50 protein-coding genes and 1 pseudogene (1 of these 51 running past the window's edge) are annotated in these 57,671 nt (G+C 70.6%); 15 read left to right on the forward strand and 36 right to left on the reverse strand.

All coding sequences use genetic code 11. The features are described from left to right. Positions 1-168: 168 nt before the first annotated feature. On the reverse strand, positions 169-1,311 hold the full coding sequence (gene dnaJ / locus ACIA6A_RS40920; RefSeq protein ID WP_203841456.1) for a molecular chaperone DnaJ: 1,143 nt from the start codon (positions 1,309-1,311) through the stop codon (positions 169-171). A 61-nt stretch (positions 1,312-1,372) separates the two neighbouring features. Next, positions 1,373-2,395: a heat-inducible transcriptional repressor HrcA gene (gene hrcA / locus ACIA6A_RS40925; protein ID WP_396103549.1), complete on the reverse strand. Its 1,023-nt coding sequence runs from the start codon at positions 2,393-2,395 to the stop codon at positions 1,373-1,375. Between the two features lie 153 nt (positions 2,396-2,548). Between hrcA and ACIA6A_RS40930 the strand changes: the two genes are divergently transcribed. Then, positions 2,549-3,169: a DUF4870 domain-containing protein gene (locus ACIA6A_RS40930; RefSeq protein WP_396103550.1), complete on the forward strand. Its 621-nt coding sequence runs from the start codon at positions 2,549-2,551 to the stop codon at positions 3,167-3,169. 21 nt (positions 3,170-3,190) lie between these two features. Here the strand turns inward: ACIA6A_RS40930 and hemW are convergent, their stop codons facing one another. Next, positions 3,191-4,381: a radical SAM family heme chaperone HemW gene (gene hemW / locus ACIA6A_RS40935; protein ID WP_396103551.1), complete on the reverse strand. Its 1,191-nt coding sequence runs from the start codon at positions 4,379-4,381 to the stop codon at positions 3,191-3,193. A 36-nt stretch (positions 4,382-4,417) separates the two neighbouring features. Here hemW and ACIA6A_RS40940 point away from each other — a divergent pair, with 36 nt between their 5' ends. The 3 genes from ACIA6A_RS40940 (at position 4,418) to ACIA6A_RS40950 (ending at position 7,808) form a co-directional block, all read left to right on the forward strand. After that, on the forward strand, positions 4,418-5,188 hold the full coding sequence (locus ACIA6A_RS40940) for an enoyl-CoA hydratase-related protein (RefSeq protein ID WP_396103552.1): 771 nt from the start codon (positions 4,418-4,420) through the stop codon (positions 5,186-5,188). Positions 5,189-5,258: 70 nt separating this feature from the next. Next, a complete protein-coding gene (locus ACIA6A_RS40945; protein WP_396103553.1) occupies positions 5,259-6,083 on the forward strand; it encodes a hypothetical protein in 825 nt (274 codons plus the stop codon). 144 nt (positions 6,084-6,227) lie between these two features. Further along, complete coding sequence (locus ACIA6A_RS40950) at positions 6,228-7,808, forward strand: PAS domain S-box protein (protein ID WP_396103554.1); 1,581 nt, start codon at positions 6,228-6,230, stop codon at positions 7,806-7,808. A gap of 112 nt (positions 7,809-7,920) precedes the next feature. Here ACIA6A_RS40950 and ACIA6A_RS40955 read toward each other — a convergent pair whose 3' ends face one another. The 3 genes from ACIA6A_RS40955 to ACIA6A_RS40965 all read right to left on the reverse strand — a co-directional run bounded on the left by ACIA6A_RS40955 (position 7,921) and on the right by ACIA6A_RS40965 (position 9,237). Then, on the reverse strand, positions 7,921-8,130 hold the full coding sequence (locus tag ACIA6A_RS40955; RefSeq protein WP_396103555.1) for a hypothetical protein: 210 nt from the start codon (positions 8,128-8,130) through the stop codon (positions 7,921-7,923). Positions 8,131-8,321: 191 nt separating this feature from the next. Next, positions 8,322-8,600 carry a GlsB/YeaQ/YmgE family stress response membrane protein gene (locus tag ACIA6A_RS40960; protein ID WP_396103556.1) on the reverse strand — a complete coding sequence of 93 codons (279 nt, stop codon included), beginning with the start codon at positions 8,598-8,600 and terminating at the stop codon, positions 8,322-8,324. Between the two features lie 313 nt (positions 8,601-8,913). Further along, complete coding sequence (locus ACIA6A_RS40965) at positions 8,914-9,237, reverse strand: cupin domain-containing protein (protein ID WP_396103557.1); 324 nt, start codon at positions 9,235-9,237, stop codon at positions 8,914-8,916. A gap of 149 nt (positions 9,238-9,386) precedes the next feature. On the opposite strand from ACIA6A_RS40965, the gene ACIA6A_RS40970 reads away from it, so the two are divergent. Then, entirely contained in the window at positions 9,387-9,953 is a 567-nt protein-coding gene (locus tag ACIA6A_RS40970; protein ID WP_396103558.1) for a hypothetical protein, read from the forward strand. 53 nt (positions 9,954-10,006) lie between these two features. Here ACIA6A_RS40970 and lepA read toward each other — a convergent pair whose 3' ends face one another. Together lepA and ACIA6A_RS40980 are read right to left on the reverse strand one after the other, a co-directional pair. Further along, entirely contained in the window at positions 10,007-11,884 is a 1,878-nt protein-coding gene (lepA, locus tag ACIA6A_RS40975) for a translation elongation factor 4 (protein ID WP_396103559.1), read from the reverse strand. A 202-nt stretch (positions 11,885-12,086) separates the two neighbouring features. Then, positions 12,087-12,620 (reverse strand): DUF4240 domain-containing protein, encoded by a 534-nt coding sequence (locus ACIA6A_RS40980; RefSeq protein ID WP_396103560.1) that lies wholly within the window; start codon positions 12,618-12,620, stop codon positions 12,087-12,089. Positions 12,621-12,751: 131 nt separating this feature from the next. Between ACIA6A_RS40980 and ACIA6A_RS40985 the strand changes: the two genes are divergently transcribed. From ACIA6A_RS40985 to ACIA6A_RS41005, 5 genes and pseudogenes are all read left to right on the forward strand, one after another. Beyond that, entirely contained in the window at positions 12,752-13,642 is an 891-nt protein-coding gene (locus ACIA6A_RS40985) for a phosphotransferase family protein (protein ID WP_396103561.1), read from the forward strand. Positions 13,643-13,776: 134 nt separating this feature from the next. Next, positions 13,777-14,043 carry a 30S ribosomal protein S20 gene (gene rpsT / locus ACIA6A_RS40990; RefSeq protein ID WP_396103562.1) on the forward strand — a complete coding sequence of 89 codons (267 nt, stop codon included), beginning with the start codon at positions 13,777-13,779 and terminating at the stop codon, positions 14,041-14,043. Positions 14,044-14,672: 629 nt separating this feature from the next. Further along, positions 14,673-15,647: a DNA polymerase III subunit delta gene (holA, locus tag ACIA6A_RS40995; RefSeq protein WP_396103563.1), complete on the forward strand. Its 975-nt coding sequence runs from the start codon at positions 14,673-14,675 to the stop codon at positions 15,645-15,647. Continuing rightward, a pseudogene (locus ACIA6A_RS41000) lies at positions 15,644-15,884 on the forward strand (hypothetical protein); the annotation flags it as partial. The gene holA and the pseudogene ACIA6A_RS41000, both read left to right, overlap by 4 nt. 1,523 nt (positions 15,885-17,407) lie before the next feature. After that, complete coding sequence (locus ACIA6A_RS41005) at positions 17,408-18,133, forward strand: SDR family oxidoreductase (RefSeq protein ID WP_396103564.1); 726 nt, start codon at positions 17,408-17,410, stop codon at positions 18,131-18,133. 23 nt (positions 18,134-18,156) lie between these two features. Here the strand turns inward: ACIA6A_RS41005 and ACIA6A_RS41010 are convergent, their stop codons facing one another. Further along, positions 18,157-20,544, reverse strand: coding sequence for a ComEC/Rec2 family competence protein (locus tag ACIA6A_RS41010; RefSeq protein WP_396103565.1), 2,388 nt, complete (start codon positions 20,542-20,544; stop codon positions 18,157-18,159). After that, the gene (locus tag ACIA6A_RS41015; RefSeq protein WP_396103566.1) at positions 20,541-21,293 is read right to left on the reverse strand and encodes a helix-hairpin-helix domain-containing protein; all 753 of its coding nucleotides are present in this window, start codon (positions 21,291-21,293) and stop codon (positions 20,541-20,543) included. Before ACIA6A_RS41015 ends, ACIA6A_RS41010 begins: the two co-directional genes overlap by 4 nt. A 1,238-nt stretch (positions 21,294-22,531) precedes the next feature. Here ACIA6A_RS41015 and ACIA6A_RS41020 point away from each other — a divergent pair. Continuing rightward, positions 22,532-23,320, forward strand: coding sequence for a putative protein N(5)-glutamine methyltransferase (locus ACIA6A_RS41020; protein ID WP_396103567.1), 789 nt, complete (start codon positions 22,532-22,534; stop codon positions 23,318-23,320). A gap of 40 nt (positions 23,321-23,360) precedes the next feature. Then, positions 23,361-24,386, forward strand: a complete 1,026-nt coding sequence (locus ACIA6A_RS41025; protein WP_396103568.1) for a hypothetical protein — start codon at positions 23,361-23,363, stop codon at positions 24,384-24,386. A 55-nt stretch (positions 24,387-24,441) separates the two neighbouring features. On the opposite strand, the gene ACIA6A_RS41030 is transcribed toward ACIA6A_RS41025, so the two are convergent. The 18 genes from ACIA6A_RS41030 to ACIA6A_RS41115 form a co-directional block, all read right to left on the reverse strand. Continuing rightward, entirely contained in the window at positions 24,442-25,290 is an 849-nt protein-coding gene (locus ACIA6A_RS41030) for a DegV family protein (RefSeq protein ID WP_396103569.1), read from the reverse strand. Between the two features lie 24 nt (positions 25,291-25,314). Then, entirely contained in the window at positions 25,315-25,530 is a 216-nt protein-coding gene (locus tag ACIA6A_RS41035) for a hypothetical protein (protein WP_396103570.1), read from the reverse strand. 116 nt (positions 25,531-25,646) lie between these two features. After that, complete coding sequence (locus tag ACIA6A_RS41040; protein ID WP_396103571.1) at positions 25,647-26,285, reverse strand: histidine phosphatase family protein; 639 nt, start codon at positions 26,283-26,285, stop codon at positions 25,647-25,649. Beyond that, on the reverse strand, positions 26,282-26,671 hold the full coding sequence (gene rsfS, locus ACIA6A_RS41045) for a ribosome silencing factor (protein WP_396103572.1): 390 nt from the start codon (positions 26,669-26,671) through the stop codon (positions 26,282-26,284). The genes ACIA6A_RS41040 and rsfS overlap by 4 nt, the downstream gene beginning before the upstream one ends. Before the next feature lie 57 nt (positions 26,672-26,728). Next, positions 26,729-27,319, reverse strand: coding sequence for a nicotinate-nucleotide adenylyltransferase (nadD, locus tag ACIA6A_RS41050; RefSeq protein WP_396103573.1), 591 nt, complete (start codon positions 27,317-27,319; stop codon positions 26,729-26,731). Positions 27,320-27,333: 14 nt separating this feature from the next. Further along, positions 27,334-28,800: an ATP-binding protein gene (locus tag ACIA6A_RS41055; protein WP_396103574.1), complete on the reverse strand. Its 1,467-nt coding sequence runs from the start codon at positions 28,798-28,800 to the stop codon at positions 27,334-27,336. Between the two features lie 59 nt (positions 28,801-28,859). Further along, on the reverse strand, positions 28,860-31,370 hold the full coding sequence (gene pepN, locus ACIA6A_RS41060; protein ID WP_396103575.1) for an aminopeptidase N: 2,511 nt from the start codon (positions 31,368-31,370) through the stop codon (positions 28,860-28,862). Positions 31,371-31,378: 8 nt separating this feature from the next. After that, entirely contained in the window at positions 31,379-31,816 is a 438-nt protein-coding gene (locus ACIA6A_RS41065; RefSeq protein WP_396103576.1) for a GNAT family N-acetyltransferase, read from the reverse strand. A 60-nt stretch (positions 31,817-31,876) separates the two neighbouring features. Continuing rightward, a complete protein-coding gene (gene obgE, locus ACIA6A_RS41070; RefSeq protein WP_396103577.1) occupies positions 31,877-33,370 on the reverse strand; it encodes a GTPase ObgE in 1,494 nt (497 codons plus the stop codon). Positions 33,371-33,493: 123 nt separating this feature from the next. Further along, positions 33,494-33,766 (reverse strand): 50S ribosomal protein L27, encoded by a 273-nt coding sequence (gene rpmA / locus ACIA6A_RS41075; RefSeq protein ID WP_396103578.1) that lies wholly within the window; start codon positions 33,764-33,766, stop codon positions 33,494-33,496. 12 nt (positions 33,767-33,778) lie between these two features. Next, positions 33,779-34,093, reverse strand: coding sequence for a 50S ribosomal protein L21 (rplU, locus tag ACIA6A_RS41080; RefSeq protein ID WP_396103579.1), 315 nt, complete (start codon positions 34,091-34,093; stop codon positions 33,779-33,781). A 197-nt stretch (positions 34,094-34,290) separates the two neighbouring features. Further along, positions 34,291-34,827 carry a hypothetical protein gene (locus ACIA6A_RS41085; protein WP_396103580.1) on the reverse strand — a complete coding sequence of 179 codons (537 nt, stop codon included), beginning with the start codon at positions 34,825-34,827 and terminating at the stop codon, positions 34,291-34,293. A 132-nt stretch (positions 34,828-34,959) separates the two neighbouring features. Beyond that, positions 34,960-38,430: an Rne/Rng family ribonuclease gene (locus ACIA6A_RS41090; RefSeq protein WP_396103581.1), complete on the reverse strand. Its 3,471-nt coding sequence runs from the start codon at positions 38,428-38,430 to the stop codon at positions 34,960-34,962. A 132-nt stretch (positions 38,431-38,562) separates the two neighbouring features. Beyond that, positions 38,563-39,294, reverse strand: coding sequence for a TIGR03936 family radical SAM-associated protein (locus tag ACIA6A_RS41095; protein ID WP_396103598.1), 732 nt, complete (start codon positions 39,292-39,294; stop codon positions 38,563-38,565). Positions 39,295-39,359: 65 nt separating this feature from the next. Next, complete coding sequence (locus ACIA6A_RS41100) at positions 39,360-41,324, reverse strand: TIGR03960 family B12-binding radical SAM protein (RefSeq protein ID WP_396103582.1); 1,965 nt, start codon at positions 41,322-41,324, stop codon at positions 39,360-39,362. A 20-nt stretch (positions 41,325-41,344) separates the two neighbouring features. Further along, entirely contained in the window at positions 41,345-41,689 is a 345-nt protein-coding gene (locus tag ACIA6A_RS41105) for an STAS domain-containing protein (RefSeq protein WP_396103583.1), read from the reverse strand. After that, entirely contained in the window at positions 41,686-44,160 is a 2,475-nt protein-coding gene (locus ACIA6A_RS41110) for a SpoIIE family protein phosphatase (protein WP_396103584.1), read from the reverse strand. The genes ACIA6A_RS41105 and ACIA6A_RS41110 overlap by 4 nt, the downstream gene beginning before the upstream one ends. A 35-nt stretch (positions 44,161-44,195) precedes the next feature. Further along, positions 44,196-44,987: an alpha/beta fold hydrolase gene (locus ACIA6A_RS41115; protein ID WP_396103585.1), complete on the reverse strand. Its 792-nt coding sequence runs from the start codon at positions 44,985-44,987 to the stop codon at positions 44,196-44,198. Positions 44,988-45,199: 212 nt separating this feature from the next. Here ACIA6A_RS41115 and ACIA6A_RS41120 point away from each other — a divergent pair, with 212 nt between their 5' ends. Both ACIA6A_RS41120 and ACIA6A_RS41125 read left to right on the forward strand, forming a co-directional pair. Then, positions 45,200-47,224, forward strand: coding sequence for a hypothetical protein (locus ACIA6A_RS41120; RefSeq protein WP_396103586.1), 2,025 nt, complete (start codon positions 45,200-45,202; stop codon positions 47,222-47,224). Positions 47,225-47,248: 24 nt separating this feature from the next. Then, positions 47,249-48,718, forward strand: coding sequence for a cryptochrome/photolyase family protein (locus ACIA6A_RS41125; protein ID WP_396103587.1), 1,470 nt, complete (start codon positions 47,249-47,251; stop codon positions 48,716-48,718). Here ACIA6A_RS41125 and ACIA6A_RS41130 read toward each other — a convergent pair. The 5 genes from ACIA6A_RS41130 to ACIA6A_RS41150 all read right to left on the reverse strand — a co-directional run bounded on the left by ACIA6A_RS41130 (position 48,715) and on the right by ACIA6A_RS41150 (position 52,250). Then, on the reverse strand, positions 48,715-49,404 hold the full coding sequence (locus ACIA6A_RS41130; RefSeq protein ID WP_396103588.1) for a lysophospholipid acyltransferase family protein: 690 nt from the start codon (positions 49,402-49,404) through the stop codon (positions 48,715-48,717). The two genes, ACIA6A_RS41125 and ACIA6A_RS41130, sit on opposite strands and share 4 nt — an antisense overlap. Positions 49,405-49,546: 142 nt before the next feature. After that, complete coding sequence (locus tag ACIA6A_RS41135; RefSeq protein ID WP_396103589.1) at positions 49,547-51,079, reverse strand: alkaline phosphatase D family protein; 1,533 nt, start codon at positions 51,077-51,079, stop codon at positions 49,547-49,549. Between the two features lie 44 nt (positions 51,080-51,123). After that, entirely contained in the window at positions 51,124-51,546 is a 423-nt protein-coding gene (gene ndk / locus ACIA6A_RS41140) for a nucleoside-diphosphate kinase (RefSeq protein WP_396103590.1), read from the reverse strand. Positions 51,547-51,676: 130 nt separating this feature from the next. Beyond that, positions 51,677-51,856: a hypothetical protein gene (locus ACIA6A_RS41145; protein ID WP_396103591.1), complete on the reverse strand. Its 180-nt coding sequence runs from the start codon at positions 51,854-51,856 to the stop codon at positions 51,677-51,679. A gap of 76 nt (positions 51,857-51,932) precedes the next feature. After that, positions 51,933-52,250, reverse strand: coding sequence for a hypothetical protein (locus ACIA6A_RS41150; protein ID WP_396103592.1), 318 nt, complete (start codon positions 52,248-52,250; stop codon positions 51,933-51,935). A 2,277-nt stretch (positions 52,251-54,527) separates the two neighbouring features. On the opposite strand from ACIA6A_RS41150, the gene ACIA6A_RS41155 reads away from it, so the two are divergent. Further along, positions 54,528-54,863 carry a VOC family protein gene (locus ACIA6A_RS41155; protein WP_396103593.1) on the forward strand — a complete coding sequence of 112 codons (336 nt, stop codon included), beginning with the start codon at positions 54,528-54,530 and terminating at the stop codon, positions 54,861-54,863. 60 nt (positions 54,864-54,923) lie between these two features. Here the strand turns inward: ACIA6A_RS41155 and ACIA6A_RS41160 are convergent, their stop codons facing one another. The 3 genes in view from ACIA6A_RS41160 to ACIA6A_RS41170 are tightly spaced (at most 31 nt apart) and all read right to left on the reverse strand, a layout consistent with a single transcriptional unit that may run on beyond the window. Further along, on the reverse strand, positions 54,924-55,334 hold the full coding sequence (locus tag ACIA6A_RS41160; protein ID WP_396103594.1) for a DUF4233 domain-containing protein: 411 nt from the start codon (positions 55,332-55,334) through the stop codon (positions 54,924-54,926). Further along, complete coding sequence (locus tag ACIA6A_RS41165; RefSeq protein WP_396103595.1) at positions 55,331-56,656, reverse strand: bifunctional folylpolyglutamate synthase/dihydrofolate synthase; 1,326 nt, start codon at positions 56,654-56,656, stop codon at positions 55,331-55,333. Before ACIA6A_RS41165 ends, ACIA6A_RS41160 begins: the two co-directional genes overlap by 4 nt. A gap of 31 nt (positions 56,657-56,687) precedes the next feature. Beyond that, positions 56,688-57,671: the 3' portion of a valine--tRNA ligase gene (locus ACIA6A_RS41170; protein ID WP_396103596.1), read on the reverse strand. The gene runs 1,656 nt beyond the window's last position; 984 of the gene's 2,640 nt are visible here — the last part of the coding sequence; its start codon lies off the right edge, out of view — the gene reads right to left on this strand; its stop codon occupies positions 56,688-56,690.

Consider the following 57,671-nt stretch of genomic DNA (forward strand, 5'->3'; position numbering starts at 1 on the left):
CCCACCCCCCCACCCCCACCCCCCCCCCCCCCCCCCACCCCCCCCCCCCGGGGCGCCCCCCCCCCCCCCGCCCCCGCCCCCCCCCCCCCCCCCCAACCCCCCCCCCCCCCCCCCCCCCCCCCCCCCCCCCCCCCCCGCGCCTGGAAGAACCGGGAGAACCGAAACCGATCAGTGGCCGTTGAAGGCGTCTCGCATGCGGGAGAAGAAGCCGCCCTGCTTGCTGAGCTCCGCGATGTCCTCACCGCGGGTCTTGGCGAAGTCGCGCAGCATGCGTTCCTGGTCGGGGGTGAGCTTGGTCGGCGTCTTCACGTCGAGGTGGACGAAGAGCTCGCCCCGGCCCTGACCGCGCAGGTGGGGGACGCCCTTGCCGCGGACCCGCAGCGTGGAAGCGGGCTGGGTGCCGGCTTTGACCTCGATGTTCTCTTCCGAGTCCAGGGTCTTGATGGTCAGCCGGGTGCCGAGCGCCGCCGCCGTCATCGGGAGGGTGACCCGGCAGTGCAGGTCGTCGCCCTTGCGGGAGTAGACGTCGTGGGGGCGTTCGTGGATCTCGACGTAGAGGTCGCCCGCGGTGCCGCCGCCGGGGCCGACCTCGCCCTGCTGGGCGAGGCGGATGCGCATGCCGTCCTCGACGCCGGCCGGGATCTTGACCGTGAGGGAGCGGCGGGTGCGGATGCGGCCGTCGCCGGCGCAGGTGGGGCAGGGGTGCGGGATGACCGTGCCGTGTCCCTGGCAGGTCTGGCAGGGGCGCGACGAGACGACCTGGCCCAGGAACGTGCGCTGGACCGACTGCACCTCGCCGCGGCCGGCGCAGGTCTCGCAGGTGGCGAGGTGGGTGCCGGGTGCGGTGCCGGCTCCGGAGCACTGGGTGCACAGGACCGCGGTGTCGACCGTGATCGGGGCTTCCACACCGAACGCGGTCTCGACGAGATCGAGTTCGAGGCGCAGGATGGCGTCCGCCCCGGGGCGGGTGCGTGGGCGCGGGCCCCGGGAGCCGCCGCCGGCCGCCGTGCCGAAGAACGCGTCCATGATGTCCTGGAAGCCCACGAACGGGCCGGCACCACCGGGACCACCGGGGCCGCCACCGCCGCCACCGGGCGCGAGGGGGTCACCGCCGAGGTCGACCATCTGGCGCTTCTGGTCGTCGGAGAGGACCTCGTAGGCGGCGTTGATGTCCTTGAACTTCTCGTGCGCCTCGGGATCCGGATTGACGTCCGGGTGGTACTGACGGGCCAGCTTGCGATAGGCACGCTTGATCTCGTCGTCGGTGGCTTCACGGCTCACGCCGAGAATTCCGTAGTAGTCCTTGGCCACTGGGTTTCGAGTCCTCATGTCTGCCCCGCGCTACGCGCTGGAGAGCGTCGTCGCTTGTGCGTTAATTCTGCGCCAGCAGGTCGCCGACGTAGCGTGCCACGGCACGTACGGTGGCGATGGTGCCGGGGTAATCCATCCGGGTCGGTCCCAGCACGCCGAGGCCACCAACGATAGTGGCACCAGGTCCGTAACCCGAGCTCACGACCGAGGCCGCGCGCAAGTTGTCGATCTCGTTCTCATCGCCGATCCGGACCCGGGTGGTGCTGGGTTCGACCTCGCCGATCAGTTTGAGGAGGATGACCTCCTCTTCCAGCGCTTCGAGCACCGGTCGCAGGGAGCCCTGGAAGTCCAGGACACCACCCCGGGTCAAGTTGGCCGTCCCCGCCAGTGCGAGACGTTCGTCACTGCGCTCGACGAGCGTCTCGAGCAGCACCGACGCCAGACAGGCCATCGTATTGCGTTTCTCCGGCGCACAGTCGTCGACCAGGGATTGCACCAGCGGCGGCGTGTCGGCGAGTTTCTGACCGCTGAGCTTGGTGTTGGCCTGGCGGCGCATGTCCAGCACGTCGTCGTTGCTGGTCGGCCCGGGCAGCTCCACGAGACGCTGCTCGACCCGGCCGGTGTCGGCGATCATCACCAGCATGATCCGGGTGCTGGAGATCGGCACCAGCTCCAGGTGCCGCACCGAGGAGCGGGACAGGCTGGGGTATTGCACGACCGCGACCTGCCGGGTCAGCTGGGCGAGCAGGCGCACTGTGCGGTGCACCACGTCGTCGAGGTCGACCGCCCCGGCCAGGAAGCGCTCGATCGCCCGCCGCTCGGCCGGGCTGAGCGCCTTGACCCGGGAGAGCCGGTCGACGAAGAGCCGGTAACCGGCGTCGGTGGGCACCCGGCCGGCACTGGTGTGCGGCTGCCGGATGTAGCCCTCCTCCTCCAGGACGGCCATGTCGTTGCGCACCGTGGCCGGGGAAACCCCCAGCTGGTGACGCTCGACGAGGGCCTTGCTGCCGACCGGCTCCTGGGTCGCGACGTAGTCCTCGACGATGGCACGGAGCACCTCGAGCTTGCGGTCATCAAGGCTCATGACCCCCTCCCTCTGTCTTTGGCACTCCCCGAAGTCGAGTGCCAGTCTACGTCGCCGCGGCCCCGGGCGCGATGATCGGCCGTCTGTCTCATCTCCGACGTCACCTGGGTGTTGCTCTCGCCAGGCTCGACCTGCGGTCCTACCGTGTTGGCCATGACAGAACCGCCGCGTCCGCCCGGTGAGGGAAACCCCGCCGACCCCACCCAGCCGTTCAACCCGAATCCGTACGGACAGCAGCCCCCGCCGCCGCCCGGTCCCCCGACGTCCGGCGCCGGTGGTTACGCCCCGCCGCCCAGCTACAACCCGCCGCCGACCTCCGGCGCGGGCGGCTACGGCCCGCCGCCCGGCTACGGTGAGCAGCCCGGTTACGGGCAGCAGCCCCCGCCCGGATACGGACAGCCTTACGGTCAGCCCGGATTCCCCCAGGGTGGCAGCAGCGAGGATCGCACCTGGCTCCTCGTGGCCCACTTCGGCGGCGCGGCGGCCGCGTTCATCAGCGGCGGCGTCGCGGGCTGGATCCCCCCGCTGGTCGCCATGCTCGCCCGCGGCCCCCAGTCCCCGCTGGTGCGGGCCGAGTCGGTCAAAGCGCTGAACTTCCAGCTGCTCTGGACGATCATCGCCGTCGTCGGCTACATCCTGACCTGCATCGTCGTCGGCATCGTGATCGCCGCCGGCGCCTGGCTGGTCGCCACGATCATCGGCATCATCGCCGGGGTCAAGGCCGCCAACGGTGAGCAGTACAACTACCCGATGACGGTTTCCATCATCAAGTGAACGAACGGGATCTGCTGCCGTTCAGGGCAGCAGATCCCGTACCACGGCGTCGGCGAGCAACCGTCCCTGCAGCGTCAGCACGGCCCGCCCGCGTTCGAACTCCGCCGCCTCCAGCAGGCCGTTGGCCAGGGCCTTCTCCGCACCAAGCGGATCGGCCGCGGTCAGCGGGAGCCCCTCGCGCAACCGCAACCGCAGCATGACGTCCTCGACCCGGCGGTCCTCGTCGTTCAAGATCTCCCGTGCCAGGCCCGGCGAGACGCCTTCCGCCAGCCTTTTCGCGTACGCGGAGGGGTGCTTGACGTTCCACCACCGCACCCCGCCGACGTGACTGTGCGCCCCCGGCCCGAAGCCCCACCAGTCCCCGCCGGTCCAGTACAGCCGGTTGTGCCGGCAGCGGGCGTCCTCGGACGTGGCCCAGTTGGACACCTCGTACCACTCGAAACCGGCCGCACCGAGCGCCTGTTCGGCGGCCAGGTAGCGGTCCGCGGCCACGTCGTCGGACGGGTACGCGAGTTCACCGCGCCGCATCCTGGCCGCGATCCGGGTGCCGTCCTCGACGATCAACGAGTACGCGCTGACGTGGTCGACGCCCGCCGCGATCACGGCGTCGAGCGAGGTCGCGAAGTCCTCCGCCGTCTCCCCCGGGGTGCCGTAGATCAGGTCGAGGTTGACGTGCTCGAATCCGGCTTCGCGGGCCTCCGCGGCGGCCCGTGGCGCCCGCCCGGCGGTGTGCCCGCGTTCCAGGATCGCCAGCACCCCGGGCGACGCCGACTGCATGCCGAGCGAGATCCGGTTGAACCCCACGGCCCGCAGCTCCCGCAACGACGACGCGGTGACCGACTCGGGATTGGCCTCGGTGGTGATCTCGGCGCCGGCGGCCAGGCCCCAGGTGCGGTCGATGCCCTCGAGGATGCGGCCCAGGTCGGCCGGGCTGAGCAGGGTGGGCGTGCCACCACCGACGAACACCGTCTCGACCGGCGCGGCCATGATCCGGCCGGCGAAACGGATCTCGCTGAGCACGGTGTCCGCGTACGCGTCGCGGCTCGCCCCGCCGCCCAGCTCGGTCGCGGTGTACGTGTTGAAGTCGCAGTAACCGCAGCGGCTGGCACAGAACGGCACGTGGACGTAGACGCCCAGCGAGCTCGGCCGCGGTTCGAAGGGCAGCGAGCCGTCGCTCGGGACGGGTTCTCCGTCGGGCAGGGCTCCAGGCATCCCTCAAGTGTGCACGGCGCCGGTTAGTGTTCCGGCATGGCTCTGGTCCGTACCGTCACCGCAGCCGGGGTGACCACCCTGACGCTGGACAGCCCGGCTAACCGCAATGCTCTTTCCTCCGCCCTGATGGCCGAGTTGCTCGACGGGCTCGGCGCCGCCCTGACCGATCCGGCCGTCCGGGTCGTGGTCCTGTCGCACACCGGCCCGGTGTTCTGCTCCGGCGCCGATCTGAAGGAGACCGCCGAGACCCGCGACGACGGCCGGGTACCGGCCGAGATGATGGCCGACGTCCTGGCCGCGATCTGGGAATTCCCCAAACCGGTCGTGGCCCGGGTCGGCGGGCCGGCCCGGGCCGGTGGCCTCGGCCTGATCGCCGCCGCCGACCTGGCGGTGTGCACCCGGGAGGCGACGTTCGCGTTCTCCGAGGTGCGGCTCGGGGTGATCCCGGCGGTGATCAGCGCCACCGTGCTGCCCCGGCTCGCCGCCCGCGCCGCCGCCGAGCTCTATCTGACCGGCGACGTCTTCGACGGCACCCGGGCGGCGGAGATCGGGTTGGTGACGCGTGCCGTCCAGGAGGACGAACTGGACGAAACCGTAGGAAAGTTATGCGCCAGCCTGGTCAAGGGCGGGCCGATCGCACTGGCGGGCACGAAGCAGCTGCTGCGGCGCACCCCCGATCCGTCGATCCGGGCCGATATGGCCGAACTGTCCGCCCGGTCGTCCGGGTACTTCAAATCGCCCGAGGGCCGCGAGGGCGTGGCCGCTTTCCGCGAGAAGCGACCGGCCGGCTGGGTCCCGGCGCCATGACCGGCGGGCGCCCGTTGGCTACTCTTTGGTCGACCGGTGCAGCTCACCGGCCGTACCGGAAGGGTTGTGGGTGAAGCGGAAGCCGTTCGCGATCGTCGCGGTCCTCGTGCTCGTCGGCGCCCTGGGCTTCTTCGTGTCCCGGTCCTTCGAGGGTGGTATCAAGCTGCCGCTGATCGGCCCGGAATGCACCGTGAAGGCCGACGGCCAGGTGACGCTCGACGCCGTGCAGATGGCGAACGCGGCCACGATCACCGCGGTCGGGGTGCGGCGCAAGATGCCGGAACGCGCCGTCGTGATCGCGTTGGCGACCGCGCTGCAGGAATCCAAGCTCGAGAATCTCGACAACGGCGACCGGGACTCGGTCGGACTGTTCCAGCAGCGGCCGAGTCAGGGCTGGGGCACACCCGAGAAGATCCAGGATCCGAGGTACGCGGCCAAGAAGTTCTACGCCGCCCTCAAGAAGGTCAAGGGCTGGCAGGACATGCGGGTCACCGACGCGGCGCAGAAGGTGCAGCGGTCGGCCTACCCCAACGCGTACGAGAAATGGGCCGACGAGTCAGCGGTGCTGGCCAAGGCACTCACCGGGAAAGCCACCAGCGCGGTGGAGTGCACGGTGTCCGGGGAACCCGCGCTGCGCGGGGCGGCCGCGGCGGCCGCACTCGCCGAGGGATTCAAACTGGACTGGGGCATCGACGCCGATCTTTCGGTCAACGTCAAGAACGCGGACACCGGTTGGCGTTACGCCCATTGGCTGGTGTCGCACGCCAAGTCCACCGGTCTCGAAAAGGTGCGTTTCGCCGACCGCGAGTGGACCGCCACGGACGGGAAATGGCAGCCGGCCACCGGTGATCGCATCGTCGGAAATACCACTGTGGTGGCCGAAGTATTCCGCTGACCTACGGATATTCACGGTCATTCATAGCGCTACGTATACATCGACATGGACAGACAGCGACCGTGCTGGTACTAGTTATTCGTGCTCCACGCCTTGGAATGGATCCTCTTCGGAGCCGCGAGCGTAGGCGCCATCGTCGTCGGAGTGAGCCGGCACCGCCCGGCCCGCGTCGGTCCCTGGCTGCTGCTCGCCGCGTCGGTCAGCTGCCTCGCGATCGGTGACGTCTTCTACGCTTTCGACAAGACCGACGTCGCGGACATCTGCTACCTGACGATGTTCGTCTTCGTCGCGCTCGCCGTCATGCAGCTGACCCGGGTCGGCGCGCTGCTCATGAACCGTGCCCGCCTCATCGACGTACTGGCCTGCGCCTGTTCCAGCCTGCTGGTCGTCTGGGTCTTCGTGATCGGCGACAGCGAGCGCTTCGGCGAGATCAGCGCCACCGACGTCATCGGGGCCCTGCTGCTCATCGGCATCGCCGGCCGCCTCATCGTCGCCACCTGGTTCACCTGGTCGGCGGCCCTGCTCGGCGTCGGCGCGGTCGGCATGCTCGCCAGCGACATCGCCTACGGCCTGCACGCCAGCTGGTGGACCGAGGCCGGTTACATGGTGCTCTACGTGGCATGGGGAGCGGCCGCCCTGCACCCGTCGATGGTCCGCCTCACCATGGCGATGCCGGCCCACGAAACCCCGTGGCGGGGCCGCTGGGCGGCTTTGCTGGGCCTGTCGGTGGCCACCCCACCGATCGTCCTGCTCGTCGAGGCGGTCTCCGGCACGGTCACCGACGGCGTGGTCATCGCGGTCACCGCGACCGTCACACTGGTCCTCACGATCACCCGCCTGTCCGACTCGGTCCAGCTGAGCAGCCAGGCCGCCACCCGCGAACGGGCCCTGCGCGAGGCGAGCGCGGCCCTGGTGGCGGCGGCGGACGAAGCCGCGGTCGGCGCGGCGGTCCGGGCGGCGGTGGCCGAACTCCTGCCCCCGGCCGAGATCCGGCACGTCACCTTCGCCGCCGACGACCGCAAACTCGCCCTCGCGTCCTCCCCGGCCGACCCCGGCTCCCGCAGCTGGTGGGTCGACGGCCCCGGCCCGGACGTAGCCGGCACCGGCGAATCCACCCTGGTCTGCCCGCTCTGGCTGGAACCCCTGGCGGTGGCCCGGCCCAACGGCGGAGCCCTCGCCCTCACCGGCCACCGCGACATCCTCGCCGCGGGCCGCGACGCCCTCGAGATCCTCGCCGGCCAGGCCGCACTGGCCCTGGACCGCATCTCCCTCGTCGACGCGGTCGGCCGCCGCGACAGCGACCTCTACCTGCGGGCGGTCATCCGCAACACCGCCGACATCATGCTGGTCATCGACGACGACCAGGTCATCCGCTACGCCAGCCCGGCCCTGCGCAAACTCATCGGCGAGGAGGACCTCCCCCCGTTCGCCACCCTCGCCGACCTGGTTCACCCCGACGACAGCGTCCAGGTCCGCCGAGCCCTGCGCGAAGACGGAGACGGCGTCGTCTACTGCGCTCTGCAGCGAGCGGACCAGACCCAGATCCTGGTCGAGGCCACCTACCGCGACCTGCGCGAGGATCGCCTGGTCAGAGGCTTCGTGGTAACCATGCGCGACGTGACAAAATCCCACGACCCACTCGAGAAGATCCCCCACCTCGACCACGTCGACGAACTCCCGGCCTGGGTGAACCGCCGCAGCGCCCAACACAAATTCCGCTACTGAAACCCTTCAGGTACGCACACGGAGAAGGTCCCGTCCCCACTCCGCGACCACCTGCCACCCAGCCTCCCTGCGGCCCCACCGGGCTGTCCTGCCTCCTCACCCTCCACGGCCGTCAGCCGTCGGTAGCGGTGCCCGGCAGCGGCATCGTCATACGACCACCTGGCCGGCCGAAGCACCACAGCGTCCCCGGCGGCGGGTAAAGCTGCCCGCGCAGCAGCGTGGCCAGCGCACGGCTGAGTTCCGCGACCGGTTCGGTGTCCACGGGCCGGTCACCGCTTAAGATCACCGGCATTTCCTCGACCATGCGGATCACCAGCGCCATCGCCGCGTCGTACACCCGGATCTCGCGTTGCGGATCCGGACCCACCACGGAGTCCGGCCGGGGACGGCCCGCGTAGCAGGCGGGCGTCGCAACGGCCGGAACGAGTCCGGACATGCCGAAACGCCGGCCCCTGACGGGGTCCGGCGTTTCGTGGCAGTGCGATCGTTCAGGCCCCGAGGGACCCCCGTGGGTCAGCGACGGCTGACGCCCCGGCGACCACCGATGCCGGCGACCAGCGCGACACCGATAGCGGCGAGAACGATCTGGAACAGCAGCTCGGTCCAGTCGAAGCCGTTGGTGTCGGCGACGTTGAAGGCGCGGGCCAGAACAGTGCCCAGCAGCGCGGCGACGACACCGATGACCAGGGTCAGCCAGATCGGGATGTTCTGCTTGCCCGGTACGACCAGGCGGCCCAGCGCGCCGATGATCAGGCCGACGATGAGAGCGGTGATGATGCCGGTAACAGTCATGGGGAGGTCCTCCTCGGGGGGTGGAGCATTCGTTGCGTCCGTCGAACAGCAGAGTTCCCGACCCCCCGAAAATCGAAACCGCAAATTTGCCAGGAACCTCTCAGCGGCAACCCCTTGCCCACCCCGCCGACCAGCATTCCCGCAGCTCGTGCACTTGTATCCCGCAACCGGTTCCGGCCGAAAAATTTCTCCAGCGCCCGCTCCCCCACCGTCCCCTGACGACCTACCCCACCCGGAAACCCACCCATGGACACCCACCGAGCCCGCACCAGCCGAGGCCCACGCGGTCCCGGCGCGCTGATACCGCCACGCCCTACGTCGCCATCTCGATCACTACGGCGGTGATGTCCTCGACCGCCCGGGTGGTGTGTTCCTCGCCGGCCCGCCACACCACGGCCTGACCGGCATGGACCGCTTCCCAGTCGCCGCCACCGGCCTGCACGCGGCCATGACCTCCGGTGACCACCAGGAGCTGATCCACCGGGGCCGGGTGCCGCCCGACCTCACCTCCGGCCGCCACGCTCAGCACGGTGACAGCGACCGCCGCACCGCGGAACAACGGCTGAGCGGTCACACCGGCGCTGCCGAAGGCCTCCATCGGCCGCCCTGCCGACACATCGAACGTCAAGATTTCCACGCCGCGAGAGTAGATCGACCGACCGTGCCCGCCCGCTAGCAGATCGCGGGCCATCGGGCGGAGCAATGTGGGATCCCGGAAACGGTCTTGGACATCGGCGGATTTCGGCATGCTGAGGACGGCGAATATTTGTCAGGAAAGGGGTAAATGTGTCCGCCGCCGTCCATCTGATCCGCGCCCTGACCGGCGCCGTCCTTCTTCTGCCGGGCACGGCCCAGGCCGCACCCGCCCAGCCGACAAAGAATGCCCCTGCCACGTCCGTTTCCTACGGTGGGCCGATCAGCCGTCATCAGGTCATCGCCCGGGCAGCGGACTGGTTGCGCCGGGGCATCCAGTATTCGCAGAACAACCTCGATGCCCGGTGGGACGTGAACCGGGGCCGGCGCTACCGCCCGGACTGCTCGGGTTTCGTGTCGATGGCGTGGGCTCTCGACACCAGGCGCACCGGGCGGGCCCTGGTCACCTGGGAACTGCCCGCGGTCTCGCGGCCGGTCGGGTGGAACGAGATGCGGCGGGGCGACATCCTGCTGCATCTGGCGCCGGGGAATCGCGCCGCGGAGCACGTACGGCTGATCCAGGCCTGGGCGAACCCGTCACGCAGCCGGGTCTGGATCATCGAGCAGAGCGGCCGGATGCATGACATGCGGCGCCGGGTCATCTCGGTGGCCGAGGCCCGGAAGCTGTACCGGCCGTACCGATATCTCCAGATCCGCTGAGCGCAGCGAAAAGGGCTCCGACCGCGACTGGTCGGAGCCCTTTCCCGAGCCGGCTACTTCTTGGCGCCCTTGTCGACCGGCGCGTCCGAGGTCGACAGCGCGGCGATGAAGGCCTCCTGGGGCACCTCGACGCGGCCGACCATCTTCATGCGCTTCTTGCCTTCCTTCTGCTTCTCGAGCAGTTTGCGCTTACGGCTGATGTCGCCGCCGTAGCACTTGGCGAGGACGTCCTTGCGGATCGCGCGGATGGTCTCGCGGGCGATGATGCGGCTGCCGATCGCGGCCTGGATCGGCACCTCGTACTGCTGGCGGGGGATCAGCTTCTGCAGCTTGCCCGCCATCGTGACGCCGTAGTTGTACGCCTTGTCCTTGTGCACGATCGCGCTGAACGCGTCGACCGGCTCGCCGTGCAGCAGGATGTCGACCTTGACCAGGTCGGCGGCCTGTTCGCCGGACGGCTCGTAGTCGAGGGAGGCGTACCCCTTGGTCTTGCTCTTCAGCTGGTCGAAGAAGTCATAGATGATCTCGCCGAGCGGCAGGGTGTAGCGCAGCTCGACCCGCTCGGAGGAGAGGTACTCCATGCCCAGCAGGTTGCCGCGGCGGCTCTGGCACAGCTCCATGACCGCGCCGACGTACTCGTTGGGGACGAGCACGGTCGCGCGTACCGTCGGTTCCCTGATCTCGGCGATCTTGCCGGCGGGGAACTCGCTGGGGTTGGTGACCGTCGCTTCCTTCATGTCCTCGGTGATCACCTGGTAGATCACGTTGGGCGCGGTGGAGATCAGGTCGAGGTTGAACTCGCGCTCGAGCCGCTCGGAGATGATCTCCAGGTGCAGCAGGCCGAGGAAGCCGCACCGGAAGCCGAAGCCGAGAGCCGTGGACGTCTCCGGCTCGTAGACCAGGGCGGCGTCGTTGAGCTTGAGCCGGTCGAGCGCGTCGCGCAGCGCCGGGTAGTCGGAGCCGTCGATCGGGTAGAGGCCGGAGTAGACCATCGGCCGCGGATCCTTGTAGCCGCCGAGCGCTTCCTTGGCCGGGCGCTGGTGGCCCGTGACGGTGTCGCCGACCCGGGACTGGCGCACGTCCTTCACGCCGGTGATCAGGTAGCCGACCTCGCCGACGCCGAGCGCTCCGGCCTTCTCCATCTCGGGCGAGACGACGCCGATCTCGAGCAGCTCGTGCACCGCGCCGGTGGACATCATCTTGATCTTGTCGCGGGCCTCGATCCGGCCGTCGATGACCCGGACGTAGGTCACGACACCGCGGTACACGTCGTAGACCGAGTCGAAGATCATCGCGCGGGCCGGGCCGTCGGCGTCACCGGTCGGCGCGATGAACTCACGGACGATCTCGTCGAGCAGGTGCTCGACGCCCGCACCGGTCTTGCCGGAGACCCTGAGCACGTCAGCCGGGTCGCAGCCGATGAGCTTCGCGAGCTCCTCGGCGTACTTCTCGGGCTGCGCGGCCGGCAGGTCGATCTTGTTGAGCACCGGGATGATGCGGAGGTCGTTCTCCATGGCCAGGTACAGGTTGGCCAGCGTCTGCGCCTCGATCCCCTGCGCGGCGTCGACGAGCAGGACCGCGCCCTCACAGGCGGCGAGACTGCGCGACACCTCGTAGGTGAAGTCGACGTGCCCGGGAGTGTCGATCATGTTGAGCACGGCGGTGTCGCCCTGCTGGTCACCGTTGCGGACCGTCCAGGGCATGCGGACGGCCTGGCTCTTGATCGTGATCCCGCGCTCGCGCTCGATGTCCATCTTGTCGAGGTATTGAGCGCGCATCTGGCGCGGATCGACCACGCCGGTGATCTGCAACATCCGGTCGGCCAGCGTCGACTTGCCGTGGTCGATGTGGGCAATGATGCAGAAGTTCCGGATGCGACGCGGATCGGTCGCTCCGATGATGTTCACGCCGGGGTCGAGCGGTCCAGGCACGTTCGTCCGTTCTCAAGCAAGGGTCGGATCCAACATTCGAGAGGCCGATCCGGGAAGACCGGCCCTCCCATGGTCCCACGTCCCGCCGCCTGCCCCGGATGAGACCCGATCCACGGCTGCCTCAACCCGCTCAGACCCGGTGCGGCAGCGCCGGGACCTCGGCCGACACGGTGTCACCAGGCCGGATCGCACCACCGGCCGCTCATTCCGGAGGCTCCAGGAACATCGCGGACAACCGCGGCAGCCGGCGCTGCATCTCTTCCTCGTCGTCGAAGTCCCACAGCATCGCGGCGTCGGGCCGGCCCGTGGGCGCGTCGCTCGGGGGCATCTCCTCGCCGGTGGCCTCCTGATAGGCCCGCCCGGCGATGCCCAGCACCTCTTCCGCCTCGAACACCGCGCCGGTCGAGGCCGCGGCCCGGACCGAGGGGAGATCGGCCAGCGAGTCGGGCTCCCGCACGGCGCGGGCCAGCACCTCCCGCCCGTTCGCGATCAGCCAGCCCCGGAAGTAGTCGAAGCCGTCGTCGGAGCAGCCCCCGTTGATCAGATAGGCCGCCGCCCACAGATCTTCCTTGCCGGAGGCGCCCATGACCTTGTCGAGATGGCGGCCCCAGGCCACGATCTCGTCGGGACCACGCGTGGCCAGCTCGGCAACGGCCCGTTTGGCCACCTCGTCGGGCGAACCCGGCCGGTCGGCGGTCGCCGCATCGATGACCGCCCAGAAATCGTCCGTTCTCATGCCCGACAGCCTGCCAGCCCGGTGTGACAAAAGCGGGGAGGCAGGATGAGGGGATGCGTCCGGTATCACTTCCCGAGGTGGCTTACGGCACTACCGCCGTACGGCCGAGTTGGTCTGATCTGCCGCCTTTATTGCAATCCGCGATCAATGACCGGCTCGGCGCTCCGGTCATCGCGTCAGCCACCGCCGGCGGCGGCTTCACCAGGGCTTTCGCGGCCGTTGTCACCACGCGGGCCGGCGACCGCGCGTTCCTCAAGGCGGCACCCCTGCACGGTCCCGACGCCGCCGGGTACGCCCGTGAGTCCACCGTCACATCTTTGCTTCCCGCCACGGTCCGGGCCGCCCGGCCCCGCTGGACCATGGTCGCCGAGGATCACTTCGTGGTCTGCCTCGATGCGGTCGACGGCCACGTCCCCGCGCTGCCCTGGAATCCCGCCGAGCTCGACGCGGCACTGACCGCGTGGCACGAGGCTTCACACGCGCTCCGGAACCCCTCGGACGAACTCTCGGCCGTCGGACTCGCGCCGCTGAGCGAGATCGTCCGCCACGAATTGTCCTGGTGGTCGGAGATCGCCGCCGGACGAGTGCCGATGCCCCCGGCACCACCCTGGGCCGCCGACCGCATCGGCACCCTCGCAAGCCTGGAACAAGAGCTCCCCGCCCTGGTCAACGGCACGGCAATGCTCCACGGCGACCTGCGGATAGACAACACCCTCATCGACGGGTACGGGAAAGCGTGGCTCTGTGACTGGGCCTGGCCCTGCACCGGACAGCCATGGTTCGACACCGTGACGCTGCTCGTTACGGCGTACGCGAGTGGGCTCGACGCCGACCGCTTGCTGGAGCCGTGGAACGCACCGGCGCAGGGGGTGGACGGGGCGCTCGCCGCGATGGGCGGATACTGGTTGACGCGGGCGGCCGGCGGGCGGAGCAGCGCTTCTCCCCACAGCCGCCAGCATCAGAGATTCAGCGGCGGGCAAGCCCTGCAATGGCTGGCCGCACGCCGGGGCTGGGCCTCCTGAACGGGGATTTCCCCAGCTCGATTTGGGTGGCGCAGGGGCGGCTGATACATTGGTTTGTCGCGTGTGGTGGCGCGTTTTTGCGTGCTGCCACCGTCCGAGTACATCATCCGAACTAGTCAGGACAGGGCTGTCGCGTGGCGAACATCAAGTCCCAGATCAAGCGCAACCGGCAGAACGAAAAGGCCCGGCTGCGCAACAAGTCGGTCAAGTCTTCGCTGAAGACCGTGATCCGCAAGCTGCACGAGGCCGGCGACGCGGGCAACACCGAGACGGCCGTCGCGCTGCTCCGTGACGCCTCGCGCCAGCTCGACAAGGCCGCCAGCAAGGGTGTCATCCACAAGAACCAGGCGGCGAACCGCAAGTCGGCCATCGCCAAGAAGATCTCCGCACTGTCGGCCTGATTCACGCAGGGCTCGCTCGCGGCGCCGACGCGTCCAAGCGTCCCGAGCCGCCGCGGGGAGCTGTCTCACTGAGATCGGCTGTCTCGTGCGTCTCCGCGTGCTGACTTTCGGCACCAGGTGAACAAGCACATCTCCGGGCACCGCCGGACCTCCGGGTCCAGCGGTGCCCGAGGTGTTTCCCCCACCGAAACTCCCCCACCGGCGTGACCTGACCGCCCCACTCCATCGCGGGCTTCGCCCGCTCCTTTGGGCTCGGCGTTTTCTTCCGGGCCGCGACCCGGCGTCACCCCGGCCGGCTGCGCGGACCTTTCGGCCTTTCCCACCGAGCGCCAGCCTGATCAAGTCCCGACTTGCCACTCCTTACACCTCGGCGGCGGCGATGCAAGGTCGAAAGGCTGCGACACGCCCGGATTAGGCCGTCCATGCGATTCGACCCCGGGCGATCAGTTCGGATGTGGGTCGGATCACGTTGGCTGCCCAAATCAGACATCCAGCCTGATCGAGACGGCTTACCAGCCGACCGACATGGCGCTTTGCCGATATGTCTGGTTTCGCATTCAATGATCAGACTGCTGCACGCAGGAGTGAGGCTCCCGGAAGTGTCGGACGCCCGTGCGAAGATTTTGCCCGTGAACAGCGCACCTCCCACCCCCTTGGTCCTCGTCCTCGGCGACGAGGAGTTGCTTGCCGCCCGAGCCGTCACCGCGACGGTCGACGCGGCACGGGCGGCCGACCCCGGGGCGGACGTGCGGGAGTACGAAGCCGGCCAGCTGGCCCCGGGTGAGATCGCCGAGATGCTGAGCCCTTCCCTGTTCGGCGGCCAGCGCGTGCTCGTCATCCGCAGCGGGCAGGACGCTCGTAAGGACCTGGCCGCGGCGCTCCTCTCGTACGCGAAGAATCCTGATCCTGAAGTCACTTTGATCGTCACCCACCTGGGCGCGGCGAAGGGCAAGGCGTTCGCCGACGGGCTGAAGTCCGCCGGGGCGACCGTGGTGCCCGCCACGAAGCTCAAGGGCGACCGGGAGCGCATCGCGTTCGTCCGCGACGAGTTCCGCCGCAACGGCGGGCGCTGCGACGAGACCGCCGCCGCCGCGCTGTTGCAGGCGATCGGCACCGACCTGCGCGAGATCGCCGCCGCGTGCTCCCAGCTGCTCGCCGACACCGACGGCAAGATCAGTGCGGGTGTGGTCGCCCGCTACTACAAGGGCCGGGCGGAGGTCAGCGGGTTCGCCGTGGCCGACGCCGCGATGGTCGGTGACGTGCCGGCCGCGCTCGAGGCCCTGCGCTGGGCCCTGCACGTGGGCGTCGACCCCGTCCCGATCGCCGACGCGCTCGCCGACGGCGTCCGCACAGTCGCCCGGGTCGCCTCCGCGGGCCGCGGCAACCCGTACCAGATGGCCAGCACTCTCGGCATGCCCGCGTGGAAGATCCAGAAAGCCCAGGAACGCAGCCGCGGCTGGAGCCCCGAAGGCCTGGTCGACGCGATGCGCGCCGCTGCCGACTGCAACGCCGCGGTCAAGGGCGGCGCCGAGGACCGCGGCTACGCCCTCGAACAGGCGGTCTTCGCGGTGGCCCGAGCCCGCAACTCCGGAGGCACCCGATGACCCGCTCCCGCCGCGCGGGGCTCTCCCGCGAAGAGGTACGCCAGCAGCCGCTCTACGCCCGCGTGCTGGGCCTGCAATACCTGGCCCCCAGCGGCTTCCTGTGTTTCGTCTTCCTCGAAGGCGCGGTGGCCCTGGGCATCCTGCTCGCCCTCGCCGAGCTCGTCACCTGGTGGGGCGTGCTCGTCCTCCCGCTGACGGTCGCCGTCATGGTCAAACTCAACGACGTGGTGGCCGGCGCCCTCACCATCCGCCAGCGGCCCGCCGTCACCAAGCCCAGGACCACCGCTCCCCACACCCGCGACACCGACTTCGCCACCGAATCCCGTACGCTGCCGTCCCGCCACCCCGGCGCCCCGGACCACGCCCTGGTCACCGCCCCCCGCGAGACCAAGCCGACCAACCGCAGCCCCTATGCCGCGGCCTTCCCCAGCACCGCCGACACGGTCCGCCTGTCGGCACCCGGAGACTCGGTGGGAGCGGAAACGGTCCGCTTGTCGACCTCCCCGACAGCCCGAGACGCCGAGACAGTCAGCTTGTCGGCTGCCGCGCTCTCCCGATTCCGCGCAGGCGCCCCCGATCAGGAATCAACGTCCCCGCTGTCGCTACGCCCGGCAACCGAGCTCCCCGACCTGACGCCCCCGGCAGCGACCCGCAGCGACCTGGACTTCGAGCTCCCCACCTTCCCGGCCGAGCAGCCCTCCCACGCCGAGCAGCCCTCTCCAGCCGAGCAGCCCTCTCCAGCCGAGCAGCCCTCCCAGGCCGCGGAGCCGTACCCGCCGTCGCAGCTGTTCCCGCCGTCGCAGCCGTTCCCGGAATCGCAGCTGTTCCCGGAATCGCAGACCTTCCCGGACTCATCTGCCAACCCGGCGTCGCGGTTCCCCACGGCACGCGATGTGTCGGAGTCGCAGACCTTCCCCGTATCGCAGACGTTCCCGGTGCCGCAGGATTTGTCGGAGTCGCAAGCCTTCCCGGTATCGGAGCCGTTCCCGGACTCATCGGCCTACTCAGCGTCGCGGTCCTTCCCGGACGTACCACCCTTCTCAGACCCACAAGCCGCACCGGACCTGCCGGGACTTTCGGATTTACCTGCTTTACCGGACCGGCCCGCTGACGACCACTCGCTCGCCGGCACCTCTGCCGAAGCCGGATTCCCTACCCAGGCCGGATTCCCGGAGACAGGATTCCCGGAGACAGGATTCCCGGAGACACCCACCTGGCGGGAAGCGGCCGCACGAAGAAGGTCCGCGAGACGCGCCGCGAGAAAGTCCGACCAGACCGCGTACCAGGACCTTCCCCTCGCCCACAGCCCGGAGGCGTCACCGGCTGTCGCCCACGATCCGGAGCAGCGACCGGCCGTGCCGAACCTCGCGGACCAGTGGCCGGCCCCCGAGACCCCGGAGCGCTGGCCGAGCACCGATCACCAGCCCAGCGACCCGGAACGATGGGCATTCGGCCCTGGCGGCCCCATCGATCCCGCCGCTCCTCTCGCGGCGGGATCGGCCACAGCTCAGGCGGAAGCGGAATCAGTCAACGCGACCCGCCCCGGCCGGCAATGGGCCGACCAGCTGGACGACCAGCAGCGAGCCCGGCAGTCCGCTTCCCGCCGCTACGAGTAAGCGACCCACCACCTGCCAATTCCACACCGGCACCAGCACCCACCCGATGGTGTGGTCGGTCACTCCGCTGATCGTCACCTTTTCGCGCGTGTGGTCGTCCACCATCTGACGGCCGGACGATGTGAGTGACTGAAGGAGCGGACGATGCGGATCGCGGTTGCCGGTGGGACCGGTCTCACCGGGCGGTGTGTGATGGAGGCTCTCACCGTCGCCGGGCACGAGCCGGTGGTGCTGGCCCGGGGCGTGGGGGTGGACCTGCTGACCGGGGCCGGGCTGGACGCGGCCCTGACCGGCGTCGACACGGTGATCGACGTGAGCAACGTCAGCACGATGAAACGGTCCGTCTCGGTCGGTTTCTTCGACAGGGCGGGCCGGAACCTGACCGCCGCGGCGGCCCGGGCCGGGGCGCGGCACCTCGTCACGCTGTCGATCGTCGGCGTCGATCGGGTCAAGAACCCGTATTACGCGGGAAAGGTCCGCCAGGAGGAGCTCGTACGCGAGGGCCAGGTGCCGTGGACCATTCTGCGGGCGACCCAGTTCCACGAGTTCGCGGGCCAGTTGCTGAGTGGCATGCCCGGCCCGGTCGCGCTGGTGCCGACGATGAAGACCCAGCCCATCGCCGTACGCGAGGTGGCCGCCGCTCTGGTGACCTCGGCCGGGGCAGCCCCGCAGGGCATGGCTCCCGACCTGGCCGGTCCCCGGGTGGAATCGCTGGTCAACATGGCCCGCCGCCTGATCGCGGCGGGCGGCGCGCGGCGGCGACCGGTCCTGCCACTGTGGATTCCCGGCCCGATGAGCAGCGGCGGCCTGTTGCCGCGGGACCCAGGACCGCGCGGTGTCCAGACATTCGATGAATGGCTGACCGCCTGACCCGGCAACCTCGGCACCGCACCTCACGGCGGTGGTGGGTCGCCGCGGGCGACGACCGCCAACCCATCGGGGATCCGCACCGCTGCCAGGTCATCCCCTTCATCGGTACGCAGGACACGGGCCCCGCTGCGTGACAACCGCTGCAGCAGCGCGGGATTCGGGTGCCCGTAGTCGTTGCCCAGTCCGACCGAGATCAGGGCCACCGCCGGGTCGACGGCATCCACGAATTCCACCGACTGGTAGGCGCTCCCGTGGTGCGAGACCTTCAGCACGTCCGCGCGCAGAGCCTGTGGACCCAGGTGGGTGAGGAGTTCCTGTTGCTCCTCGGTCTCGGCGTCACCGGGCAGCAGAACCGTCCGGCCACCGACCCGCGCCCGGAGCACCAGAGAGTTGTTGTTCGGATCGGAATTGGTGCCGTGCAAAGGTTCCAAGGGACCGATCACCAGCAGGTCGAGGTCACCAGCTGTGTACCGCCAGCCAGGTCCGACGGCGGCCAGGGGTGCCCGCGCCCGAACCGCTTGATCACGCACCGCGGCCTGACCGGCGGGAGGATCCGGCCAGTCGGGTGTGACGACCCCGGCGACCGTGCGACCGCGGAACACCCCGGCGACCCCACCGATGTGGTCGACGTGGAAGTGGCTGACCACGAACAGCACGACCTCGCGTACCCCCAGCCGCCGCAGGCAGTTGTCGACCACGGTCGCGTCCGGACCGGCGTCGATCACCACGCCCCGGCCCGGGCCGGCGGGCAGGACGATCGCGTCACCCTGCCCCACCGCACACGTCACGACGATCCAGTGCGGTGGCGGCCATCCGGCAGCGATCAGCCGTACCGGAAGGGCTCCCAGGATCGCACTCACCGCGACCACCGCGACCAGCCTGCGCACGACGGGCCTGCGGGTGGCGATCAGCGACGCGACGGTGAGCACCGCGAGCAGGAGCGCCCCGGGCACACCGCCGGGCCAGGGCAACGCGCCGGCGGGCAGCCGGGAACCGTGCGTCGCGACGAGCACGAGCCAGCGCGTCGGCCACTGGCCGCCCCACGCCAGGTATTCCGCACCGGTGGGCCAGAGCGGCGACAGCACCGCAGCACCGACCCCGAGCAGGGTGGCCGGTGCGATCGCGGGCACCACCAGCAGGTTCGCGGGTACGGCGACGAAGCTGACGCTGGCCGAGATGCCCGCCACCACCGGCCCGCAGGCGACCTGAGCCGCCGCCGGCACGGCCAGCGCCTCCGCGGCCCACGTCGGCCATCGCCGGCGCTCCAGCGCGTCCCGCCACTGGGGTGCGAGCAGCAACAACCCGCCGGTGGCCAGTACCGACAGCGCGAAGCCGATGTCCCCGGCCAGCTCGGGGTCGAGGACGACCAGGACGGCGACACCCGCGGCCAGTGCGGGTACCGCGGCACGCGGGCGACCACCGGCCAGCGCAAGGAGCCCGATCGTCCCCATCGCGGCGGCCCGCACGACACTCGGCGAGGGCCGCGCGAGGATGACGAATCCGGCGAGCACCACGGCGCAGATCAGCACGGTGACAGCGGGCCCGGCCCGCGCCCAGCGAACCGCGTACAGCACCACACCCAGCAGGATGGCGACGTTCGCCCCGCTCACCGCGGTCAGATGCGTCATTCCGGTCGCGCGGAAGTCTTCCCGCAACGCCGGGTCCATCCGGCTGGTGTCGCCGACGACCAGCCCGGGAAGCAGGCCGCCCACGTCGTCGGGCAGCGGTGCGCAGGCGCGCTGCAGACCGGTCCGCAGTGCACCCGCCGCACGCTGGGACCACGACGATCGGCCATGCAGGATCGGCGGGTCCTTGATGGACAGTACGGCCGCGGTGAGGTCGCCGCCGCGCGGTGACTGGAGCCGGCCGCTCGCCGTGGCGCGCTGCCCCGGCAGCAACGGACGCCATCCGGGGTCGGAGCCCAGGACCAGGGCACGCGCGGACAGGCGTGCCGAGGGGGCGTCCGCTGGGTGAACGGCGGTCAGATCGACAGGAATCAGGTAGGTGGGTGGCATGCCCGCTGCGCTTTCGAGCGCCCGTGGATCGTCCCGAACGACCACGTCCACCCGTACGGTGGCACCGGCCTCGACAAGAGCGGCGAGCGGCTCGGCTTCCCGGGTGTGCACCCGGGCGGCCGTGGCAACGGCCCCGCACCCGGCACCGAGCAGCGCGGACAGGACGATCCAGCGCACCGTACGGACCAACGCGCCGACCGATCCCCGAAAGCGCCGAAGCACCAGGTCGGCGGCCGCCCCGGCGAAACATCCGGCACCGACGAGCAGGCCGATGCGGAACGACAGGTAGAGACAGGCCAGGGCAGCGAGCCACAGCGCTACGGCGAATCCGGCAAGACGAAGGTCCGGTGGTGCGGACCCGCTCTCCGCACGCTTGGCCGGTGGCCGGCGGGTCATATCGTCACCAGGTCTTTGAGCTGCTCGAAGCGGGCGGTCCCGATCCCCTCCACCTTGCGGAGATCCGTGACCGCTTTGAATCCGCCCTGCGCGTCCCGTGCGTCGAGGATTCGCTGAGCCAGGACCGGACCGACCCCGGGAAGCGTGTCCAGCTCGGCCAGGGTCGCGGTGTTGAGATTGACCGGCGCACCGGGGGCCGCGGCCCCACCCGGGGAGGCGCCGGCGGGTGCGCCCGGCGGCGGGGTCACACCGACCATGATGAGTTCGCCGTCGACCACTTTCCTGGCAAGATTCAGTGGGGCCACATCGACCCCGGGCTCGGCGCCACCCGCGGCCTGGAGCGCGTCGGCCACCCGCGACCCGGCCACGAGCCGCACCAGACCGGGCTTGCGGACCTTTCCGCCCACCGCGACCACGATCCCGGCCGCGGAGGCACCGGGCGCAGAAGGTCCCGGCACGCCATCGGTGTCCGCGCCGCCGAACGGTGCGCCGTCCGCCACCGAACCGGCCGCTGCCAGCGGTGGGACCACCGGATCGACTCGAGGACGGGCCCGCCAGGCCAGGAACGCGGCGAGCAGTACCACCACGATCGCGACCGCGGCGAGAGCCCTGACCCCACGCCGACCAGGATCGAAGAGCCCGCTCAGCCGAGACCGGAGACTGTCGTCGAAGGCGCCCGCACCGGTGAGCGGTCGAGGATCCTCGTCATCGGGCGAATCCGGCCCAGAAGCAGAGCCGTGGCCGGTCATCCCCGCGTCCGGCCACCCAGGTGGGACCCGCCCCGGGGCCGGCAGATCGCGCTCTTTAAACGCTCCGCCGACGGCCCGATCCCGACCACTGGTGGCCCGGTTCCGCCCAGCAGCGGCCCCGTCTCGGTCTGTAGCGGCCCGGTCCCGGCCTGTGGCGGTCTCGTCCCAGCCTATGGCGGCCCCGTCTCGGCCTGTCGCGGGTTCGTCCCAGCCTGTGGCGGTCTGGCCAAAATCAGCCGCCGCCCAGGCAGGACCGGTCACCACCCGGTCAGGAGCAGCGGCGGGAGCGGACAGGCCGCCCACTCCGCCCCGCGCGGATCGGCCTCCCGTCCCGGACGGCGCGGGCGAGCGGCCCGCCTCGGCCCATACGGATGAGGCGGCAGGGTGAGGCTGGGCAGGGAATGGATCCGAGGCGGTCGCTGGCGCCGAATTATCCGTATATGGCCAGGCCGACAGCTCAGCATCGATGGACCATCCGGACGCCGTGGCACCTCCGGCCGTAGCCGATGACGAGCCCTGGTCGACTGATGACGCCGCAGCCGGCCAGGCCGGGCGCAGCGGGGTGTCCTCAGCTGTCCACGCAGGACGATAGGCGAGGTCCACCGGTGCGTTCCACGACTGCGGCGGGCTCGTGGGCGGCACGGGAGGGTCCGGCTCGGGCAGCGTCACATCGTCGGGCCATCCGGTGGCGTCGTGCGGCCAGCCAGGGATCGCGTTCGCCCAGCCTGGCACCACGTCAGCCCAGTTCAAAGGCGATCCGTCCGGGTCCGGGAAGGCCGGGGACGACGTCGCCGGAGCTGTTCCGGTCATGCCCGTCGATACTGCCCGCGGTGGGTCAGCGGGCAGCGTTCCGGCAAGACGGGTGGGCGGCGACGCCCAGGGTGAGTCCGTGTGCCAGGCCGAGCCCGTGGACCGGGCCGGAGCAGCAGGGCGGACCGGCCTCCCGGCTACCGGCGCCGGAGGAACGGCCTTGAGCGCCGGCTTCCCGGCCCTGGTCACCGGCAGATCTGTCATGGCTGCCGGCGTCGCGACGGCCGTGGGTTCCGGCAGACCGGTCATGGATGCCGGCATCGGCGAACCTGCCAGCGCGGGTGGGGTGGGCAGGATCGTGTCGAGTCTGGTTCGGATGAGGTCATCGGGGGTGCTCGCCTCTCTCACGCCGCGACCGTAGGGTTTTCGCGGGCAGCGCCGCTCGGGTGCCTGTGGACAGAAGCGCATTGTGGATAACCGGGGGCACGATGGAATCTGTGGTAGTAGAAACGGTTCGGCGACTCCGGGCAGCCGGCTGTGTTTTCGCCGAGGACGAGGCTGCGATGCTGATCGAGGCCGTAGGTGAGCCGGCGGGAAAGGGCACCGAGGACAGGCTGTGGGAGCTGGTCCGCCGCCGGGCCGACGGGGAGCCGTTGGAGCAGGTGGTGGGGTATGCCGACTTCTGCGGGATCCGCGTCCGGTTACGGCCCGGCGTTTTTGTTCCGCGGGTGCGCAGCGAGTTCCTGGTACGTATCGCCGCGGCAAAGGCCCACGGTAAGGAAACGGTCGTCGACCTTTGCTGTGGTTCCGGGGCATTGGGACTGGCTTTTGTGCACCTCGTACCCGGGGCGGACCTCTATGCCGCGGACAGTGATCCCGCCGCGGTGGCCTGCGCGAAGGACAATATTGGCGGTCAGGTTTTCGCGGGTGATCTTTTCGACGCGCTTCCCGGCCACCTCCGTGGCCAGGTCGACATTCTCCTGGCCAATGTCCCTTATGTCGCCACCCGGCACATTCCTTTCCTCCCGGCCGAGGCCCGATTGCACGAACCGCAGACCGCTCTCGACGGTGGTGATGACGGTCTCGACGTCTTCCGTGCCGTGCTCGACGGGGCCGGCGCATGGCTTCGTCCGGGCGGATTGTTGCTCTCCGAGATCACGGAGGCACAGATCGACGTCGCCATGGGCCTGGTCCGCGCTGCCGGTCTGTACCCGGAGGTGCACCACGAAGATGATCTTGAAGCTACGGTCGTGACAGCCCACAGACTGAACCGATAAAGTCGGCGCCCTGCGATGTGGGTGGGGAGGCACGAGGGGCGTGGGCCTGTTCCGGAGAGTCGCCCGGGCGCGCCTGGCCAGCCAGGTCATCAAACGACTGCGCCGGTCGGGGATGACGGACGCGCGCTACCACTCCGCGTCGTTCACGGTGCGATTTGTCCGGCCCGGCGACGACCAGCCGAGTGTGCTGCGGCTCGACGAAGTGAAACGCGGGCAGGTCACGTCGTTCGTGGCCGGCTTCCTGCGAGCCCCGGGATTGCCGGCGAACTGGGCCGAGGCACGCCCGTTGTTGCGGCCGGTGCTGCGGGGAGTCACCACCACCTCGGACGTCTCGGCGCCGTTGTGCCGGCCCGCTTTCCCACTGCTGGCGGAATTCGTGGTGGTCGATCAGCCGGACACCATGACGTATGTGAACGCTGCCCATGGCTGGGGTGTCACGGACGCCGAAGTATTCGCCGCGGCCCGGGACAATCTTTCCGGCGCCACCCTCATGGGCGTCGCCGCAGAACCGGTCGTCGTTCAATTCGTGGACGACGGCGACGCGTACTGGACGTCGCATCTTCTGCTCGACGGCTGGCTCGCCGCCCTGGCCGGCCAAGTGGGCGGCAGGCCGGTGGCTTTCGCGCCGGAGCGAGGGCTTCTGCTGGTCACCGCGGATGACAGCGCTCATTTGAGCGGCCTTTTCGCCCGGGCTGAAGCGGTCTATCTCGCGTCGCCACGATCGATCACGCCGATGGCTTACGTTTCCGACGAAAGTGGTCGGACCATACCTTACGATGCTAAACCCGGCTCTCCCTACGACATCTGTGTCCGGCGTGCCAAAGCGGTCCTCGCCGTGCGCGAATATGCGCGTCAGGCCGTGCACCTGCCGCTGGCGGCGGAGTTGTTGATCACGGAGGACGGTCGCACCAGGGCTTTGTGGCCGGCGGACGGGCCGGCATTGTTGCCGGAGGCCGATGAGGTGCAGTTCGGTGCGGAGATCCGATCATGGGCCGAGCTCACCGGAACCCTGATCCCGCAGAACCTGTCCCCCGAACGCTGGCGCGCGGAGGCCTGGCCGACCTGAGAACGCCGCAGCGAAAGAGCAAGGCGTGGGCACGATGGCGGCGGGAGAGGACCGGTCAGGAGCGGCGGTGGACCACGACGCCGGCCGCGCCCGGGCCGACGTGGGCGGCGACCACCGCGCCGATCTCGGTGATGTAGCAGTCCCGTAATCGGTCGCCGAGGCGCATCGACACCGCGTCCGCGAGCGCCCCCGCCCGGTCCGCCGCTTCGAGGTGGTGGACCGCGATGTCGACCTCGCCCGTTCCGGAGGCTTCCACCGCGAGGTCCACGAGGCGGGCGAGGGCCCGGCCGGCCGTGCGGACCTTGTCGCGGACCACGATCGCGCCGTCCAGCACGTGCAGGATCGGTTTGACCGCCAGGGCTGTGCCCAGCAGCGCCGATGCTGCCCCCATGCGGCCACCCCGGCGGAGGAACTCCAGCGTGTCGACGTAGAAGAGGGTGCTCACCTGACTCGCGTGGGCGGCCGCTTCCGCGCGTACCGAAGGCAGGTCTTGATTGTCGCGGGCCGCGGCGGCCGCGGCCAGTGCCGCGAAGCCCAGCCCCATGCCGGTTGTCCCGCTGTCCACCACCTGGATCCTCGGGCCGATCTCGGCCGCGGCCAACATCGCCGCGTCGTAGGTCCCGGAGAGTTTGGAGGAGAGGTGGACCGAGACGATGCCGTCCGCCCCCGCGTCGAGCAGTTCGGTGTACGCGGCGACGAACTGCGAGGGCGCCGGACGTGACGTGCTGACGGCGGCCCGCCGGGTCCGGAGCGCGCGGGCCACCTCGCCGGGGAACATCTCTTCGCCCTCGCGCCCCTCGTCACCGTTGATGACGACGGTGAGCGGGACCACGGTTAGGTCGTAGGTGCCGTGCAGCTCGGCGGGGAGGTACGCGGTGGAGTCGGTGACAACCGCGACGGCCATGCGGGCACCGTAGCCGATGTGGGGCTAGTTCGCCCGCAGAGAAGTGACGGCGAACGGGGTTCCCTGCATGCAGGTGGTCATCATGCCGCTTCTGGTGCTGCCGGTGACGGTGACCGAGGTGCCGGGCACGGCGAGCGCCCGCAGGCCCTCGTCCTCGATGATCAGCAGGTGGTCGTCGAGGAGCAGGCAGCCGGCCTCGACCCCGGCGCTGATGGTCCCGGAGATGGTCTGCTCGGCCATACTCGACTCCCCTGAGCTAGACGAAGAAGACAAAACCGGCGAGGAAGAACCGTTGGCGCACGCCGACAGCGACAGCGCCAGCAGGACAAAACCGGCGGCGAGGCGGAGAGGAGGCATCAGACCGGCGGCGGGACCGGGCGGTCGGAGAACGGCCCGACGTTGTACGCCGCGAGCTGCCACCCCCGCGAGCCGTCATGGCTCAGCTCGGCCCAGTGGCAGTTCTGCAGCGCGCGCAGGGTGCGCAGCTGCTCGCTCTGCCAGCCGAGCAGGTGCCCGACGCCCTGACGGGCCGCCGCGCCGTGGGTGGCCACGATCACGGTGCCGCCGTCCGGGACCAGGTCGGCGGCGGCCTGCAGTCCTTCGGCCACCCGCTTGCCCAGGTCGTCGAGGGACTCGACGTCGCCGCCGATGGCCGACTCGCCGGCTTTCCAGCGGGCGTACTCCGCCGGGCGCTGCTCGGCGACCTCGGTCATGGTGAGGCCCTGCCACGCGCCGAAGTGCCGCTCGCGCAGCCGCTCGTCGTAGCTCACCGGCAGGCCGGTGAGCGCGGCCAGCGCGGCGGCGGTGTCGGAGGCCCGGATCAGGTCGCTGGCGACGAGCACGCCGGGGCGCAGCCGTACGAGCAGCTCCGCCGCGTCCACCGCCTGCTGGCGACCCAGGTCGTTGAGCGGCACGTCGGTCTGGCCCTGGACGCGGTGTCCCGCGTTCCAGTCCGTGTTGCCGTGCCGCCAGACGATCAGCCTGGTGGCGGTCATGCCGTCTCGGCGTCAGCCATGTCGCGATCGACGAACTCGATCAGCGGGCAGTCCTTCCACAGCTTGTCGAGGGCGTAGAACTCCCGCTCCTCCTCGTGCTGGACGTGCACGACGATGTCGACGAAGTCGAGCAGGACCCAGCGGCCCTGGCGCTCACCCTCGCGGCGCACCGGCTTGGCCTTCTCGGGAAGGGTGAGCAGTGCCTCCTCGATGGCGTCGACGATCGAGCCGACCTGGCGCTCGTTGGACGCCGACGCGATGACGAACGCGTCGGTGATGTAGAGCTGCTCGGACACGTCGATGAGGACGATGTCCTGAGCCTTCTTGTCCGCGGCGGCCTGCGCCGCTGCCAGCGCGAGCTCGCGGGCGCGATCGGTGACGGGCACCGGTCTCCCTTCCTTGGGGGTTACAGAGGTACAAGCCTCTCACACCGGTCCGACAACCTATCCCCGGTAAAGCTCCCGCTTGGCGATGTACTGCACCACACCGTCGGGGACGAGATACCATACGGGCTCTCCCTCGCCCACCCGAGCGCGGCAGGCGCTGGACGAGATGGCCATGGCCGGCACTTCCACCAGCGTCGCGGTGTCCGCCGGCAGGTGCTTGTCGGAGAGCTCGAACCCCGGCCGGGTGACGCCGACGAAGTGCGCCAGCGACAGCATCTCCAGCGCGTCCTTCCATGACAGGATCTTCGCGAGCGCGTCCGCCCCGGTGATGAAGAACAACTCGGTCTCCGAGCCGTAGATCGCATGGAAATCACGCAGCGTGTCGATGGTGTACGTGGGCCCGTCCCGATCGATGTCCGCCCGGCTCACGTGGAACCGGGGGTTCGACGCCGTGGCGATGACCGTCATCAGGTATCTGTCCTCGGGCGAGCTGACCGCGCCGCCCTTCTGATAGGGCTGGCCGGTCGGGACGAAGACCACCTCGTCCAGGTCGAAGCGGCTCTGCACCTCGCTGGCCGCCACCAGGTGACCGTGGTGGATCGGGTCGAACGTGCCACCCATGATCCCGATCCGTCGCCGCGTACGCATCGACGAATACTAGATCAACCGTCGAGACGCCTGCGGACGGCGCTGAGCAGGTCCTCGGCGGTGAACGGCTTCTCCAGCAGCGCCACGCCGGGGTCGAGGGTGCCCTGTGAGGCCAGCACCGGCTGCGCGTACCCGGACATGTACAGCACCCGGGTGTCCGGCCGGACGTCCACCAGTCGTTCGGCCAGCTCCTTGCCCAGCATGCCGGGCATCACCACGTCGCTGACCAGCAGGTCGATCGCGCCGTCGTGCAGCGACGCCAGCTCCAGCGCCATCGGCCCGCCGTCCGCGGCCAGGACCCGGTAGCCGGCCCCGGAGAGGATCCGCCCGGCCACGTCCCGCAGGGCTGCCTCGTCCTCCACGACCAGCAGGGTCTCGCCCTTTCCGGCGGTGTCCCGCCCGCCGGCCGGCTCCTCGTCCGAGGACGCGGCGGAGGAGGCGGCACAGGACGGCAGCAGCACGGTCACCGTGGTGCCCAGATTCGGCTCGGAGGCGATGCTGACACTGCCGCCGGCCTGGGTGACGATCCCGTACACGGTGGCCAGCCCCAGCCCGGTGGCCTCGTGGTTGGGCCGGGTGGTGAAGAACGGCTCGAACGCGCGCTCGATCACGTCCGGCGTCATCCCCCGGCCGGAGTCACTGACCCGGAGCCGGACGTAGTCGCCGGGGGCGAGTTCGGGGTGCTCCCCCGTCGCCAGGTGCGCGGCCGCGGTGTCGATGACGAGGTTGCCGCCGGTGGGCATCGCGTCGCGGGCGTTGCCGGTCAGGCTGACCAGCACCTGTTCGATCTGGGCGGGGTCGCAGGTGATCGACGGCAGCCCGGCGGCCGGGCGGGTGATCAGCTCGATCCCGTCGCCGAGGATCTCGCGCAGCCGTTGTCCGGCGTCCGCGACCGCGTCGTTGAGGTCGAGCACCTGGGGCCGCACGACTTCACGCCGGGCGAACTTGAGCAGCTGATGGGTGAGTGTGGTGCCCCGCTCGCCGGCCCGGACCACCTGCTGGGCGTCCGAGACGATGGTGGCGGCGTCCGGCTTCTCCCCCTCGGCTTCCTCGATGACGAAGTTGGCGTAGTTGACGATCACGCCGAGCAGGTTGTTGAAGTCGTGCGCGACGCCGCCGGCGAGCTGCCCGAGCGCCTCCAGCCGGCGGTGTCGCTGACTGGAGGCCTCGGCGCGCAACTCGTGACGCTCAGTGACGTCGCGGACCGCGACGACCGTGCACCCGCCCATGATCGACAGGGTGACCTCGGCGGGGAACTCGGTTCCGCCCTCCCGGCATCCCTGGGCGAAGTGCGGCCCCCGGTCGCGGGACCGCAGGAACCCGTCCCGGAAGAACCGGTCCACGGGCTGACCCAGGAGGTCGTGCCGGAAGGACTCCCGGGCCCGGTCGTTGGCCAGGACGATCCGCCCGTCGTCGACGACCAGCACCGCGTCCTGGACGGCCGCCAGCACGCCCTTCGACAGCTCTTCCGACCATTCCACCGCCCACCCCCTGTCCCAGAAGGCTAACGGGTGAAGCGGGACGGAATGGGCAAAATCATCTATCCCCGGGCGACCAGGGCACGGCGCACGTCGTCGTCGCCGTCGGTGACCACCCGATGCATGATGGACGACACGTCCGGCGAGGCCATCAGGTCCGCGGCGAGCTGCCGGGTCCGTTCCGAGACCACCACCGATGGGTACGCCGTCACGGCCACCCGCTCGCCACTCATCCCGCCCCGGCGCGCCAGCATCTGCGGGACCTCGGTGAAGTAACGCTCGGTGTACGGGGCGACCAGCTCGAGCTGCTCGGCATGCCAGAACCCCTGCGCCGTGGCCTCCAGCAACCGGTTCGACGCGTCCGGATCGTTGATCAGGTAGTCCCAGGCACGGGCCTTGGCGTCGGCGTCCGGCAGCGCCGCGCGGCACCGGGTCGCCCACTGCTCCCCGGAAGCGCTGCGGTCGGCCTCGAAACGCGCCTCGATCTCGTCCGTACCGGCGGCGCCGAGCACCACCAAGCGGTACAGGATCAGCCAGCCCAGGTCGTCGTCGACGGCCACACCGGTGGGCACGTTCTCGCCGGCGAGCCAGCCCTTGAGACGTACGGTGTCGATCGTCGCGCCGATCAGGCCGCGCACCCCGGCGAGCTGACGGGAACTCCCCGGTTCGGCCGCCGCGACCAGCCGGTCACAGGCCTGGGCGAGCAGTTCGAGCGCCGCCGACCGGGCTTCCGGGGCCGGGTACCGGTCCACCAGGCCACGGGCGGTGCTCAGCACGTCCTCGACGATCACCACCTCACGCTCCACCGGGAGCGCGGCGAGGATCAGGGTGACCAGCTCCGCGACCGGGCGTTCGGCGTCGGTGACCGCGTCGAGCATCGAGCTCCAGAGCACGGCCCGGGCCAGCGAGTCCTCCAGCAACGGCAGGACCAGCGGCACGGCGCCGGCCGAGGACTCGTCCAGGCGGATCTTCGCGTACGCCAGATCGCCGTCGTTGACCAGCAGGAGCGTGGCCGCCGGCTCACCGGTCAGGTCGGGCAGCAGGGTACGCCCGCCGTCCACGTCCGGGTCCAGTTCCACCTCGACCTTGCGGCGCAGCGTCACGGCCCCGTCCACCCCGTGGTCGTAGAGGCCGACGAACAGCTTGTGCGGGCGCAGCGTCGGATAGCCCTCGGGTGCCGTCTGCACGAGCGCGACCTGGGAATACGTGCCGTCGGCGGCGTGCTCGACCTCGGCCCGGATGGTGTTGACCTGGGCGCTGCGCAACCAGCGGTCGGCCCAGGAGCTCAGGTCGCGCCCGCTCGCCTGGGACACGGCGGCGAGCAGGTCGGCCAGCGTCGCGTTGGCGTACGCGTGCGACGCGAAGTGCTCGTTGAGACCGGCGAGGAACGCCTTGTCGCCGACGAAGGCGACAAGCTGCCGCAGGACCGAGGCACCCTTCGCGTACGAGATCCCGTCGAAGTTGAGCAGCGCCAGCGCGGTGTCCGACACGTCCACCGGGGCCACCGGGTGCGTCGAGGGCCGCTGGTCGGCGCGGATGCCCCAGGCCTTGCGGTGCAGCGCGAACGTGGTCCAGGCGTCCTTGAAGTCGGTCGCCTCGGCGGTGATCCGGCTGCCCAGGTACTCGGCGAACGACTCGTTCAGCCAGAGGTCGTCCCACCAGGCCATGGTCACCAGGTCGCCGAACCACTGGTGGGCCATCTCGTGCGCGATCACCATCGCCCGCTGCTCGCGCTCACTGTCGGTGACCGCGGAACGGAAGATGTACTCGTCGCGGAACACGACGATGCCCGGGTTCTCCATCGCGCCGAAGTTGAACTCGGGCACGAACGCCTGGCCGTAGTGGCCGAAGGGGTACCGCACGTCGAAGATCTGGTGGTAGCGGTCCAGGCACTGCTTGGTGATCGTGAAGATCTCCTCGGCCTGCTCGTCGAGGTTCGCCGCGAGCGCCTGCCGGGCGTAGATCGCCAGCGGGATGCCGTCGTGCTCGTCGGTCCGCGCGTGGTACGGCCCGGCGACCAGCGACGCGAAGTACGTCGACAGCGGCTTGGTCGGCCGGAACTTCCAGACCCCGCCCTCGGGCTCCCCGTCCAGCTCGCCGTTCGCGGCCACGATCCAGTCCGCGGGGGCGGTGACGGTCAGCGTGAACGGCGCCTTGAGGTCAGGCTGGTCGAAGCAGGGGAAGATCCGCCGGGCCCCGTCGAGGAACATCTGGGCGTACAGGTAGACCCGCTGATCGGCCGGGTCGACGAAGCGGTGCAGGCCCTCGCCGCTGCGCGAGTAGCGCATCCTGCCCTCGACCACGAGCTCGTTGGCCGCGGCCAGCCCGGTGAGGGTGAGCCGCTCGTCCGCCAGGGCCGCCGGGTCGACCGGGGTCCCGTTCAGGGTGGCGGACAGCAGCTCGACCGGCTCCAGCTCGACGAACGTGGAGCCACCGGGCTCCCCGTCGAAGGTGAGCACGGTGCGGGACAGGAAGGTGTCGCCGTCGCCGGTCAGATCGAGGTCGATCCGGTATCCGGTGACGGTGACGGTGGCGGCTCGGGCGGTAGCCTCGGCGCGGGTCAAACTCGGCATGCGCCCCATCATGCCCGTAGTGGTGCACCACGCCCCACCGCGACGCCGGTCATGACAAAAAACTCGTCGAAAGACAGTGTCTTTTCGAACACCACCGCCGCGGCTGACGTGCGCTCCCGGTAACCCGACGAGCGGAACAGCTCGATCGCGTCCGTGAGGCACCGGGCGACCTCGAGCCGCAGCACCGGCCGGCCGGCGGCCAGCGCCTCCTCCTCCAGCGCCACCACCAGCTGGCGGGCGAGTCCCCGGCCCCGGAAGGCGGGCCGTACGTACAACCGCTTGAGCTCGGCGGCGCCCGGCCCGAGGGCCTGCCAGCCGCCGCAGGCGACGACCCGGCCGTCCACGACCCCGGCCAGGTACGACAGGGCCGGGTCGAACGCGTGTCGCTGAGCTGTCAGGAGGACGGCGAGCCCGGGGTCCGTGGCAGGACGGGATTCGATCAGCACGGGCGTAACGCTAGGCCCGTCCCGTAGCCCCCGGGTTGCCGGAAGCTGGCCGGGAACCGATCACTCCCCGTCGAGGTCCTCGTCCTCCATCAGGACCGGCTTGCGGGACATGGCGATCGTCGAGACCGTGCCGTCCTCGGACATGTGCAGCAGCTCGTCCTCCGAGCGGACCCGGCGGCCCTTACGGGCGGCGAGACGCTGGGCGGCGGTGGCCCGGTTGATGTCTTCCTCGAGGCGGGCGTCCGTGCCACGCGGGCCCGAGACGTACTCACCGGCGTTGGGCTGCCAGTCGAACTCGCGGGTGGCGATACGCACCGCGTCGCCGGCCTGCGCGCCCTTCTTGGCCAGCGCGGCCTCCACGCCGAGGCGGTCCAGGCGGTCCGACAGGTAGCCGACGGCCTCGTCGTTGTCGAAGTTGGTCTGCATGATCCAGCGCTCGACCTGCGGGCCGCGGACGACGTAGACGCCGTCCTCCTTCTCGATCGTGAAGCCCTTCTCGTCGACCGCGCGGGGACGCACGATCGCCCGGCTGGGCTCGATCGGCGGGGCGGCGAGGCGGTGGGTCTCCACCATCTCGGCGAGCGCGAAGACAAGCTCCTTGAGGCCCTCGCGGGTGACCGCGCTGACCTCGAACACCTGGTAACCGCGCGCCTCGAGGTCGGGGCGGACCATCTCGGCGAGGTCCCGGCCGTCCGGGATGTCGACCTTGTTGAGCACGACCATCCGCGGCCGGTCCTCGAGGCCGCCGTACGCCTCGAGCTCCGCCTCGATGGCGTCCAGGTCGGCGATCGGATCCCGCTCGACCTCGAGCGCGGCGGCGTCCAGCACGTGCAGCAGCACCGAGGTGCGCTCGATGTGGCGCAGGAACTCCAGGCCCAGGCCCTTGCCGGTGGCGGCGCCCGGGATCAGCCCCGGCACGTCGGCGACCGTGATGACCTTCTCACCGGCCTGCACGACACCGAGGTTGGGCACCAGCGTGGTGAACGGGTAATCGGCGATCTTCGGCTTGGCCGCGGAGATCACCGAGATCAGCGACGACTTGCCGGCCGACGGGAAGCCCACCAGGCCGACGTCGGCGACGCTCTTGAGCTCGAGCACGACGTCCAGCTGGTCGCCGGGCTCGCCGAGCTCGGCAAAGCCGGGAACCTTGCGGCGGCTGTTGGCCAGCGAGGCGTTGCCCCGGCCGCCGCGGCCGCCCCGGGCCACCTCGAACTCGGTGCCCTCGCCGATCAGGTCGGCGATGACCTCACCCTCGGGGGTCATCACCACCGTGCCGTCGGGGACCTTGAGGGTCAGTCCGCTGCCGTTGCCGCCGTCACGGTTGGCACCGGCGCCACCGGCGCCGTTCTGCGCCTTGACGTGCGGGCGGAAGTGGAAGTCGAGCAGGGTGTTCTGCTGCGAGTCGACGACGAGCGTGACGCTGCCGCCGTGCCCCCCGTCGCCGCCGTCGGGGCCGCCGAGCGGCTTGAACTTCTCCCGGCGTACGGAGACACAGCCGTGGCCACCGTCCCCAGCCTGCAGGTGCAGTACGACCCGGTCGACGAACGTAGCCACTTCGGTTCTCCCACTTCGAACGCGGTCGTCCTCGGAAGGAGAACGCCCGGTAAATACGGCAGCGGGCCGAGGACCTCAGAAGGTCCGCGGCCCGCTGTCACGCTTGGTGCTGGTGCAGCCTGCTTAGCTGGCTGCGGTCGCCGTGGCGACCGGCACGATGCTGATGGTCTTGCGACCACGCGTGTGACCGAAGAGCACGTTGCCCGCGGCGAGCGCGAACAGCGTGTCGTCGCCACCGCGGCCGACGAGGTCGCCCGGGTGGAACTTCGTGCCACGCTGGCGGAGAATGATCTCGCCGGCCTTGACGAGCTCGCCACCGAACCGCTTCACTCCGAGCCGCTGGGCGGCGGAGTCACGGCCGTTGCGAGAGCTGGATGCACCCTTTTTGTGAGCCATGGCGGTTCGTCCCTACTTCTTGTTGGAGATACCGGTGACCTTGACGAGCGTCAGCGGCTGGCGGTGCCCCTGGCGCTTGTGGTAACCGGTCTTGTTCTTGAACTTGTGGATCCGAATCTTCGGGCCCTTGGTGTGCTCGGCGATCTCGCCGGACACCGTAACGTTGGCAAGCTTGGCCGCGTCGGTCACCAGGTTGTCACCGTCGACGAGGAGGACCGCGGCGAGGCTCAGCGAGTCGCCGGGCACACCCGCGAGCTTCTCAACCTCGATCACGTCGCCCTCGGCAACCTTGTACTGCTTGCCGCCGGTCTTGACGATCGCGTACATAGACGCGGACTCCCTGAGACTTGCGCAGCGGAAATGCACTGCTTGGCGGATGTAGCTGGTCCCCGGCGCTGAACCATCCACTGCTGGAGGGCCCGCGCACGGGAACACGACGCATGAAAAAGCGCCGTTAGACAGCGTACTTCATCAGTGGCGTGGCACCCAAACCGGGAGCAGCTCAGCCGGTTCCGGAGAAGAAACTAGGCGGTGCCACAGACCTTGGCCAGGCTTTCCTGCAGCCCGGCCAGCTTCTCCGCGTCCAGTTTACGCACGTCACCCTTGAGCGAGGCAACTTCCTTGGCCATCTCGGACAGGACCGTCTTCAGCTCCGGGTCCGACGCGAGGTTGGCCATGTCCACCAGCGCGAACGAGAAGTTGTCCACGTCACGCGCGGTCTTGCCCTGCGCCTGACCGATCGAGGCGGCGTCCTTGCCGCTCTCGGCCTCGATGAGCAGCTTGATGTCCGCGGCGAACGTCTTGCCGGCGGCGGCGCTCGTCTTCGACGCCTGGGTGCAGATGGCGTCGGTGTCGTTCTTGAGAGCGGCGTCACCACTGGCCGCCGGAGCGTCCGGAGCCGCCGCGGACGCCGAGGAGGAGCCGGGTGCGGTGGGAGCGGTGGAGGCCGCCGGGGCGGCTTGGGCCTGGGATGGAGCGGCCGTGGGGGCGGCAGCGTCCTCGGAAGGGGACGAACAGGCACTGAGCAGGAGTAGTGCGGTCACGCACAGGAGGCGTCGCATGGGTTCCGGGCTCCTCGTAGAGGGGGGATGAGCGGGGAAGCCCCGAGGGTAGCCGACATTGATCCCCGGACATGGACCGGGCGGCCCCAGCAGGTAAAACCCGCCGGAACCGCCCGGATCACACGCGATATGTCAGGGCCGGGTACGCCGTCGCTGGCCGCCGCGCCGGGACCGTCGCCGGCCACCCGCTCCCGCGCCCACCGGCTCGTCCTCGTCATCCTCTTCCTCGTCACCGGCGGCGTCAGGGTCGTCGGTGCCGGTCAACCGCAGAGGCTCCTCCGGGTACGAGGTCCCGTTCGCCTCGTACCGGGAGAGGTCGTAACCGCTGATGTCGTACTCGTCCGCGTCGTCGCTCGTGCTGACCGCCGCGGGCGCCCGGGTGATCACGCCCGACCCGGCCACGCTCGGCCGGACCGGCTCCTGCGGCGGGATCCCGGCGGTCTCGGCCGCGGGATCCTCCCGGGTCAGGTCCGCCGGCACGTCCGCCACGACCTCGGCCGGCGCGACAACGGCCGGCGCGACAACGGAAGCGGGAGCCTCGATCGGGGCCGGAGCCTCGATCACCGCCGGAGCCTCGATCACCGCAGGGGCCTCGGCCTGCGGCTGGTCGCTGTTGCCACCGCGCCGCCGCCGGGACTTCGTGCTCGCCTGCTGCTGCACCGGCGGGGCCTCGGTCCGTGCCGCCGCGGCGACCGCCTTGACCTGGCTGCTGGCCGCACCGACCGGGCGCTTCTCCTGCACCGGCTCGGTGTGGATCACCACACCGCGGCCCTTGCAGTGGTCACAGGTCTCGCTGAACGCCTCGAGCAGGCCGGCACCGATGCGCTTACGCGTCATCTGGACCAGGCCCAGCGAGGTGATCTCGGTGACCTGGTGCTTCGTCCGGTCCCGGCCGAGGCACTCGGTGAGCCGGCGCAGCACCAGTTCGCGGTTGCTCTCCAGCACCATGTCGATGAAGTCGATCACCACGATGCCACCGAGGTCACGCAGGCGCAGCTGCCGCACGATCTCCTCGGCCGCCTCGAGGTTGTTACGGGTGACCGTCTCCTCGAGGTTGCCGCCGGCACCGGTGTACTTACCGGTGTTGACGTCGACCACCGTCATCGCCTCGGTGCGGTCGATGACGAGGTGACCACCGGAGGGCAGGAAGACCTTGCGGTCCAGGCCCTTGAGGATCTGCTCGTCGATCCGCTTCTCGGCGAAGACGTCGTTGACGCCCACGTGCCGGTGCAGCCGGTCGATCAGGTCGGGCGACACCGACTCGAGGTAGTCCTCGATCTCGTCGTACGCCTGCTCACCCTGCACGATCAGGTCCCGGAAGTCCTCGTTGAAGAGGTCCCGGACGACCCGGATCACCAGGTCGGGCTCCTCGGAGAGCGCGGCGGGCGCGTGCCCCTCGGCAGCCTTGGCCTGGATGTCCTCCCACTGCGCCTGCAGCCGCTTGACGTCACGGGCGAGCTCGTCCTCGCTGGCGCCCTCGGCGGCCGTGCGCACGATCACACCGGCACCGTCCGGGACGAGCTTCTTCAGCACGTCACGCAGGCGCTTGCGCTCGTTGTCGGGCAGCTTGCGGCTGATCCCGGAGGCGTTGCCGTTCGGCACGTACACCAGGTGGCGGCCGGAGAGCGCGATGTGGCTGCTCAGCCGGGCACCCTTGTGACCCATCGGGTCCTTGGTGACCTGGACCAGCACCGAGTCGCCGGAGCGCAGCGCCTGCTCGATCGAGCGGGAGCGGCCCTCCAGACCGGTGGCGTCCCAGTTGACCTCGCCGGCGTACAGCACCGCGTTGCGGCCCCGGCCGACGTCGACGAACGCCGCCTCCATGCTCGGCAGCACGTTCTGCACCTTGCCGAGGTAGACGTTGCCGACCATGGTCCCGGACGTGGTCCGCGACACGTAGTGCTCGACCAGGATGCCGTCCTCGAGCACGGCGATCTGGGTCCGGTCCGGCTTCTGCCGCACGATCATGACCCGGTCGACCGCCTCGCGACGGGCCAGGAACTCCGACTCGCTCAGGATCGGCGGCCGGGTGCGCCGCTGCTCACGGCCGTCGCGCCGGCGCTGCCGCTTCGCTTCGAGCCGGGTCGAGCCGGACACACCCTGAACTTCATCGCTGGTACGACGTGGTTCGCGCACCCGCACGACGGTGTGCACGCCGTCCTCGACACCACCGGTCTCGGTGTCACCCGACCCCTTGCGACGGCGACGACGGCGACGACGGGTGACGCCGTCTCCCTCGTCGCTCTCGTCCTCCTCGGTCTCGGCGTCGGCCTCGTTCTCCGGGGACTCCTCGGCGTCGGTCTCGGCGACCTCGTCGTCACCCTCGTCGGACGGGCCCTTGCCCCGGCCGCGGCCACGACGGCCACGACGGCGCCGGCGACGGCTGTTGCCGTCCTCGTCCAGCTCGTCCTCGATACCGTCCTCGACGTCGTCGGAGCTCTCGTCGGCCTCCTCGAGCACGGCCGGCTCGGCAACCTCGGCGACGACGGCTTCCTCGGCCTCGGCGGCGGCACCCCGGCGCCGGCGGCGGCTCCGGCGGGCACCCTCGGCGGGCTCCTCGGCAGCGATCTCGACAGGTTCGGGGGCGACAGTCACGCTCTCGACCTCGGCGACCGGCTCGGCCACGGGGGCGGCGGTCGCACCACGACGAGCACGCCGGGCAACCGGTGCGGGCTCGGCGTCCGGGTCCGGCGGCATGAACAGCACGGCCGGCGGCAGCGCGGCCTTGCGGCGGCGGGTCCGCGGGGCGGTGTCCTCGGCGATGATGTCGCCGTCGAGCGGCAGCACGGCGATGACCGGCACCGGAGCGATCCCGGCGGCGGTTTCGTCCTCCTCGGCGTCCACGGCGGGCTCGTCCTCAGCAGGCACAGCGCTCAGCGGGGCCTCGAGCCCCGAAGACGAACCCTCCGGGGAAGAAGCCTCCGGGGAAGAAGCTACCGGCGACGAAGCCACCGGCGACTCAGCGACGGGCGACTCAGCCACCGAAGACGAGGACGACGAGGCCACCGGGGAAGACGAGGCCACCGGGGACGAGGCCACCGGATCGGCCGTGGTGTCGGGCGTGGCGGTCTCAGCCGCCGAAGTCTCGGTTTCCGCCACCGGGGCGGCAGCGGCCGGGGCCGCCTTCTTGCGGGCCCGGCTCCGGGCCGCCTTCACCGGAACGACCGGCTCGGCGTCACTGAGCAGGCTCTCCACCACAGCGGCGGGATCCTCGGCGACGGACGGGGCAGCGGCCGGGACGGCCTTCTTGCGTGCCCGGCTCCGGGTCGCCTTGACCGGCGCGACCGGAGCGGCCTCACCGGCACCGTCACCGGCGCCATCGCCGGTAGCAGAAGCGGGAGCACCGGCAGCCGGAGCAGCAGCCGGGTCAGCACCGGCCGGAGCGGCGGCGGCATCGGTCGCGGCGGGGTCGCCGGGACCGGATTCGGCCCCGGGCGTTTCGCCGGGAACCGCGGCGGCGGCCGCCGGAGCAGCCGCCTTCCGGCGGGGAGCACGGGTGCGGCGCACGGGTGCGGCTTCGGCGGCATCGACGGGAGGAGGAGTAGTGCCCTCTTCCCGCTCACCGCCCTCATTTCCCAGGTTCGGGGGCTCGTTTTCGAGCATGGGGCGCTCTCCAGTTCTGGCGGCCCCGGGCGCGGGTGAGCGCTGCCACGCAGGGTCGCCGCAAGTTTTTCGGTCCCGGCCCTCATCGGACGGGATGCCGAAGTCTGCCAACGCGGGCGCCGACCGAACCGGCTAGCGCCCTCCGATGGTGGCGTCCACGCGATCCGCGTCCAACGGATCGACGATCTCCCCCTGGGGGGTGAGCGAGCCCTGGGCCAGCCGGGTGACCCGTGCGGGTACCGGCGGCTCCAGGCCGGCCACCACACGCAGACCGGACAGGACGTCATCGGGCCGAACGGCGGGAGTGACCTGCCGCACGACAAGGTCGATTATCGCACACGGTGCCGCGTTGGCCCCGGAAGGTGCCGCAGACTCCTTGGTCACAGCCAGATACGCAACCGGATTCCGGGCGTCGAACGTGCGTTTGCCCTGCTTGGTCATCCGTTCGACGGGCACTTCGGTGGCCGCGAGAAACGCCTCGACGGCTTTTTCCGCCACGTCGGACTCGATCTGCGGCAGCTCGATGCGCCACCGCGAGGCGTCGATCCGGTCGGCGAGGCTGCCGTTGCCCTCGATCGCGACGACTGCGTCGAGCACGTCGAGCCCGGGTGAGAGCGCCGCGTCCAGGGCGACCCGGAGCTGATCCGGGTCGACCACGGTCTGCAGCCCGATCTCCAGGTATTCCGCCTCGCTGCCGACACCGGTCGGCGCCGCACTCGCGTACGAGATCTTGGGGTGGGGGGTGAAGCCCTGGGAGAACGCGATGGGCACCCGGGCCCGCTGCAGGGAGCGCTCGAAGGCCCGGGCGAAGTCCCGGTGCGAGGTGAAGCGCAGCGGTCCGCGCTTCGCGTAGCGGAGGCGGATGCGCTGGACGACCGGGGCCTGACCGCCGACCGGCTGGTTCTTGGCGATGGCTCGTTCCTTCTGAGCTAGTGGGTGTGACCGGCGGTGACGGCAGGCACGCGCAGGCCGCTGACCGGGGTCAACGGAAGCAGCTTCTTACCGGTGGGGCCGATCTGGATGTCGGTGTCCATCGACGGGCAGACACCGCAGTCGAAGCACGGGGTCCAGCGGCAGTCGTCCTGCTCGTACTCGCTCTTGGAGTCCTGCCAGTCCTGCCAGAGCCAATCCTTGTCGAGGCCCGAGTCCAGGTGGTCCCAGGGCAGGACCTCGAGCTGATCGCGCTCGCGGGTGGTGTACCAGTCGAGGTCGATACCGAACTCCGGCAGGACCTCGGCGGCGGACTCGACCCACCGGGTGTACGAGAAGTGCTCGGACCAGCCGTCGAAGCGCTGGCCCTTGTCCCAGGCCCGCTTGATGACCTTGCCGACCCGGCGGTCGCCGCGCGACAGCAGGCCTTCGATCAGCGACGGCTCACCGTCGTGGTACCGGTAGCCGATCGCGCGGCCGAGCGACCGGTCGCTGTTGATCTCCTGCTTGAGCATCCGGAGCCGGCTGTCGATGACCTCCGGGCGCTCCATCGGCGCCCACTGGAACGGGGTGTGCGGCTTGGGCACGAACCCGCCGATCGACACCGTGCAGCGGATGTCCTTGGTGCCCGCGGCGATCCGGCCGGCCTTGATGACCTCGTGCGCCATCCGGGCGATCTGCAGCACGTCGTCGTCGGTCTCGGTGGGCAGACCGCACATGAAGTAGAGCTTCACCTGCCGCCAGCCGTTGGAGTACGCCGTGACGACCGTCCGGATCAGGTCCTCCTCGGTCACCATCTTGTTGATGACCTTGCGGATCCGTTCCGAGCCGCCCTCGGGGGCGAACGTCAGTCCGGTCCGGCGACCGTTGCGGGACAGCTCCTGCGCCAGGTCGATGTTGAACGCGTCCACCCGGGTCGACGGCAGCGACAGCGACACATTGGTGTCGGCGTACTGCTCGGCCAGCCCGGAGCACATGTCACCGATCTCGGAGTGGTCGGCGCTGGACAGCGACAGCAGGCCGACCTCGGAGTAACCGGAATACTCCAGCCCCTCCTTGACCATCTGGCCGACCGTGGTGATCGAGCGCTCCCGCACCGGGCGGGTGATCATGCCGGCCTGGCAGAAGCGGCAGCCCCGGGTGCAGCCGCGGAAGATCTCCACGGCATACCGCTCGTGGACCGTCTCGGCGAGCGGGACCAACGGCTTCTTCGGGTACGGCCAGGCGTCGAGATCCATGGTCGTGCGCTTGTTGACCCGGAACGGCACGTCCGGGCGGTTGGGTACGACCCGCTGGATCCGGCCGTCGGGGAGGTACTCGACGTCGTAGAAGCGCGGCACGTAGATGCTCTCCGTACGTGCGAGACGCAGCAGCAGCTCGTCGCGCCCGCCCGGGCAACCCTCGGCCTTCCACTCCCGGATGATCCCGGTGATCTCCAGGACCGCTTCCTCGCCGTCACCGAGCACGGCGGCGTCGATGAAGTCGGCGATCGGCTCCGGGTTGAACGACGCGTGCCCGCCGGCGAGCACGATCGGGTCCTCGACCGTGCGCTCGGCGCTGTTCAGCGGGATGCCGGCCAGGTCGAGCGCGGAGAGCATGTTGGTGTAACCGAGCTCGGTCGCGAACGACAACCCGAGCACGTCGAACGCCCGGACCGGGCGGTGCGCGTCGACCGTGAACTGCGGGACGCCGACTTCCTTCATCAGCGTCTCGAGGTCGGGCCAGACCGCGTACGTCCGCTCGGCCAGCACGTCGGGCTGCTCGTTGAGCACCTCGTAGAGGATCTGGACGCCCTGGTTGGGCAGCCCGACCTCGTACGCGTCGGGGTACATGAGCGCCCACCGGACCGCGGTGGAATCCCAGTCCTTGACGACGGCACCGAGCTCCCCACCCACGTACTGGATCGGTTTGCTGACCCGGGGCAGAAGCTGCTCGAGCTGAGGAAAGACGGATTCGACGCTCATGGGCATCCAGCGTACGCGGACTACCGGCCCAGTTCGTCCGCGGCCCGCTCCAGATCCGTCGCCAGCAGGTCGTCGCGGAACGCGCACAGCTGCAGGGTCATCCGGGCCGCCCCGGTCTCGCCGACCACGAGCCGGATCGGGGTGCCGGCCTCGTCGAGGTCTCCGACGAGCGCGTCGAGCAGCCGCACCCCGGCGCTGTCCAGGAAAGAGACCGCGGTCAGGTCGATCAGCACGGCGCCGCTGCGGCCGGTCTGGCGCACGATCTCACGGCCGATCTCCGGGGCATTGGCCAGGTCGATCTCACCCGCGAGCCGGACCAGGTCGGCCGTGCCCATTTTGGCGAACGTCACCCACTGCTCGGTCATCGCGCCTCCCGGCGGGTACGCCGCATCGTCACCGTGGTCCCTTCCGTACGGTCGAAGTTCACGTGGTCCATCACCTGATGGATGAGCTTGAGCCCGCGGCCGCGAGTGCTGCCGCCGGGGGTGTTCTTCCAGTTGCCGCGATCGGTGACCTCGACCTCGACCGCACCGGCGGTGACCGTGGCGGTCACGTCCACGATGCCGAACGGGTCGTTGCGGTAACCGTGCTCGATGGCGTTGGCGACCGCCTCGGAGCAGGCCAGCAGCACCGCCTGGGTGCTCTCCTCGTCGATGTCGTGCGACACCAGCCAGCCGCGCAGGTCCTTGCGCAGCAGCGCGATCTGCATGGGGTCGGCACCGATCGAGCGTTCCAGCCGCTCCTCGGTGCCCAGGGAGAGACAGAGCAGGCATACGTCGTCGGCGTGGTCCCGGCCGACGAGCGACTCGGCGAGCCCGGCGGTGAGACCCGGCAACGGCGAGTCGCGCCGGCCCGCGTACGTCCGGGCCAGCACTTCGAAGCCCTTGTCGATGCGCCGGTTGCGGCGCTCGATGAGGCCGTCGGTGTACAGCAGCAGCCGGCTGCCGGGCGACAGCTGGATGCGGTGCTCGACCCGGGCGATCTTGCCGGCCCGGGAGCCGAGCGCTCCGGAACGTCCCTCCAGGAGGTACCGCGGGGATCCGCCGGGCTGGGTGAGCAGCGGCGGGAGGTGCCCGGCACACGCGTACGTCATCTCGTTGGTGGAGAGGTCGATCTCGGCGTAGGCGACGGTGGCCATCCGCGCCGACTCGACCCGGTCGACGAAGCGGTCCAGTCGTTCGAGCAGCCGGGCCGGCCCGGCCTCGGCGGAGGCGAGCGCCCGGATCGCGCTGCGCAGCTGGCCCATGGTCGTGGCCGCGTCGATGCCCCGGCCGACCACGTCGCCGACGACGACCGCGAGCTTGTCCTGGGTGATCAGGAACGCGTCGAACCAGTCGCCGCCGACCTCCAGGTCGTGCGCCGCGGCCTGATAGTGGGTCTCGACCGCGAAGCGCGGATCGGAGGGCAGGTCACCGGCGAGCAAACTGCGCTGGAGGGTACGGGCTATGGCCCGCTCCTGCTCGTACAGCCGCGCGTTCTCCAGGGCGAGCCCGGCCCGGTCGGCCAGATCGTGCAGGAATCCCGCCTCGGCCGCGGCGGTGCGCCGTCCCGGGGCCATCCGCAGCGCGAGGGTGCCGAGCACCTTGCCGCCCGCGGTCAGCGGCAGCACCGCGCAGTCCGGGTCGGGCCCGCTGTCGGTCAGCTCCGCCTTGCCGTTGGTGACCACCAGCGCGACCCGTTCGGCGAGGCGTTCCGGGTCGGGCGCGGGCCCACCGGCGTCGGCGAGCAGCCCGGCCGGCCCGATCTGCAGGCGTACGGCCGCCCACTCGGCGATCTCCGGCACCATCCGGTCGACGAGGGTCCGGGCCCGGGGCATCAGCCGGGGCACCTCCTCCAGCGCCCGCATGGTTCCGGCGAGGAAGACGGCCCGGGTCTCCCGCCGGCGCGCGTCGTCGTAGAGCCGGGCCCGGTCGAGGGCCTGCCCGGCCTGGTGCCCGAGCAGCCGCACCACGCTCAGCTCGGCGTCGCTGAGCCGACGCACCTCGGTGAACCCGAAGCTGAGCACGCCCAGCACCTCGGCGCCGATCTCCTCACCGGCGAACCCGGCGGTCAGCGGCAACAGCACGACGGTCGCGAACCCGGTGCGGCGCATGGTCGCGGCCAGCTCCGGGAAGTGCCGGTCGGCTTCCTCGACGGTACGGACGACGCGCAGCTCCCCGTGCCGGGCGATCTCGGCGATGGGGCGCGACGAGGCCCGGGGGATGTCGTCGCGGGCGGGCCCGGTCGGGTTGGTGGTGGCAACCGCGGTCAGCTGGTCCCGGTCGGGGTCCACGAGCCACACGTTGGCGCTGGCCGCGTCGAAGGCGGCGGCGGGGGCACGCACCACCGCGGCGGCGACCTCGTGCGCGCTGGGCGCGGCGGAAAGATCGGCGACCACCTGTTGCAGCGCCCGCACCCGCAGCTCGGACTCCTCCGCGGCGCGGCGCGCGGCCAGCAGCTCCTGCTCGTAGCCCCGGCGTTCGGTCGCGTTGAGGATCGTGGTGCGGATCAGCCGGGGCAGGCCGTCCGGGTCGCGCCCCAGGATCGAGTTGACCAGGGTCGGCAGTCGCTTGCCGTCGGCACAGACCACGTCGAAGGCGACCTCGTGCACGTCGTCCTGCATCGTCAGCAGCGGCGCGTAGTGCGTCTCGTGATAGATCTTGCCGCCGGCGCTGAGCAGATCACGGAAACGGCGGCGCCCGACGAGCGCGGAACGGTCGTAGCCCGTCCAGGCGAGAAACGTCTCATTGACCCGGACAATGGTTCCGTCGGGTAATGTCGTCAGGTATCCGCACGGGGCGTGCTCATAGAGATCGCCAGGATCCTCGTCCCAGGGCACGCGCAACTCCTGCGTCACTTCCGGACCATCACCGCCGTTTTCGGTCATCGCTGTCAGATATACGCCTTGATCGCGGCAACCGTCTCGGCGGGCGCGCTCAGGTTGGGACAATGCCCGGTCGCGTTCATGGCCACCAGTGTGCTCCCCTCCAGGTGCTCGTGAACATAGGCGCCGACCGCGGCCGGAGCGATCACGTCATCGGTGCACTGCAAGATCAAAGCGGGGGTACGCAGTTTCGGCAGGTCGTGTCGGTTGTCCGACATGAAAGTCACGTGCGCGAATTTCTTCGCGATCGCCGGATCGGTGGCACAGAAACTGTTGGTGAGCTCCTCGCCGAGCTCGGGCCGGTCCGGATTGCCCATGATCACCGGGGCGATGGCACTGGACCAGCCCAGATAATTGCTGTCCAGCGACTCCAGCATCTCCTCGATGTCGGCCTTGCCGAACCCTCCGGCGTAACCGGCATCGTCGATGTAGCACGGCGAGGGTCCGATCATGACCAGCTTCGCGAACCGCTCGGGCTCCCGGATCGCGGCGAGCACCCCGATCATGGCACTGACCGAGTGCCCGACGAAAACCACGTCCCGCAGATCGAGGTCGTGGATGATCGCGAGGACGTCGGACGCGTACCCCTCGAGGCTGGAGTATCGACCGGCCTCATAGGCCCGCAGGTCGGACTTCCCGGCCCCGACGTGGTCGAACAGCACCACGCGGTGGGTACCGTCGAACTCGGGCGCGACGAACCGCCACATATTCTGGTCGCAGCCGTACCCGTGCGCGAACAGCATCGGCTGCCCGTCCGGCACGCCACTGACACTGATGGCATGTCTCTGAGTCGTATTCATGTCCAGATCACCACCGGGTCACCATACGACTCCACACCGTCCCGCACATCGCCCCCTCTGTCCGTCTTTCCGCGACGTTTCTCGCCCGATTCCGGGCCTCCGCGATGTCACGCTGATCGATCACCGCCGCGACCAGGCCCGTGATGAACTGGCACACCGCCTCTAACCTGGGCAAGAGCACCACGACCCCGACAGGGAGAGGAGACCACCGGATGACCGACGAGCAAACGGGCGACCCCCGGCCGGCCCCCGACCCCCGCCCGCAGTCCCCGGCAGCCGCCCAAAACGACCTGAGCCCCACGGCCCAGACGCCCGCTGCGGGAGACGCCGCGACGGGAGAAGCCACGCCCGCGGAGCCCCCGGCCAACGCGGAGTCGCGGGTGGCCGGCCAGGACAGCCCCGAACCGCCGACCATCGCGGACCAGAACCCGGCCACCCCGCCTCCGACCACCCCGCCTCCGACCACCCAGCTGCCGGCCGACCAGGCACCCACAGCCGCCAGGCCGCCGGCCGACCAGACAGCCACCACCCCCATGCCCGCGGCCGCCGAGCAGGCACCCAGCGCCCCCACGGCCCAGCCACCCGGAGCTCTCGCGGCCCCGGCGGGCGAGGTAGCCGGCGTGCCCACGGCCTCGGCCGGCGAGGCATCCGGGGCCACCCGGGCCGCGGCTGAGCTGGCACCCACAGCGGCCCTGTCCTCGGACAAGCAGGTGTCCACCCCGGCTGGGCACGCCGACGAGGAGCGGCCGGGCGCGACGCCGGAGAACTCGACCGCGGACATTCCGGCCAGGTGGAGCGGTTCGGCCGCGGTCCCGCCGCATGTGCCGAGGAAGTCTCGCTGGTCGCGCCGCCGCGAGCCGCTGGACGACGGGCCGCTCCCGGCCGCCGACCCCTGGGCCGCGGACGAGGACTGGCCCACGATGCCGGCGGTCGACCCGTGGGCCGACCACGACACCCCCATCGACGTCCTGGCGCCGTTCCCGGAGGCTATGCCGCCCACCCGCATCGACCCCCCGGCAGCTCTGCCCCGCACCCGCATCGATCCCCCAGCGACCCCCGCCAACCAGCCGGGCACGCCGCCCCCGACCAGGATCAACGGCCCGGGCCTGCTCCCGCCGACCCGGATCGACCCGCCACCCGGTACGCAGCCGCAAGGCTGGACGCCGTCGGCAACCCCACCAGCGCCGCCAACCGGTCGACCGGAGACCTCGGCGCCGACCCCGCCACGGCCCCCGCAGCCGGCTCAGCCACAGGCGTGGACCCAGCAGCCCACCTCGACGCAGCAGCCGACCTGGACCCAGCAGCCCGCCGCGACGCCGCCGCCTGCCCCGATGCCACCGGCTGCCCCGATGCCACCGGCCGCACCCACGTCGCCGCCGGCCGCTGCCCCATCGCCCGCCAAGGAGTCCGCGCGAAAGCGCAAGCGCCGCGAAAAGGACCAGGCCAACCGCCTCCCGGTCCAGCCACGCCCGGAGGTCCCACCGCAATACGTCCAACGCGCGACCCCCGGCACCCAGCCACCAGCCGCACCCCCGCGCGCCCAACCGCCGGCCGCACCCCCGCGGGGCAGGCCGCCGACCGCACCCCCGCGTGGCCTGCCGGCGGCCAAGCCCAAGGCGCCACCGGCCCAGCCGAGGCCGTTGCCACCTCCGCGCCGCAAGCGCCGGTGGGGCCGGCGGCTGCTCATGTTCACGCTGCTCAGCGCGCTCTGCTGCTGCGGCGTCCCGTATTACTTCCTCGGTCCGATCGCTCAGCAGTACCCGGTCTCCGCCGTGCTCCCGCAGTCCGTCGGCGACCTGGGCCTGCGCGATGACGCCGCCGGGCAGCAGGCCGTCGAGCGGCTGTCCGAGGATCTGCAGGGGGTCAGCCTGTTCGGTGGGGCGCCGTTCGCCGGGCTGTATTCCGACGGCAGCGGCAAGCGGGTCACCCTGTTCGGGACCACCGGGCTGCGGCTCACCCCGGAGGCCGATGTCGTGGCCGAGCTGGACCATCTGACCCCGGATTATCAGATCCGCGACGTCGAGGCCTACGACCTGGGCGTGAGCGGCGTGCACACGCGTTGTGGCACCGGGTGGTCCGACGGCAAGGCGCTGGTCGTCTGTGCGTGGGCCGATCGGGGCAGCCTCGGCACTGCGTTGTTCACCCGGCGGTCGGCTCAGGAGAGTGCCGAGCTCACCGGCAAGTTCCGCAGTGCGGTGCTCAACCCGCGGTTCGAGGACACCGCTGGAATCCTCTGATCAGAATCGGGTAATACATCCGTTATGACCAGGCGCTGGCTGTTCGCCGACCAACTCGGTCCGCACTTTCTCGACGAGCCGGGTCAGCCGGTGCTGCTGGTGGAGTCGAAGGCCGTTTTCCGGCGGCGCGTGTTCCACCGGCAGAAGGCCCACCTGGTGCTGTCCGCTCTCCGGCATCGGGCCGCGGAGCTGGGAGATCAGGCCGATGTGGTACGCGCTGAGACGTACACGCAGGTGGTCGGCGGTTATCCCGGTGGCCTGAGTGTGTGTCATCCGACGTCGCGGGCCGCTCGCGCCCTGGTCGGCCGGCTCGGCGTCGAGGTGCTGGGCCCGCGCGGTTTCGCCACGTCGCCGGAGGATTTCGTCGCGTGGGCCGGTGGGCGCCGCGGGTTGAAGATGGAGGATTTCTACCGTGACGCGCGGCGCCGGCACGGGATCCTGATGGACGGTGCCGAGCCGGCCGGTGGCACGTGGAACCTCGACGCCGACAACCGGGAGCCTCCGCCGCGGGGTGCCGGGCGGCTCGGGGTCGAGGACCCGCCCGCGATCGTCGAGGACGCGATCGACCACGGCGTACGCGAAGATCTTGATCGGTGGCAGCGGGACGACGGCATCGAGTTCCTCGGCCGGGACGGCCCGCGGCTCTTCCCGGCGACCCGGCGGGAAGCGCTGGCGCGGCTGCGGCACTTCGTGGAGCACCGCCTGCCGTCGTTCGGGCCCTACGAGGACGCCATGCTGGCCGGGGATCCGCTGATGGCGCACAGCATGCTCAGCGCGCCGATCAACCTGGGCCTGCTCGACCCGCTCGAGGTCGTCGAACGCGCCGAGGACGCCTACCGCAGCGGCGCCGCGCCGCTCAACAGCGTCGAGGGCTTCGTCCGGCAGATCATCGGCTGGCGGGATTTCATCTGGCACCTGTACTGGTATTTCGAGCCGGACTACCGGCGTTCCAACGAGCTGGGCGCCCGGCGTCACCTGCCGAAATGGTTCGCCGAACTGGACGCAGACGCGGTGCAGGCCCGGTGCCTGCGGGATGTGCTCGCCGGGGTCCGGGACCGCGGCTGGGTGCACCACATCCCCCGGCTCATGGTGCTGGGGAACTACGCCATGCAGCGCGGGTGGCATCCGGGGGAACTCGCCGACTGGTTCCACCGGGCGTTCGTCGACGGCTACGAGTGGGTCATGACCGCCAATGTGGTGGGCATGAGCCAGTACGCGGACGCCGGCCGGATGAGCACGAAACCGTACGCGGCGGGCGGCGCCTATATCCACCGGATGAGCGACTACTGCGGCGGCTGCCCCTATGACCCGAAAGTGCGGGTGGGTGCGGACGCGTGCCCGTACACGGCGGGTTACTGGTCGTTCCTGAAGCGCAACGAGGCTCAGCTGAGCGGCAACCACCGGATGCGGCAGCCGATGCGCGGCCTCGGCCGCCTTTCCGACCTGGACGCCCTGGTCGAGCAGGAGAAGGCGCGAGGCAGCCGCGCTCCCTAGGACTCCTCGGGCTCCGCCGCACCCGGGCGCTTGGGCGCGTACCGCGGCACGTACTCCTGGCCGGTCAGCTTCTGGATCTCAGCCATGACCTCGTCGGTGAGCGCACGCTGCGAGGCGCGGTCGTCGGGACGGCCGGTGGTGTCGATCGGCTTGCCGAACTTCACCGTGACCGGGCCCCGGCCGGGCATCGGCAGGAGCTGGCCGATCGGCTGCGCCTTGTCGGTGCCGAGCATGCCGACCGGGATGATGGGCACGCCGGCCGCGATCGCGAGACGCGCGACACCCGTACGCCCGCGGTAGAGCTTGCCGTCCGGCGAGCGCGTCCCCTCGGGGTAGACCGCGACCATGTCACCGGCCTTGAGCACCGGGATCGCACCGTCGAACGCGGCGAGGGCGGCACGGCCACCGGCCCGCTCGACCTTGATCGCCCCGAGCCCGTTCATGACGTGCTTGGTGATGCGGCCACGCACGCCTTTGCCCTCGAAATACTCTTCCTTGGCCCAGAAGGCGAGGTGCCGTGGCACGACCGAGCCCAGGAAGAGCTCGTCGGCGACGGACAGGTGGTTGCCCGCGAAGATCGCACCGCCGGTGGCCGGGATGTTCTCGATCCCTTCGACGCGAGGCCGGAAGCCGAGCATCATCACGTTTCCGACTGTGATTTTGCCGATTGAGTAGAGCAGCGGCAACGTGTTCCTCCGGCGGGGACTGCAAAGAAAGGTGGGGGCCGTAGGAGATTATCCGACGCCGCACCGGGCCCTGCCGTCGAGCCGGGACGGCCGGCTCGACATTTGCCGCACAAGGCGGCAAATGTCTCGCTCGGCGCGGATGTCAGTGCAGGTGGGACGGGGTCAGGGTGGTGCTCCAGAGTGACTCGCCGTCCCGATCGCGCAGATCGACCCGGAAAGCTCCGGTACGCCCGTCGATGCGCACCTCGCCGAAATGCTGGAACCCCTCGGCCGGGGACGCGTTCGCGACCGGCGGCGTGTGGATGAACGCGGTGTCCGGCCCGAACGTGGCGTCCAGCGCGTTGGGACCGAACGCGCCGGCGTGGGCCGGGCCGGAGACGAACTCCCAGAACGGCGTGAAGTCCTGCACCGCGGCCCGCGCCGGGTCGTAGTGGTGCGCGGCGCTGTAGTGCACGTCCGCGGTCAGGAACACGATCCCGGTCACGCCGGCCCGGTGCGCCGCGCGCAGGACCTGAGCGAACTCCAGCTCCCGGCCCTTCGGCGCACCCGGGTCACCCTGCGCGACACCCTCCTGCGCCGTGGGCCCGTCCGGCACCACGATGCCCAGCGGCAGGTCGTTGGCGATGACCTTCCAGGTGGCGCGGGAGTCTTTGAGCCCCTGGATCAGCCACTCCCGCTGCTCCCTGCCGAGCAGGCCACGGCCGGGATCCGCGTACGTGTTGCCGTCGTTGGCGTCCTTGAACGTGCGCATGTCCAGCACGAAGACGTCCAGGAGCGGGCCGTGCGAGATCTTGCGGTGGACCGGTCCGCTAGCGGCCGGCGTCGGGACCCATTCGTGGTACGCCCGCTGAGCGCGCGCCGCGAGCACGTCGACCCGCTTCTCGGTGTAACGGGCGTCGTCCAGGATCTCGCCCGGATACCAGTTGTTCAACACTTCGTGGTCGTCCCACTGGTTGATCTGCGGGACCTCCGCCGCGAACGCCTTGTACGCGTCGTCGAGCAGGTTGTACGCGTACTGCCCGCGATACTCGGTGAGCGTCTCGGCGACCTTGGACTTCTCCTCGGTCATCAGGTTGCGCCAGATCTGGCCGTCCGGCAGCGTGACCTGCGCCGTCAACGGCCCGTCGGCATAGACGGTGTCACCGCTGTGCAACAGGAAGTCCGGCCGGCGGCGGCGCATCGATTCAAAGATCTTGAGCCCACCGTACGCGGGATCGATGCCCCAGCCCTGCCCGACCACGTCACCGGTCCACACGAACGAGATGTCCTGTTTCCGGGTCGCGGCGGTGCTGAGCTGACCGGGCACCGGCACGCTGAACAGGCCGGGGCGGTCGAGGCTCTCCACCCGTACCGCATAGAACAGGCGCTCGCCCGCGGGCAGGCCGCGCAATCGCACCTTGCCGGTGAAATCGGTTTTCGGGGTGAGCACCGGCCCGCGCACGCGGCGTGCCCCGCGCAGATCCGGGCGGCGACTGACGTCCACCCACATCCGGCCCGGCCGGTCCGCCCGGGTCCACACGACGGCGGTGTCGGCGGTGGCATCACCACTCTGCACACCGTGGGTGATCATCGGGCGGTTCCGGGACTCCGCGAGCGCGGGGACCGCGGGGAAGGCGCTCAGCACGCCGCCCGCGAGCCCCGCCCGCAACAAGCTTCGTCGATCGATCAAGGTCATGCCGCCGGTCTACCGGCCGGACATGAATACCGGGTTGCCCCCGGTCAGAGGTTGGGGAACCAGAGTGCGAGTTCCCGCTTCGCGCTGTCCACGCCGTCCGACGCGTGCACGAGGTTCTCCCGGTTGGACAGCGACAGGTCGCCACGGATCGTGCCGGCGGCGGCCTTGCGCCCGTCGGTGGCGCCGATCAGGCCACGCACGACCGCGATGACATCGTCACCGGAGAGCACCACGGCGGCCAGCGGCCCGCTCGTCATGAATTCCTTCAGCGGCGGGTAAAAACCCTTGTCCACGTGCTCCGCGTAGTGCTGGTCGGCGAGCTCGGCGTCCATGGTGCGAACCTCGAGCGCGTCGATCACGAGGCCCTTGCGCTCGAACCGGCCGAGGATCTCCCCCAACAGGCCGCGCCGCAGCGCATCGGGCTTGACGAGCACGAGCGAGCGCTCGGCGGCAGGGCTGGTGGACACGAGCGGTGCCTCCTACAAGTTGACACGCCGGGGCAGGCGTTCGGAGATGTCAGCCTATCGGTACCTCGTTTTCCGCGTACGCCAACCGCCCGGTCGCGCACTTTCCCCCCGAGGCCGGAGCTACGTAATCTCATGGGTAAGTAACCGGGAGGTCCACAGTGGCGAACCAGAACGGCCGGCCCGTCGCTCCGGCCCGCAAGCTCGTGGCCGCGGTGGTCGGCACCATCGCGGTGTTCGTGATGCTGTTCGGCCTCGGCATGTCGAGCTGGGCCATCGTCGCGCTCGGCGCGGCCATGCTGGCCCTGGCCATCGGCGTCGGCATCGTCAACGTGGCCCGCCGCGGCGCACGTGCCTGGGTCTCAGGAAACGCCCAGGTCAAGGCCATCTCAGAACGCCCCCTCACGGCCCTCTACGGCCGTGCCGAACTCCAGATCCTGATCATGGCCCCAGGCCTGCCGCACGCCGAGGTCACCGTGCGCGACCCCCGCGTCCCGGTGCCGAAATGGCCCCTGGTCGGCGACATCCTCCCCATCACGGTCGACGTCGACGACATGCGCCGGGTAAAAATCGACTGGGATGAGGCCGAGAACCGCGACGGCTCGCTCACCGTCCCCCCACCGGCCTTCCTGGACGACGACCGCCCCGACGACGACCTCCTCGGCGGAGACCCGGAACCCCCACCCTGGGTGACCCGTGACCGCCAATGGGGCCGAGGCCCGGACGAACCCCCACCCCCGCCCCCCAACCCCCTGACGTCCGCCGACGACGACATCCCCCCACCACCCCCACCGGCCCACGTCATAGTCCGCGACGACCCGGGAGGCCCGATACTGGAAGGCCAACTGGTAGGCGACCAGGACGAATACACCCAGCCCCTACCCCAGCGAGCCCGCACAGCCACGGCAACGGCCCCACCCCCACCGGTAGCCACCCCGAAGCCCCGCCCCAGACCCAGGCCGACCGCAGCCCCCACCTCCCCAGCCCCCACCTCCCCAGCCCCCACTCCCCCAGCACCCACGTCCCCGGCGCCCACGTCCCCGGCCCCGCGCCCCGCAGCCGCGCGATCCGCAGCCGCGCCCCCTGCCGCGCCGCCCCCTACCGCGCCGACCTCTTCCTCGGCTTCAGCCTTTTCCTCGGCGCCGGCACGCCCCTCCCCTGCCCCGGTATCCCCGGCGCCGACCTCAACCCCACCGGCAGCCCACCCCTCAGCCGCCGCCCCGACGTCGCCGGCCGGCCCAACTACCGCCTCGCGGTCCCAGGCCGGCCCATCTGTGGCCTCGCCGTCCCCGGCCCAGCGGCCCGACACCGCCGCCGAGGCCCGGAGCCGCCCACCCGCCGCCCCGGCAGCACAGACCCGCCCCGCCGCCGCCCCGGCAGCACCGACCCAGCCCCCCGCGACGGCCGGGACCCCGTCCGCTCCTGCCCCGTCCCAGGCCGCCCCGTCCCAGGCCGCCCCGTCCCAGGCCGCCTCCTCCCAGGCCGCCTCCTCCCAGGCCGCCTCCTCCCAGGCCGCCTCCTCCCAGGCCGCCCAGAGCGAGGCTGCCCCGTCCCAGGCTGCCCCCGCTGGTCCATCCGCCCGCCCGGCAGCGCCGTCCTCATCGGCCATTACCCCGGACGACGAGATCGACCTCCCCCTGGACGGCGACCCGGAGCCCGCACCGGAATACCAGCCCCAATCCCGAGCCTCCATGGCCGCAGGAGTGATGGCACCCCCGGCCAAGGACCCGTCCCCCCAGCAAAAGTCCCTGGACGACGACCTCCTGGGCGACCTGGAACCGCCCCCCTGGCAGAAGCGATCCCCGGAGCCCTCAACAAGGACCCCGGCCGACGCGGGCCCGAGGACAACGACGCCGACCTCAGAACCCCGCCCATCAGCCCAACCCTCCCGGCCCGACCAGTCCGGCGGCACCCCCACGTCCCCACCACCCGGGCCCGGCCCATCAGCCGGACCCAGCACCCCAGCCGGACCCCGCGCATCCGCCGCATCCGGCCCGCCCACCGGACCAGGCCCGGCCACAGGGTCCAGCCGATCAGCCGAAACCGGCTCGCCTGCCGGACCCGTCGCGTCTGCTGGACCGGGGCCGTCTGCTGGACCAGGGCCGTCAGGCGGGCCCGGCGCGTCCTCGTCCGGGGCTCAGCCGTTCGCGGCACCGCGGGCCCAGCGCCGACCGGGATCCGGGCAGTCCGCCGAGGGCGACACCCAGGAGCCCGTCCATCACACCGGGTTGGCAGCAGCAGTCGCCGCCGGCGTAGCAGCGGTGGCCGGAGCATTCCGAACAAAGCAGGCACCACCGACCGAGACAACCGGCCCGGCGCCGTCGACCGCCTCCGCACAGGCCCCGGATCCGGCTCCCACCCAGACCGCTCCCACCCAGACCGCTCCCACCCAGCGCACTCCCACCTCCGAGCAGGACTCCCGGCAGGCTTCCCGTCCCAGCCCGGAACCGACGCCGATCTCGGAACTGCGGACCCCCACCCCGGCCTCGAACCCGCCCACTGCCCCGGCCCCAGCAGCCCCTGCACAGGCACCCCCCGCCGCAGGCCGTGAATCGGAAGACCGCAAGACAGAAAGCCGCGCACCCGAGGGCCGCGCACCAGGCGTCCCGAATCCGCCACCCCCCGCCACGCCACCCCCCGCTCCGTCAACGCCAGCTCCGTCAACGCCCACCCCTGCACCGACTGAACGCCAGCCGCCGACGACGACGTCTGCGGCGTCTGCGGCCGTCCCGCCGAGGTCCGGGCCGTCCGCGTCGGGTACCGCGAAGGTTCCGCCGCAGGCCCCTCGGTCTGGTTTCGGGCAGAACGGGTCAGTTCGGCCGCATACCAAGGGGCAGCGGCCGCCGGTTCCGGAGTTCAATCCGTGGGCGGAGCTCGAGGGCGGGTTCGAGCCGGGGAACCGGGCCGATGAGCTGATCACCGCGTACCCGAGTGCTCGCCCGGGCGCCTCGGGGGCCATCCACGGCGTAGGCATCACGGTGCTGGTGACGAGTCTGGAACGCTCGATCGCGTTCTACAAGGACATGCTCGGGTTCTACGAGATCGACTCGGGTCCGGGGAGCGCCGTGCTGGCGTCCGGCGACACGCGGCTGGTTCTTCGTACCGTCCATGATCTGTCCGCGGTCGGTCGTCTGATCTATCTGAACCTCGAGGTCGGCGACGTGGAGGCCGTCTACGAGGAGCTCAAGCGCAAGGGTGTCGCGTTCGTCCACGGGCCTCGCCCGGTGAACCGGGGTGACAAGCTCGAGCTCTGGGCCGCGTCGTTCCACGACCCGGACAACCACAACATCGCCATCACGCAGTGGAGAGCCATCCGCTGACGAAAACCGGCCGCTGACAAGAACCGGCCGCCAGGATTTCCCTGGCGGCCGGCTTGTTTCTCACGCTTTCGGTGCCCGTCTAGGGGCCGATTCGAGGGTACGGCGTACGTACAGCGCATACACCCACGCCGCACCGAAGATGATGCCGAGCGCGCTCAGTGACCAGTGGATGAAGCCGGCCGCGAGCAGGAGCACCTGCAGTACCGTGCCGGCCGTCCACGCCCAGGGCCGGCGCATGCTTCCGGCCAGCAGGATCGCCAGCACGGCGAGCGCCACCACCGCGCCGACGCCCCAGCCGCCGAGCTCGCCACCGAACTGCCGGATCGGCTGGATGGCGACCAGCAGGATGATGGCTTCGAGCGTCAGCGCGCCGGCACCGAGTCCCCGTACGGCGGCGGCGGGATTTTTCAGCCCGGACCGCAGTGCCGGATCGTCCTCGGCCGGGGCGGGGTCAGTGGGGCCGGTGGTCATTTCTTCAGCAGCTTCCTGGCGTCCGCGACCGTCACGACCGAGCCGGTGATCAGGACCGCGACCCCGCTGTGTTCGCCGTTCGTGTCCTCCTCGGCCAGCACCACGGCTTCCTCGATGGCGTCCGGCATCGTGTCGGCGACAGTGACCCGGTCCTCGCCGAAGATGTCAGCGGCCAGTTCGGCGAGCTCGTTGAGCGGCATCGACCGCGGTGAGCTGTTCTGTGTCACCACGAGGCGGGCCGTCACGGGTTCGAGCAGGGCGAGGATGCCCTCGACGTCCTTGTCGCCGAGGAACGCGACCACCACGACGAGGTGGCGGAACGCAAACTCCTCCTCGAGGGCCTTGACCGTGGCGGCCATGCCGTGCGGGTTGTGGGCGCCGTCGAGCAGGATCGTCGGGGCGCTGCGGACCCGTTCGAGGCGGCCGGGCGAGTCGACGGTCGCGAACCCCTCGCGGACGACGTCGGCGTCGAGCTGACGCTCGGTGCCCGCGCCGAGGAACGCCTCGACCGCCGCCACCGCGAGCGCCGCGTTCTGTGCCTGGTGGGCGCCGAACAGCGGCAGGAAGATCTCGTCGTAGACGCCGCCGAGACCCTGGATGGTGAGCACCTGTCCGCCGACCGCCTGGTCGCGCCGGATCACGCCGAACTCGTTGCCCTCCCGGGCGACCGTGGCCCCCACCTGCGCGGAACGCTCCAGCAGGGGGCGCAGCGCCTCCTCGGTCTGCAGCGCCGTGATCACGGTGGCACCCGGGTGGATGATGCCGGCCTTGGCCCAGGCGATGTCCTCGATGGTGTCGCCGAGCCACTCGGTGTGGTCGAGCCCGATCGGGGTGATGACGCAGACCCCCGCCTCGATGACGTTGGTCGCGTCCTCCTCGCCACCGAGCCCCACCTCGACGACCGCGATGTCGACGGGCGCGTCGGCGAACGCCGCGTACGCCATCGCGGTGGTCATGTCGAAATAGGTGAGCGGTTCGGGTGACTTGTTGTCGATCAGCTCGCTGAGCGGCTCGATGTCGTCGTAGATGGTGGCGAGCTGTTCCTCGGACACCGGCTCGCCGTCGAGGCTGATGCGTTCCCGGACACTTTCCAGGTGCGGGCTCGTGTAGCGGCCGGTGTGCAGCCCGTGCGCCCGCAACAGGCTGTCGATCATCCGGGCGGTCGAGGTCTTGCCGTTGGTTCCGGTGAGATGGATGGCCGGGTACGCCCGCTGCGGGCTGCCCAGCACGTCCATGAGGTCACGGATCTTCTGCATGTCGAAGTCCATGCGGGTGAAGCCGCGCCTGTCGAGCGCGGCCACCACCTCTTCGTAGCTGCTCATGCTGGTTCCCGTCGCGGGAGTAGTGACGTGCTCATGCTGTGGGCAACGCTTCGAGGGCCGCCGCAATTCTCGTGAGGTCCGCCTCGGCCGTGGCCAGGCGCTCCTTGATCTTCGCGACCACCTGCTCGGGCGCCTTCGCGACGAACGACTCGTTGCCGAGCTTGCCGCGGCACTGGGCCAGTTCCTTCTCGGCGCCGACCCGGTCCTTCTCGAGCCGGGCCCGTTCGGCCGCGACGTCGATCGTGCCCCGGGTGTCGAGGTCGACCGTGATGCCGCCGGTGACCGCGAGGGTGGCGGTGGCGGTGAACTCGGCGGCCGGCGCGTCGAGCCGCGAGAGCGACCGGATCAGTCCCTCGTGCGTGTCGATGCCGACGTTGCCGAGACCGGTGAGCGCGGCACTGACCCGCTGGCCGGGACGCAGGCCCTGGTCGGCACGGAATCGCCGGACCTCGGTGACCACCTTCTGCAGCGCGGCCAGCTCCTCCTCGGCGGCGTCGTCGATCAGCACCTTGTCGACGGCCGGCCACGCGGCCCGGGTCAGCGTCTCGCCGCCGGTCAGCACGGTCCACAGCTCCTCGGTGACGAACGGGATCACCGGGTGCAGCAGGCGCAGCAGCTGGTCCAGGACGTGACCGAGGACCCGGCGCGACAGGGCCGCCCCGGGGGCGTCACCGGACAGGACCGGCTTGCTGAGCTCGAGGTACCAGTCGCAGACGTCGTCCCACGCGAAGTGGTAGAGCGTGTCGCAGACCTTGGCGTACTCGTACGTCGCGAACAGCTCGTCGACCTCGCCGATCACATGCTGCAGCCGCGACAGGATCCACTTGTCGACCGACGACAGCTCACTCGGCGCCGGCAGCTCACCCTCGACGGTCGCACCGTTCATCAGCGCGAAGCGGGTCGCGTTCCACAGCTTGTTGCAGAAGTTGCGGGAGCCCTGGCACCACTCCTCGCTGATCGGCACGTCCGAACCCGGGTTGGCGCCGCGCGCCAGCGTGAAACGGGTCGCGTCGGC

The sequence above is a fragment of the Actinoplanes sp. NPDC051494 genome (assembly GCF_044454705.1).
Classification (GTDB): domain Bacteria; phylum Actinomycetota; class Actinomycetes; order Mycobacteriales; family Micromonosporaceae; genus Actinoplanes.

Bases quoted from the DNA above. Each gene is read 5' to 3' on its own strand.
- hrcA (WP_396103549.1), bottom strand. From the start codon at position 2,395: ATGAGCCTTGATGACCGCAAGCTCGAGGTGCTCCGTGCCATCGTCGAG.
- ACIA6A_RS40930 (WP_396103550.1), top strand. From the start codon at position 2,549: ATGACAGAACCGCCGCGTCCGCCCGGTGAGGGAAACCCCGCCGACCCC.
- hemW (WP_396103551.1), bottom strand. From the start codon at position 4,381: ATGCCTGGAGCCCTGCCCGACGGAGAACCCGTCCCGAGCGACGGCTCG.
- ACIA6A_RS40940 (WP_396103552.1), top strand. From the start codon at position 4,418: ATGGCTCTGGTCCGTACCGTCACCGCAGCCGGGGTGACCACCCTGACG.
- ACIA6A_RS40955 (WP_396103555.1), bottom strand. From the start codon at position 8,130: ATGGCGCTGGTGATCCGCATGGTCGAGGAAATGCCGGTGATCTTAAGC.
- ACIA6A_RS40960 (WP_396103556.1), bottom strand. From the start codon at position 8,600: ATGACTGTTACCGGCATCATCACCGCTCTCATCGTCGGCCTGATCATC.
- ACIA6A_RS40980 (WP_396103560.1), bottom strand. From the start codon at position 12,620: ATGAGAACGGACGATTTCTGGGCGGTCATCGATGCGGCGACCGCCGAC.
- ACIA6A_RS41005 (WP_396103564.1), top strand. From the start codon at position 17,408: ATGCGGATCGCGGTTGCCGGTGGGACCGGTCTCACCGGGCGGTGTGTG.
- ACIA6A_RS41010 (WP_396103565.1), bottom strand. From the start codon at position 20,544: ATGACCCGCCGGCCACCGGCCAAGCGTGCGGAGAGCGGGTCCGCACCA.
- ACIA6A_RS41015 (WP_396103566.1), bottom strand. From the start codon at position 21,293: ATGACCGGCCACGGCTCTGCTTCTGGGCCGGATTCGCCCGATGACGAG.
- ACIA6A_RS41020 (WP_396103567.1), top strand. From the start codon at position 22,532: ATGGAATCTGTGGTAGTAGAAACGGTTCGGCGACTCCGGGCAGCCGGC.
- ACIA6A_RS41030 (WP_396103569.1), bottom strand. From the start codon at position 25,290: ATGGCCGTCGCGGTTGTCACCGACTCCACCGCGTACCTCCCCGCCGAG.
- ACIA6A_RS41035 (WP_396103570.1), bottom strand. From the start codon at position 25,530: ATGGCCGAGCAGACCATCTCCGGGACCATCAGCGCCGGGGTCGAGGCC.
- ACIA6A_RS41040 (WP_396103571.1), bottom strand. From the start codon at position 26,285: ATGACCGCCACCAGGCTGATCGTCTGGCGGCACGGCAACACGGACTGG.
- nadD (WP_396103573.1), bottom strand. From the start codon at position 27,319: ATGCGTACGCGGCGACGGATCGGGATCATGGGTGGCACGTTCGACCCG.
- pepN (WP_396103575.1), bottom strand. From the start codon at position 31,370: ATGCCGAGTTTGACCCGCGCCGAGGCTACCGCCCGAGCCGCCACCGTC.
- rpmA (WP_396103578.1), bottom strand. From the start codon at position 33,766: ATGGCTCACAAAAAGGGTGCATCCAGCTCTCGCAACGGCCGTGACTCC.
- rplU (WP_396103579.1), bottom strand. From the start codon at position 34,093: ATGTACGCGATCGTCAAGACCGGCGGCAAGCAGTACAAGGTTGCCGAG.
- ACIA6A_RS41085 (WP_396103580.1), bottom strand. From the start codon at position 34,827: ATGCGACGCCTCCTGTGCGTGACCGCACTACTCCTGCTCAGTGCCTGT.
- ACIA6A_RS41090 (WP_396103581.1), bottom strand. From the start codon at position 38,430: ATGCTCGAAAACGAGCCCCCGAACCTGGGAAATGAGGGCGGTGAGCGG.
- ACIA6A_RS41100 (WP_396103582.1), bottom strand. From the start codon at position 41,324: ATGAGCGTCGAATCCGTCTTTCCTCAGCTCGAGCAGCTTCTGCCCCGG.
- ACIA6A_RS41105 (WP_396103583.1), bottom strand. From the start codon at position 41,689: ATGACCGAGCAGTGGGTGACGTTCGCCAAAATGGGCACGGCCGACCTG.
- ACIA6A_RS41115 (WP_396103585.1), bottom strand. From the start codon at position 44,987: ATGAATACGACTCAGAGACATGCCATCAGTGTCAGTGGCGTGCCGGAC.
- ACIA6A_RS41120 (WP_396103586.1), top strand. From the start codon at position 45,200: ATGACCGACGAGCAAACGGGCGACCCCCGGCCGGCCCCCGACCCCCGC.
- ACIA6A_RS41125 (WP_396103587.1), top strand. From the start codon at position 47,249: ATGACCAGGCGCTGGCTGTTCGCCGACCAACTCGGTCCGCACTTTCTC.
- ACIA6A_RS41135 (WP_396103589.1), bottom strand. From the start codon at position 51,079: ATGACCTTGATCGATCGACGAAGCTTGTTGCGGGCGGGGCTCGCGGGC.
- ACIA6A_RS41145 (WP_396103591.1), bottom strand. From the start codon at position 51,856: ATGGCCAGGGCCAGCATGGCCGCGCCGAGCGCGACGATGGCCCAGCTC.
- ACIA6A_RS41160 (WP_396103594.1), bottom strand. From the start codon at position 55,334: ATGACCACCGGCCCCACTGACCCCGCCCCGGCCGAGGACGATCCGGCA.
- ACIA6A_RS41165 (WP_396103595.1), bottom strand. From the start codon at position 56,656: ATGAGCAGCTACGAAGAGGTGGTGGCCGCGCTCGACAGGCGCGGCTTC.